Origin of the sequence: Stenotrophomonas terrae (assembly GCF_001431465.1) — a bacterium.
Taxonomy (GTDB): domain Bacteria; phylum Pseudomonadota; class Gammaproteobacteria; order Xanthomonadales; family Xanthomonadaceae; genus Stenotrophomonas; species Stenotrophomonas terrae.
On the sequence record NZ_LDJJ01000027.1, the window covers coordinates 57,672 to 102,963 of the forward strand.

At 64.2% G+C, this 45,292-nt stretch carries 46 protein-coding genes and 4 tRNA genes (1 of these 50 running past the window's edge); 17 read left to right on the forward strand and 33 right to left on the reverse strand.

Annotated elements, in window-relative coordinates; genetic code table 11:
* Positions 1-997, reverse strand: partial view of a polynucleotide adenylyltransferase PcnB gene (pcnB, locus tag ABB27_RS08315; RefSeq protein ID WP_057628239.1) — the 5' portion only. The gene continues 377 nt to the left of window position 1, outside the view; the window shows 997 of its 1,374 coding nt (coding positions 1-997); the start codon lies at positions 995-997; the stop codon falls past the left edge of the window.
* Positions 998-1,039: 42 nt separating this feature from the next.
* Here pcnB and ABB27_RS08320 point away from each other — a divergent pair.
* Positions 1,040-1,114: transfer RNA gene (locus ABB27_RS08320), tRNA-Glu, on the forward strand.
* A 182-nt stretch (positions 1,115-1,296) separates the two neighbouring features.
* A complete protein-coding gene (fdxA, locus tag ABB27_RS08325; protein WP_054656826.1) occupies positions 1,297-1,620 on the forward strand; it encodes a ferredoxin FdxA in 324 nt (107 codons plus the stop codon).
* An 88-nt stretch (positions 1,621-1,708) separates the two neighbouring features.
* Here fdxA and ABB27_RS08330 read toward each other — a convergent pair whose 3' ends face one another.
* Both ABB27_RS08330 and dapA read right to left on the reverse strand, forming a co-directional pair.
* Entirely contained in the window at positions 1,709-2,224 is a 516-nt protein-coding gene (locus tag ABB27_RS08330) for a hypothetical protein (protein ID WP_057628240.1), read from the reverse strand.
* A gap of 32 nt (positions 2,225-2,256) precedes the next feature.
* Positions 2,257-3,150, reverse strand: a complete 894-nt coding sequence (gene dapA / locus ABB27_RS08335; protein WP_057628241.1) for a 4-hydroxy-tetrahydrodipicolinate synthase — start codon at positions 3,148-3,150, stop codon at positions 2,257-2,259.
* A 160-nt stretch (positions 3,151-3,310) separates the two neighbouring features.
* Here dapA and ABB27_RS08340 point away from each other — a divergent pair, with 160 nt between their 5' ends.
* The 9 genes from ABB27_RS08340 (at position 3,311) to ABB27_RS08380 (ending at position 9,069) form a co-directional block, all read left to right on the forward strand.
* On the forward strand, positions 3,311-3,871 hold the full coding sequence (locus ABB27_RS08340; RefSeq protein WP_057628242.1) for a glycine cleavage system transcriptional repressor: 561 nt from the start codon (positions 3,311-3,313) through the stop codon (positions 3,869-3,871).
* A 78-nt stretch (positions 3,872-3,949) separates the two neighbouring features.
* Entirely contained in the window at positions 3,950-4,429 is a 480-nt protein-coding gene (locus tag ABB27_RS08345) for a peroxiredoxin (RefSeq protein WP_057628243.1), read from the forward strand.
* An 82-nt stretch (positions 4,430-4,511) separates the two neighbouring features.
* Positions 4,512-5,912, forward strand: a complete 1,401-nt coding sequence (locus ABB27_RS08350) for a PhoH family protein (RefSeq protein WP_057628244.1) — start codon at positions 4,512-4,514, stop codon at positions 5,910-5,912.
* Positions 5,913-5,917: 5 nt separating this feature from the next.
* On the forward strand, positions 5,918-6,409 hold the full coding sequence (locus ABB27_RS08355) for a hypothetical protein (protein WP_057628283.1): 492 nt from the start codon (positions 5,918-5,920) through the stop codon (positions 6,407-6,409).
* A gap of 12 nt (positions 6,410-6,421) precedes the next feature.
* The gene (locus ABB27_RS08360) at positions 6,422-7,093 is read left to right on the forward strand and encodes a YoaK family protein (RefSeq protein WP_057628245.1); all 672 of its coding nucleotides are present in this window, start codon (positions 6,422-6,424) and stop codon (positions 7,091-7,093) included.
* A gap of 34 nt (positions 7,094-7,127) precedes the next feature.
* Positions 7,128-7,937: a bifunctional hydroxymethylpyrimidine kinase/phosphomethylpyrimidine kinase gene (gene thiD / locus ABB27_RS08365; protein ID WP_057628246.1), complete on the forward strand. Its 810-nt coding sequence runs from the start codon at positions 7,128-7,130 to the stop codon at positions 7,935-7,937.
* Positions 7,934-8,797, forward strand: a complete 864-nt coding sequence (locus ABB27_RS08370; protein WP_057628247.1) for an alpha/beta hydrolase family protein — start codon at positions 7,934-7,936, stop codon at positions 8,795-8,797. Before thiD ends, ABB27_RS08370 begins: the two co-directional genes overlap by 4 nt.
* Positions 8,798-8,862: 65 nt before the next feature.
* A tRNA-Arg gene (locus tag ABB27_RS08375) sits at positions 8,863-8,939 on the forward strand.
* A 53-nt stretch (positions 8,940-8,992) separates the two neighbouring features.
* Positions 8,993-9,069 (forward strand) — tRNA-Arg (locus tag ABB27_RS08380).
* A gap of 980 nt (positions 9,070-10,049) precedes the next feature.
* Here the strand turns inward: ABB27_RS08380 and ABB27_RS08385 are convergent.
* The 15 genes from ABB27_RS08385 to rlmE all read right to left on the reverse strand — a co-directional run bounded on the left by ABB27_RS08385 (position 10,050) and on the right by rlmE (position 25,107).
* Positions 10,050-10,142: transfer RNA gene (locus ABB27_RS08385), tRNA-Ser, on the reverse strand.
* Positions 10,143-10,217: 75 nt separating this feature from the next.
* Positions 10,218-10,421 (reverse strand): carbon storage regulator CsrA, encoded by a 204-nt coding sequence (gene csrA, locus ABB27_RS08390; RefSeq protein WP_057628248.1) that lies wholly within the window; start codon positions 10,419-10,421, stop codon positions 10,218-10,220.
* 139 nt (positions 10,422-10,560) lie between these two features.
* Positions 10,561-13,212, reverse strand: a complete 2,652-nt coding sequence (gene alaS / locus ABB27_RS08395; RefSeq protein ID WP_057628249.1) for an alanine--tRNA ligase — start codon at positions 13,210-13,212, stop codon at positions 10,561-10,563.
* A 109-nt stretch (positions 13,213-13,321) separates the two neighbouring features.
* Positions 13,322-13,804: a recombination regulator RecX gene (gene recX / locus ABB27_RS08400; RefSeq protein WP_057628250.1), complete on the reverse strand. Its 483-nt coding sequence runs from the start codon at positions 13,802-13,804 to the stop codon at positions 13,322-13,324.
* A gap of 140 nt (positions 13,805-13,944) precedes the next feature.
* The gene (gene recA / locus ABB27_RS08405; protein ID WP_057628251.1) at positions 13,945-14,982 is read right to left on the reverse strand and encodes a recombinase RecA; all 1,038 of its coding nucleotides are present in this window, start codon (positions 14,980-14,982) and stop codon (positions 13,945-13,947) included.
* Positions 14,983-15,199: 217 nt separating this feature from the next.
* On the reverse strand, positions 15,200-15,847 hold the full coding sequence (gene lexA / locus ABB27_RS08410) for a transcriptional repressor LexA (RefSeq protein WP_057628252.1): 648 nt from the start codon (positions 15,845-15,847) through the stop codon (positions 15,200-15,202).
* 52 nt (positions 15,848-15,899) lie between these two features.
* Positions 15,900-17,579 (reverse strand): 2-polyprenylphenol 6-hydroxylase, encoded by a 1,680-nt coding sequence (ubiB, locus tag ABB27_RS08415; RefSeq protein WP_057628253.1) that lies wholly within the window; start codon positions 17,577-17,579, stop codon positions 15,900-15,902.
* A gap of 35 nt (positions 17,580-17,614) precedes the next feature.
* A complete protein-coding gene (locus tag ABB27_RS08420) occupies positions 17,615-18,109 on the reverse strand; it encodes a CinA family protein (protein ID WP_057628254.1) in 495 nt (164 codons plus the stop codon).
* Positions 18,110-18,509: 400 nt separating this feature from the next.
* Positions 18,510-19,820, reverse strand: a complete 1,311-nt coding sequence (hflX, locus tag ABB27_RS08425) for a ribosome rescue GTPase HflX (RefSeq protein ID WP_057628255.1) — start codon at positions 19,818-19,820, stop codon at positions 18,510-18,512.
* Between the two features lie 14 nt (positions 19,821-19,834).
* Positions 19,835-20,122, reverse strand: a complete 288-nt coding sequence (gene hfq, locus ABB27_RS08430) for an RNA chaperone Hfq (protein WP_057628256.1) — start codon at positions 20,120-20,122, stop codon at positions 19,835-19,837.
* Between the two features lie 92 nt (positions 20,123-20,214).
* Positions 20,215-21,168: a tRNA (adenosine(37)-N6)-dimethylallyltransferase MiaA gene (gene miaA / locus ABB27_RS08435; protein ID WP_057628257.1), complete on the reverse strand. Its 954-nt coding sequence runs from the start codon at positions 21,166-21,168 to the stop codon at positions 20,215-20,217.
* Positions 21,168-22,064, reverse strand: a complete 897-nt coding sequence (gene folP, locus ABB27_RS08440; RefSeq protein WP_057628258.1) for a dihydropteroate synthase — start codon at positions 22,062-22,064, stop codon at positions 21,168-21,170. Before folP ends, miaA begins: the two co-directional genes overlap by 1 nt.
* Positions 22,065-22,187: 123 nt before the next feature.
* Positions 22,188-22,376, reverse strand: a complete 189-nt coding sequence (locus ABB27_RS08445; protein WP_057628259.1) for a hypothetical protein — start codon at positions 22,374-22,376, stop codon at positions 22,188-22,190.
* Between the two features lie 114 nt (positions 22,377-22,490).
* Positions 22,491-24,416 (reverse strand): ATP-dependent zinc metalloprotease FtsH, encoded by a 1,926-nt coding sequence (gene ftsH, locus ABB27_RS08450; protein WP_057628260.1) that lies wholly within the window; start codon positions 24,414-24,416, stop codon positions 22,491-22,493.
* Between the two features lie 58 nt (positions 24,417-24,474).
* Positions 24,475-25,107 carry a 23S rRNA (uridine(2552)-2'-O)-methyltransferase RlmE gene (gene rlmE, locus ABB27_RS08455; RefSeq protein WP_057628261.1) on the reverse strand — a complete coding sequence of 211 codons (633 nt, stop codon included), beginning with the start codon at positions 25,105-25,107 and terminating at the stop codon, positions 24,475-24,477.
* 64 nt (positions 25,108-25,171) lie between these two features.
* On the opposite strand from rlmE, the gene yhbY reads away from it, so the two are divergent.
* A complete protein-coding gene (yhbY, locus tag ABB27_RS08460; RefSeq protein WP_057628262.1) occupies positions 25,172-25,477 on the forward strand; it encodes a ribosome assembly RNA-binding protein YhbY in 306 nt (101 codons plus the stop codon).
* Positions 25,478-25,493: 16 nt separating this feature from the next.
* The gene (locus ABB27_RS08465; protein WP_057628263.1) at positions 25,494-25,874 is read left to right on the forward strand and encodes an Mth938-like domain-containing protein; all 381 of its coding nucleotides are present in this window, start codon (positions 25,494-25,496) and stop codon (positions 25,872-25,874) included.
* Positions 25,875-26,321: 447 nt separating this feature from the next.
* Here the strand turns inward: ABB27_RS08465 and ABB27_RS08470 are convergent, their stop codons facing one another.
* Genes ABB27_RS08470 through surE form a run of 4 tightly spaced genes read right to left on the reverse strand, consistent with a single transcriptional unit; the run spans position 26,322 to position 29,178 of the window.
* Positions 26,322-27,095 (reverse strand): peptidoglycan DD-metalloendopeptidase family protein, encoded by a 774-nt coding sequence (locus ABB27_RS08470; RefSeq protein ID WP_057628264.1) that lies wholly within the window; start codon positions 27,093-27,095, stop codon positions 26,322-26,324.
* On the reverse strand, positions 27,092-27,706 hold the full coding sequence (locus tag ABB27_RS08475; RefSeq protein ID WP_057628265.1) for a YqaA family protein: 615 nt from the start codon (positions 27,704-27,706) through the stop codon (positions 27,092-27,094). The genes ABB27_RS08470 and ABB27_RS08475 overlap by 4 nt, the downstream gene beginning before the upstream one ends.
* Before the next feature lie 18 nt (positions 27,707-27,724).
* On the reverse strand, positions 27,725-28,402 hold the full coding sequence (locus tag ABB27_RS08480) for a protein-L-isoaspartate(D-aspartate) O-methyltransferase (protein ID WP_057628266.1): 678 nt from the start codon (positions 28,400-28,402) through the stop codon (positions 27,725-27,727).
* Positions 28,399-29,178 (reverse strand): 5'/3'-nucleotidase SurE, encoded by a 780-nt coding sequence (surE, locus tag ABB27_RS08485; protein ID WP_057628267.1) that lies wholly within the window; start codon positions 29,176-29,178, stop codon positions 28,399-28,401. Before surE ends, ABB27_RS08480 begins: the two co-directional genes overlap by 4 nt.
* 180 nt (positions 29,179-29,358) lie before the next feature.
* On the opposite strand from surE, the gene ABB27_RS08490 reads away from it, so the two are divergent.
* The gene (locus ABB27_RS08490; protein WP_057628268.1) at positions 29,359-29,898 is read left to right on the forward strand and encodes a Smr/MutS family protein; all 540 of its coding nucleotides are present in this window, start codon (positions 29,359-29,361) and stop codon (positions 29,896-29,898) included.
* A 332-nt stretch (positions 29,899-30,230) separates the two neighbouring features.
* On the opposite strand, the gene truD is transcribed toward ABB27_RS08490, so the two are convergent.
* The 7 genes from truD to ABB27_RS08525 all read right to left on the reverse strand — a co-directional run bounded on the left by truD (position 30,231) and on the right by ABB27_RS08525 (position 36,666).
* Entirely contained in the window at positions 30,231-31,322 is a 1,092-nt protein-coding gene (gene truD, locus ABB27_RS08495) for a tRNA pseudouridine(13) synthase TruD (RefSeq protein ID WP_057628269.1), read from the reverse strand.
* Entirely contained in the window at positions 31,319-31,819 is a 501-nt protein-coding gene (ispF, locus tag ABB27_RS20155) for a 2-C-methyl-D-erythritol 2,4-cyclodiphosphate synthase (protein ID WP_057628270.1), read from the reverse strand. Before ispF ends, truD begins: the two co-directional genes overlap by 4 nt.
* A 45-nt stretch (positions 31,820-31,864) precedes the next feature.
* Positions 31,865-32,563 (reverse strand): 2-C-methyl-D-erythritol 4-phosphate cytidylyltransferase, encoded by a 699-nt coding sequence (gene ispD, locus ABB27_RS20160; protein WP_057628271.1) that lies wholly within the window; start codon positions 32,561-32,563, stop codon positions 31,865-31,867.
* Complete coding sequence (gene ftsB, locus ABB27_RS08510) at positions 32,560-32,931, reverse strand: cell division protein FtsB (protein ID WP_057628272.1); 372 nt, start codon at positions 32,929-32,931, stop codon at positions 32,560-32,562. The genes ispD and ftsB overlap by 4 nt, the downstream gene beginning before the upstream one ends.
* Before the next feature lie 5 nt (positions 32,932-32,936).
* Entirely contained in the window at positions 32,937-34,229 is a 1,293-nt protein-coding gene (gene eno, locus ABB27_RS08515) for a phosphopyruvate hydratase (RefSeq protein WP_057628273.1), read from the reverse strand.
* Between the two features lie 390 nt (positions 34,230-34,619).
* On the reverse strand, positions 34,620-36,284 hold the full coding sequence (gene pyrG / locus ABB27_RS08520) for a CTP synthase (RefSeq protein ID WP_057628274.1): 1,665 nt from the start codon (positions 36,282-36,284) through the stop codon (positions 34,620-34,622).
* Between the two features lie 130 nt (positions 36,285-36,414).
* Positions 36,415-36,666, reverse strand: coding sequence for a hypothetical protein (locus ABB27_RS08525; protein ID WP_057628275.1), 252 nt, complete (start codon positions 36,664-36,666; stop codon positions 36,415-36,417).
* A 157-nt stretch (positions 36,667-36,823) separates the two neighbouring features.
* On the opposite strand from ABB27_RS08525, the gene parE reads away from it, so the two are divergent.
* Positions 36,824-38,713 carry a DNA topoisomerase IV subunit B gene (gene parE, locus ABB27_RS08530; RefSeq protein WP_057628276.1) on the forward strand — a complete coding sequence of 630 codons (1,890 nt, stop codon included), beginning with the start codon at positions 36,824-36,826 and terminating at the stop codon, positions 38,711-38,713.
* A gap of 250 nt (positions 38,714-38,963) precedes the next feature.
* On the opposite strand, the gene ABB27_RS08535 is transcribed toward parE, so the two are convergent.
* Entirely contained in the window at positions 38,964-40,085 is a 1,122-nt protein-coding gene (locus ABB27_RS08535; RefSeq protein ID WP_057628277.1) for an inorganic phosphate transporter, read from the reverse strand.
* Positions 40,086-40,097: 12 nt separating this feature from the next.
* The gene (locus ABB27_RS08540) at positions 40,098-40,724 is read right to left on the reverse strand and encodes a DUF47 domain-containing protein (protein ID WP_057628278.1); all 627 of its coding nucleotides are present in this window, start codon (positions 40,722-40,724) and stop codon (positions 40,098-40,100) included.
* Between the two features lie 276 nt (positions 40,725-41,000).
* Between ABB27_RS08540 and ABB27_RS08545 the strand changes: the two genes are divergently transcribed.
* On the forward strand, positions 41,001-42,344 hold the full coding sequence (locus ABB27_RS08545) for a hemolysin family protein (RefSeq protein ID WP_057628279.1): 1,344 nt from the start codon (positions 41,001-41,003) through the stop codon (positions 42,342-42,344).
* Positions 42,328-43,002 carry an exopolysaccharide biosynthesis protein gene (locus tag ABB27_RS08550; protein WP_057628280.1) on the forward strand — a complete coding sequence of 225 codons (675 nt, stop codon included), beginning with the start codon at positions 42,328-42,330 and terminating at the stop codon, positions 43,000-43,002. Before ABB27_RS08545 ends, ABB27_RS08550 begins: the two co-directional genes overlap by 17 nt.
* A gap of 285 nt (positions 43,003-43,287) precedes the next feature.
* Here the strand turns inward: ABB27_RS08550 and ABB27_RS08555 are convergent, their stop codons facing one another.
* Positions 43,288-44,283 (reverse strand): LLM class flavin-dependent oxidoreductase, encoded by a 996-nt coding sequence (locus tag ABB27_RS08555; protein ID WP_057628281.1) that lies wholly within the window; start codon positions 44,281-44,283, stop codon positions 43,288-43,290.
* Positions 44,284-44,396: 113 nt separating this feature from the next.
* Complete coding sequence (locus ABB27_RS08560; RefSeq protein WP_057628284.1) at positions 44,397-45,158, reverse strand: sulfurtransferase; 762 nt, start codon at positions 45,156-45,158, stop codon at positions 44,397-44,399.
* Positions 45,159-45,292 lie beyond the last annotated feature (134 nt).

Consider the following 45,292-nt stretch of genomic DNA (forward strand, 5'->3'; position numbering starts at 1 on the left):
CCGGCGCCAGGCCCTGCTTCTGCAGGCCGATCAGCGCACGGCAGAAGGCCGGCCACAACAGCAGCGCGAACAGGAAGGCCGGCGACACCGGCTCCTCGTTGGCGACACGCTCGTCGGTATTGCGCAGGCCATCGATCAGGATGCGGCGCAGCGCGCCGGTACGGTTGCTCTTCAGCGCCGCAGCGCTTTCCGGGAACAGCACCGCGAGCAGGCCATAGCGCTCCAGGCCTTCAAAGCTGGCCACGCCATGCCCGGACAGGAACAGCTTCAGCACTTCCTCGAACAGGCGGGCCGGCGCGGCCTCACTGAGCAGGTTGGCCAGGCGCGGGATCGGCTCGGCAGTGGCCGCCTCGATCTCGAAGTTCAGCTTGGCCGCCAGCCGCACCGCGCGCAGCATGCGCACCGGATCTTCGCGATAGCGCTGCTCCGGATCGCCGATCAGCTTCATCCGGCGGGCCATCACGTCTTCAAAGCCGCCGGTGTAGTCACGCACCGAGAAATCCTCGATCGCGTAATACAGTGCGTTGCAGGTGAAGTCGCGGCGGACCGCATCGTCTTCGATGCTGCCGTAGACATTGTCACGGACCAGCATGCCGTTCTCGACCTCGCGGTCGCCGCTGCCGTCATCGACATTGGCGCGGAACGTCGCTACCTCGATGATCTCGCGGCCGAACACCACATGCGCAAGGCGGAAGCGGCGGCCGATCAGGCGGCAATTGCGGAACAGCTGTTTGATCTGCTCCGGCGTTGCATCGGTGGCAACGTCGAAATCCTTGGGGCGTCCACCTACTAGAAGGTCGCGCACGGCGCCACCGACAAGATAGGCGCCGAAGCCGGATTCGCGCAGACGGTAGAGCACCCTGAGCGCATTGGGGCTGATGTCCCGGCGCGAGATGCTGTGCTGGTCGCGCGGAATCACGCGGACGGTGAACGGCGTTGTAACTATGGAATTGATGTTGGCGCTTCCAGTTGGGTTTACGGGATTGCCGAGCGGCAACCAGATGCATATACTAGCGCGCTCGCCAGACGCGAACAAAACGCTCCCTTCGTCTAGTGGTTAGGACGTGGCCCTCTCAAGGCTAAAACAGGGGTTCGAGTCCCCTAGGGAGCGCCAACTCCGTCTGCGATACCAAAAAGCCCCGCTCTGCGGGGTTTTTTGCTTTGTACACCCCGCCAGTGCCCCAGGCCCTGGCTCCGGTACCCCTCGCTGCGCCAGCAAGCCCGGCCAATGAGAATACCCACGCCCACCCCCTGCATCCTGATCTAGAATTGCGGGGATCAAAGCCGGACCCTGCCATGCCTTTTGTCGTTACCGAAAACTGCATCAAGTGCAAACACACCGATTGCGTCGAAGTCTGCCCCGTGGATTGCTTCCACGAAGGCCCCAACTTCCTTGTGATCGACCCTGACGAATGCATTGATTGCACCCTGTGCGAGCCCGAATGCCCGGTCAACGCCATCTTCCCCGAGGACGATGTGCCGGCCGGCCAGGAAGGCTTTGTCGCGCTCAATGCCGAGCTGGCCAAGGCCTGGCCGGTGCTGACCGTACGTAAAGACCCGCCGGCCGACGCCGCCGAGTGGGACGGCAAGCCAGACAAACTCAAGCTGCTGGAACGCTGAGCGTCGCCACCGCCAGCCGATGAAGCCAGCCAAATAAAAAGGGCGCCAGCTTACGCGGCGCCCTTTTTTCATCCCCAAACCGCAGGCATCAGCCGGCTAGCTTGGCCTTCAATGCCGCAATCAGCTTGGTTGCTGCCGCATCGGTGGCCGGCATGCCGCGCGGATCCACCGCCGACACATAGGCACCGGCATCAACGGCGACCACGCGCACCAGGAAGTTGCTGCCTTCGTAGGCTACATCATAGGAACCGAGCAGCTGCGCGCGGCTGGCGATGGTCACGCCTTCGACGCCGGCCAGTGCATCACCGACCTTGCCGAACACCTCGTCGCGACTGCCGCTGACGGTGAAGCCGCTCTGCGACGAGGCCACGGTGGCTGCAGAAGCAGCGGCCGCCTTGGCCGCCGAGGCCAGTGCCGGGATCGGCGCCGAGCCAGCGGTGCTGGGCAGGTTCAGATCCGGCGGCACTTCCAGCGGGCGCGCTTCCGGGGCCAGGGCGTAGTCGCCGCGGGCACCGCGCTTGAAGAAGCAGCCGGAAGTTGCAACGGCGGTGACAACGCCCAGCAGCACCAGCGAGAACACGCGAACGGTAGAGGTTTGACGCATGGGTGAATCTCCAGAGTTCAGAGGCCGCTGAATCAGCGGCTGGATAGTTCTTCCAACGCGTCCACGTCAGCGGCCAGATGATCGGCATGTGCGTGGTGCGGCGCAGAAAGCGGAAGCAGCGGCAAGCGCAGCCCATGACCGATACCAAGCCGCTGCAGCAGCGCCTTGACCGGAATGGGGTTGGACTCGACACCGCAAAAATCGTGGTACGGCTGCAGGCGGGCATCCCAGGCCTCGGCCGGCGCATGCTGACCGGCGCGGGCCAGGTCGCACATCGTCCGGTAAGCACCCGGCAGCACGTTGGAGCCTACCGAAATCAGGCCATCGGCGCCGGACAGCATGGAACGGGCGGCGGAGCCGTCGTCACCACTGAGAATGGTGAAGCTGCTGCTGCGCAGTTCCAGCAGGGCCTTCAGCCGGGTGGTATCGCCTACCGCCTCCTTGATGCCGACGATGTTCGGGTGCGTGGCCAGCGCGGCCACGGTCTCCGGCAGCAGGTCGCAGCCGGTGCGCCCGGGCACGTTGTACAGCACCACCGGCAAGCCGCCCTGCTCGGCCACCGCCAGGTAATGCTGGCGCAGGCCTTCCTGGGTGGGGCGCACATAAGGCGGGGTGACCACCAGCGCATGGGTGGCGCCATTGGCGGCCGCCCGTTTGGTCAGGGCGATGGTCCGGGCGGTGCCGGACAGGCCGGTACCGGCCAGCACCGGCACTTTGCCGGCAAATGCCGCCACCGCGCTGCGCAGCAGGCCGTCGTATTCATCGTCGGACAGGGTGGAGGCTTCGCCGGTGGAGCCAGCCACGACTACACCCTGGACGCCGCCCTTGAGCTGCTGGGCCAGCAGGCGCTGCCAGCCCTCAGGATCGAGTGCGCCGTCGGCCTTGAAAGGCGTCGCCAGCGCGGTGATGAGACCAGATATGGACAAAGGGTCAGTCGCTCTTCGTGGGGGTAAAGAAGCCCGCCGGTCGGCGGGTTCGTGACCGAAGGCATGTTACTTGCCGGTCGAAAGCACGGGCAAGTATGCTGGACACCAACGAACAGCCCTTCAACGGTGTTGTTCAGACTCTCTAGCTCCCGGAACCACCTTGACCGACACCACGCCGCGGCCGCTGCCGACCGAAAACCACCTCCTGATCAACGCCTATACGACGCATCCGGAGTCCCCTCTGCTGTCCGTCACCCGTCGAATCGCCGACAGCGGCTGCAACCTGGTCGATGCCCGCCTTGCCACCGTGGGCCGCGATGTCTCGGTCACCACCCTGGCCACCGGCTCCTGGGATGCAGTTGCCAAGCTCGAGGCCATGCTGACCCGGCTTGAGCGCGAGGAGAACCTGAAGCTGGTGTGGTACCGCACCGCCGCCAAGCAGGCCCAGTCCAATCTGCTGCCCTATATTGTCGAGGTCGTTGCCGCCGACAAGCCGGGCATCCTGTTCCAGCTGGCCGACTTCTTCGACCGCCAGGGCATCACCATCGAGAACCTGCAGAGCACGCGCTACCAGGCCATGCAGACCGGTGCGGAAATGTTCTCGGCGCAGATCACCATTGGCGTTCCCTCCAACATGCATATCGCCGCCCTGCGCGACGATTTCCTCGAATTCTGCGACCACCTCAACCTGGACGCGATCATGGACCCGATGAAGTTCTGATGTTTCGCGCGCCCATCACAGGCGCGCGGCGTTTCATGTAACTGCAATCGAACTACCCCAGGCTCCGGAAAGGATCTGATGAACATCGGCGATACCCTGGACCGAACCACCCTCGAGCTGCCGCTGGCCCTGTCCGGCGGCACCACCACAAGCCTCGGCGAACTCGCCGGCCAATGGCTGGTGTTGTACTTCTACCCGAAGGACAGCACCCCCGGCTGCACCACCGAAGGCCTGGACTTCAACGCCCTGCTGCCGAAGTTCAAGCGCGCCGGGGCACAGGTGTTCGGCATCTCCCGCGACTCGCTGAAGTCGCACGACAACTTCTGCGCCAAGCAGGGCTTCAAGTTCCCCTTGATCAGCGACACAGATGAAGCGCTATGCACCGCCTTCGACGTGATCAAGATGAAGAACATGTACGGCAAGCAGGTACGTGGCATCGAACGCAGCACCTTTTTGATCTCTCCTGACAGCAAGCTCGTGCAGGAATGGCGCAAGGTCAAAGTCGCCGGCCATGCCGATGCCGTGCTGGAAGCACTGAAGGCCGCTCAAACCAAGTGACCCATCTCCCGTTCCAACCCATGTCATCGCCCTGCCCTGCAGGTGCGATGGCGTGACCCTGTCCCGCCACCAGGAATCGACGATGACCCGAGGCAAGCGCATCTACGTACTGGATACCAACGTGCTGATGCACGATCCGACCGCGCTGTTCAAATTCGAGGAACATGATGTCTACCTGCCCATGCAGGTGATCGAGGAGCTGGACAACGGCAAGAAAGGCACCACCGAGGCGAGCCGCAACGCCCGCCAGGTGAGCCGCTTCCTCAATGAGCTGATCGAAACAGCCGGCATCGGCAGCGTGCAGAACGGCGTGCCGTTGGCACGGCCGAAGGGCCTGCAGCTGCGTGGCGCGCAGAGCGCCGGCAACCTGTATTTCCAGACCAGCCACTTCGAGGCCGGCAAGAGCTTTGGCAAGGTGATCCCGGACAACGCCATCCTCGGCGCGATCCTGGCATTGAAGGAACAGCACCCGGAAACCCCGGTGGTGTTCATCTCCAAGGACATCAACCTGCGGATCAAGGCCGCCATCGCCGGCATCGACTCCGAGGACTACGAGAACGACCGCGCGCTGGACGATTTCAGCCTGCTCTACACCGGCGCCACCGTGCTGCCGGAAGATTTCTGGAAGAAGCACAGCGAAGGCCTGCGCAGCTGGAGCGACAAGGGCCGCACCAGCTACGAGATCATGGCTGCCGACGACGAGGACTGGCATCCCAACCAGTACGCCTACCTGCACGGCGACGACGAAGTCGAACTGAAGGTCAGCAAGGTCGAGGGCGATGGCCGCGTCACCTTGTCGGTGGTCAATGACTTCCGCCACGGTTCGCATTCGGTCTGGGGCATCACCGCACGCAACCGCGAGCAGAACTTCGCGCTCAATGCGCTGATGGACCCGGAGATCGACTTCGTCACCCTGCTCGGCACCGCCGGCACCGGCAAGACGTTGCTGGCACTGGCCGCCGGCCTGGCCCAGACCATGGATACGCAGCGCTACCGCGAGATCATCATGACCCGCGCCACGGTCAGCGTCGGCGAGGACATCGGCTTCCTGCCCGGCACCGAGGAAGAAAAGATGACGCCGTGGATGGGCGCACTCACCGACAACCTGGAAGTGCTGACCCACAACCAGGATGGCGGCGCCTGGGGCCGTGCGGCCACCAATGATCTGCTGGCCAGCCGCATCAAGATCCGCTCGATGAACTTCATGCGCGGGCGCACCTTCCTGTCGCGCTATCTGATTCTGGACGAGGCGCAGAACCTCACCCCCAAGCAGATGAAGACCCTGATCACCCGCGCCGGCCCCGGCACCAAGATCGTCTGCCTGGGCAACGTCGAGCAGATCGACACGCCCTACCTCACTGAAACCACCTCCGGCCTCACCTATGCGGTGGACCGTTTCAAGAATTGGCCGCACAGTGCGCATATCACACTGCGTCGGGGCGAACGTTCGCGCCTGGCCGATTACGCTTCGGAGGTTCTGTGAAACAGCTGCATACCCTGTCCCTGTTGGCCGCAGCCACACTGGCCGTAGCCGCCTGCACGCCGTCGAACACGCGCCCTGGCAGCGTGCCGACGGCGGTAAAGACGGGACAGTCCTGGGTGGTCACCCGCCCCGTGGTCGCCGCGCAGGTGCTGGACACCTGCTCGCGCGACAGCCCCGCCAGACATGCCGGTGAAGTCACCGGCTATTGGGCGCCGAGCCGTGCCGACATCGATGCACTGGAAAGCCGTCTGGCGCAGCTGCAACCCGTTATTGCCGAGCCGGCCCAGTCCGGCCGGCAATACGTGGGCTTCGAATCCGCAGGCAAGCGGCTGATCTACATCAATGCCTTCACCCTGCCCGACCACAGCGAAATGGACCCGGGCCGCGAAGCGATCCGGGTCTGCGATGGCGGCGCGCAGTTCTGGGGCGCGGTGTATGACCCACAAGCCGGCACCTTCAGCAGCATCGAACGCAACGGCGCGAAGTCGTCGCCCTGACCGGGCGGCGCGATGAAAGTCCGCCTGCCCACCTGGGTCTGGATCGGTGCGATTGCGCTGTCCTGCGTGGCAGGCATGGTCAATGCGGTCGGTTTTCTGGGTTTTGAACACCAGGCCGTCAGCCATGTCACCGGCAGCACCAGCCAGCTCGGCATTGCCTTGGCACATGCGGACTGGCGCTCGGTCGGCCACCTCTGGGGACTGCTGATCGCCTTTGCGCTGGGCGCGATCCTTAGTGGACTGATCATCCAGGACAGCACCCTGCAGCTTGGCCGCCGCTACGGCGTGGCGCTGGCACTGGAATCGGCCTTGTTGTTGCTGGCCATCCCTTTGTTCAAGCAGCAGCAGGTCTGGGGCGCACTGGCCGCAGCAATGGCCTGTGGGCTGCAGAACGCACTGGCAACCACCTTCAGCGGCGCGGTCGTGCGCACCACCCACCTGAGCGGCATGTTCACCGATCTTGGCATCGGCCTGGGTCATCTGCTGCGCGGCCTGCCGGTGCCGATGCACCGGCTGACCCTGAGCGGCCTGATCATCAGCGGCTTCCTGGCCGGCGGGGTACTCGGCGCATGGCTGTTTGCGCGCTGGCAGTACGACGCCCTGCTGGTGCCAGCAGTGCTGACCGGATTGAGCGGCCTGGGCTATGTGCTGTACCGGCAATGGGCCATGCGCCGGCAGGCATGAAGCAGGCCATTGGCAAACACTGCACAATCGCTGCATGAGCCCCTCCACCCCCGTTTCCGCCCTGACCATTGCCGGCTCCGATTCCGGCGGCGGCGCAGGCATTCAAGCCGATCTCAAAGCCTTTGCCGCGCATCGCGTGCATGGCCTGTCTGCAATCACCGCACTCACCGCACAGCACACCCGCGGCGTCACCGCCGTGCATGTGCCGCCGCTGGAGTTCCTGCGCGCGCAGATCGATGCCTGCTTCGATGACTTTGATATCCACGCCGTCAAACTCGGCATGCTGGCCAATGCCGAGGTGATCCACCTGGTCGCCGACGCATTGGAACAACGGCGCCCGCCGCAGATCGTGATCGACCCGGTGATGGTCGCCACCAGCGGCGCCAAGCTGCTCGAAGACAGCGCCCTGCGCGCGATGCGCGAGCGGCTGCTGCCGCTGGCCACCCTGCTGACCCCGAATACGCCGGAAGCCGAACTGCTGCTCGGGCGCAGCATCAACAACGCCGACGACGCTGAAGATGCCGCCGCCGCCCTGCTCGACATGGGTGCCGGCGCGGTCCTGCTCAAAGGCGGCCATCTACTGGAAGGCAGCCGGGTCATCGACCGCTACTTCGATGGCGTCAGCCGCGAGGAATTCAGCCATGTGCGGCTACCGGTAGATGCGCACGGTACTGGCTGCACCCTGGCTTCAGCCATCGCCGCGCAGCTGTGCTGCGGGCTGTCGCTGGCCAACGCCTGCGAAGCGGCGATCGACTATGTCGCCCGCGGCCTGCAGGGCGGCTACCACCCGGGCCGCAGCGAGGTCATGGTGCTGGATCATTTCGGCGCTGCGCGCCCGGCATGAGCCTCGAAACCGGGACCACCTCACAGGCAAGCGCGCTGCGCGTCAGCAGCGCCGATGGCCACAGCTTCGAGCTATTGGCCTACCTCCCCGCGAAACCGCGCGCCTGCCTGCTATGGCTGCCGGCATTGGGCGTAGCGGCCCGCCACTACCAGGCCTTCGCCCAAGCCCTGGCAGAACGCGGCATTGCCGTATTCCTGCACGAATGGCGCGGCAACGGCAGCAGCAGCCTGCGCCCTGACCGCAACCACGACTGGGGCTACAAGGAACTGCTGCAGCTCGACCTGCCTGCAGCCGAAGCCGCCGTGCACAACACCCTGCCCGCGCTCCCGTTCCGGCTGGGCGGCCACAGCCTCGGCGGCCAGCTCAGCTGTTGTTATGCAGGCCTGCGTGACGCCGAGCTGGACGCACTATGGCTGGTTGCCAGCGGCACGCCATGGTGGCGAAGCTTCCCGCCGCCGCGCGGTTGGTTGCTGCCCCTGGCGTATCGCTTCCTACCCTGGCTGGCACAACGTAATGGCACCCTGCCCGGACGCCGCGTCGGCTTCGGCGGAACCGAAGCACGCGGACTGATACGCGATTGGGCGCGCGTCGGTCTGAGCAATCACTACGCTGCGCACAATCTGCCCATCGATCTGGAAGCCGGCATGCGCCGCATCAGCGCACCGACGCGCGCAGTGGTGATGGATCGCGATTGGCTGGCGCCGGTCAGTTCCATGCAACAACTGCTGGCAAAGCTCCCCGCCTCTGCGCGCAGCCTGAAACTGCTGTCATCGGCCGAACTGGGCGTGGTTGCCGACCACTTTCATTGGATGAAATCGCCACAGAACGTGGTCTACGCACTGATTCATCCCGAAGATTAAGAAATTTTCACAAAAGCGTTGACGCAAACGGCTCATATCCGCATAATCTCGCTCCTGGCAACGACGCGCTCGTAGCTCAGTTGGATAGAGTACCTGGCTACGAACCAGGTGGTCGGGAGTTCGAATCTCTCCGAGCGCACCATGTCAGAACGCAGATACAATCTGCACCGCTTCAAACTACAACAGCAATGTTGAGCGCTCGTAGCTCAGTTGGATAGAGTACCTGGCTACGAACCAGGTGGTCGGGAGTTCGAATCTCTCCGAGCGCACCAATACCAAAAACAGCAGGCATTGCCTGCTGTTTTTTTATGTGCGTTTTGCGGATGGATAATCACACCGGACAAAACAGCGCCTGACGCGAGCACCAGAGCCCCGCAATAACCAGCATCCAATGTAGTGCCGAGCCATGCTCGGCAGAAGCCTTCGCAGCAATGCATCAGGGCACCACGATCACGCAAAGCTGACACCGCACTGGAGCCACCCGCACGCCACCTGAGCACCTACGAGCTTCGCGGCTTACGCCGCTCCCACAGAAGCACGCAGACACCTCAGCACAGCACGCAGCCCTGTAATGCCGAGCCATGCTCGGCAGAGGCCTTCGCAGCAATGCACCAAGGCACCACGATCCCGCGAAGCTGACCGCACTGGAGCCACCCGCACGCCACCTGAGCACCTACGAGCTTCGCGGCTTACGCCGCTCCTACAGAAGCACGCAGACACCTCAGCGCAGCACGCAGCCCTGTAGTGCCGAGCCATGCTCGGCAGAGGCCTTACAAGCGACGCCGCAACGCGCGGCCGGTCAGCAGCACCCCGAACGCGCCCAGCCCAGCAGAGAGCCACATAAGCCGCGACAGCGGTGCAATTGAGCTCACCAAGGCCCCGCAATCTGATCGCCCGCGAGCTTCGCGGCTTACGCCGCTCCCACAGAAGCACGCAGGCACCCCAGCACAGCACGCCGCCCTGTAGTGCCGAGCCATGCTCGGCAGAGGCCTTACAAGCGTCGCCACAGCGCCTCGCCACTCACTGCGACACCCAGACAACACCGATCCCGCAGAGAGCCGCATATGCCGCGACACTGGCGCTATTGAATTCAAGACCCAGCAATCTGATCGTCCGTGAGCTTCGCGGCTGACGCCACTCCTACAAAAGCGCGTGGCGCACCAGCACGTCGAAACAGAAACTCATCACCACCAGGCGCAGCGACAAAATCAACAGACACAAAAAAGCCCCTTGAAAGGGGCTTTTTTGAAACTGGCGGAGTGAGAGGGATTCGAACCCTCGATAGAGCTTTTAACCCTATACTCCCTTAGCAGGGGAGCCCCTTCAGCCACTCGGGCATCACTCCGTTTCTTTTGCCCCGCCACGTGTATTCCGAAGCGGGGCGCGAAGAATAACGTTAAACGAGGTGAAAGGTAAACCCTTATTCGGAAGTTTCTTCACTTCCGGGGGTCGCGGGCTCATCGCCACGCTGGATACGCTGGAAAATCTCCTCACGGTGCACCGCCACATCCTTCGGAGCGGTGATACCGATACGTACCTGGTTGCCCTTGACGCCGAGCACGGTCACGCTGACCGAGTCGCCGATCATCAAGGTTTCGCCTACACGGCGAGTCAGGATCAACATTTTGCAAATCTCCATGGAACCGGCAGGGTTTCCCGCCGGCATTGGCGCGCTTCTAGCTATGCGCCCCACGACAAAGGGAAAAGACTCCCAATGTTAACGTCAGGGCGCAAACACCTACAAGGTACTTGGCTTGTCACATTCAGGCCAGATGTGGCTTGACCCATCCCAGGACGCCCTCAAGGGCCGCCACCAGCGTGGGACCGTCCTCACCGCCACCCTGGGCCATGTCCGGACGACCACCGCCCTTGCCGCCGATCTGGGCCGCCACGTGCGCCAACAGCTCGCCCGCCTTGACCTTGCCCAGCGCAGCGCCACTGACGCCGGCAACCAGCGCTGCCTTGCCGTCCTGCACGCCCGCCAGCACGATGATGGCGTCACCCAGCTGCTGCTTCAGGCGATCCATGGCATCGCGCAGCGCCTTGGCATCAAAGCCTTCCAGACGCACGGCCAGCACCTTCACCCCGGCCACGTCCACCGCCGAGCCGCCCAGATCAGCGGTAGCGCCGGAGGCGACCTTGGCCTTGAGGGCCTCCAGCTCGCGCTCCAGCTTCTTCTGCCGCTCGGCCAGCTGACGGATCTTGTCGACCACATCACCGGCGCTGCCGCCAAGCAGCTGCGCTGCCTCATGCAGACGCGCTTCCTCGTCGGCGACGTAATCCAGCGCGCCCTGCCCGGTCACCGCCTCGATACGACGCACGCCCGAGGACACACCGCCCTCGGAGGTGATCTTGAACAGGCCGATGTCACCGGTGCGCGACACGTGGGTGCCACCGCACAGCTCGGTGGAGTACTCGCCCATCTTCAGCACGCGTACGTTTTCACCGTACTTCTCGCCAAACAGCGCCATGGCACCGAAGTCCAGCGCTTCCTGCATGCCCATGTTGTGCACTTCGGCGGCGTTGTTGGCGCGCACCTGCTCATTGACCTTGCGCTCGATGAGCGCCAGTTCTTCGGCACTGATCGGCTGGAAGTGCGAGAAATCGAAGCGCAGGCGATCCGGCGCCACCAGCGAGCCCTTCTGCTGCACGTGCGTGCCCAGCACTTCGCGCAGGGCGGCATGCAACAGATGGGTAGCCGAGTGATTGAGGATGGTGGCGCCACGGCGCGATGCATCCACCGCACCGGCCAGCACGTCACCGATTTTCAACGCGCCCTGCTCCAGCTTGCCGACATGGCCGTGGAACTGGCCGGCGAACTTCTGCGTGTCGCTGACCGCCACCTTCACACCGGCAGCCGAGAGCACGCCGGTATCACCCACCTGGCCACCGGACTCGGCATAGAACGGGGTCTGCGCGGTGAACACGATGACCTCGTCGCCAGCCTGCACGGCATCCACCGGGCGGCCATCCTTGATCAGCGCGACGACTTTCAGGCCATCGGCCTGCAGCGCGTCGTAGCCCAGGAACACTGTCGGCGACAGCGTAGCGACCAGTTCGGCCGGCAAAGTGACACCACCACCGAACTTGCCGGCGGCACGCGCGGTTTCGCGCTGGTGTTCCATCGAGGCATCAAAGCCGGCCATGTCCACCGTCATGCCGCGCTCGCGGGCGATATCGGCGGTCAGGTCGACCGGGAAGCCGTAGGTGTCGTACAGACGGAAAGCGTCCACGCCGGGAATGACACCATCGCTGACCTTGGCAGCGACGTCGTCGAAGATCTTCATGCCCGAATCCAAGGTTTCAGCGAAACGCTCTTCTTCGGCCAGCAAGGCGCGCACCACCGTGTCGGCCTGCGCCGGCAGTTCCGGATAGGCCTCGCCCATCTGCTCGATCAGGGTCGGCACCAGCTTGCTGAAGAACGGCTGGCGCACGCCCAGCATCCAGCCATGGCGCAGGGCGCGGCGGATGATGCGGCGCAGGACATAGCCGCGGCCTTCATTGGACGGCAGCACGCCGTCGACGATCAGGAACGAACAGGCGCGGATGTGATCGGCGATCACGCGCAGCGACTTGTTTTCCAGGTCAGCCATGCCGGTCAGCTCGGAAACCTTGCGGATCAACGCCTGGAACAGGTCGATCTCGTAGTTGGTGTGCACGTGCTGCAGGATCGCGGCCAGGCGCTCCAGGCCCATGCCGGTATCCACGCATGGCGCCGGCAGTGGCTGCAGCGAGCCATCGGGCTGACGGTCGAACTGCATGAACACCAGGTTCCAGATCTCGATGAAGCGGTCACCGTCTTCATCCGGCGAGCCCGGCGGGCCACCGGCGATGTGATCGCCATGGTCGAAGAAGATCTCGGTGCAGGGGCCGCAGGGACCGGTATCGGCCATCTGCCAGAAGTTGTCCGATGCGAACGGCGCACCCTTGTTGTCGCCGATGCGCACGATGCGGTCTTCCGGGATGCCGACCATATCGCGCCACAGCGCATAGGCCTCGTCATCGGTCTGGTAGACGGTGACCAGCAGGCGCTCGGCCGGCAGCTTCCAGACCTGGGTCAGCAGCTCCCAGGCCCAGGCAATGGCGTCCTTCTTGAAGTAATCACCGAAAGACCAGTTACCCAGCATTTCGAAGAAGGTGTGGTGGCGGGCGGTATAGCCGACCTGGTCCAGGTCGTTGTGCTTGCCACCGGCGCGCAGGCAGCGCTGGACGTCGGCAGCGCGCACGTAGCTGCGCTTTTCCGCGCCCAGGAACACGTCCTTGAACTGGACCATGCCCGAGTTGGTGAACAGCAGGGTCGGGTCATTGCCCGGCACCAGTGGTGCCGACGGCACGATGGTGTGGCCTTTGCCCTTGAAGAATTCGAGGAAATCAGCGCGGATCTGGGAGGTAGTAAATTTGGCAGGTGTATTCATGGGGACTGGCGATAAGCTGGCAAACGGGTCCCAGCAGCCTGTGCAGGCGCGGGAATTCGGGACAACCGAAACCCTGAAAGGGTATCAGGCCCAGCCCGCCCAGTCCTCATCAGTCCTCTGGATCGTAACGGCTGGCCTGGCGGATACAGTTGCCGTCAAATCCACGCCGGGCCAATAGATCCGCGGCTTTGCGCCGCTGCGCCAGATCTTCCGGGCCGCTGGCGCCAAAACGGCGGCACACCAGCTCACGCGCGTTTTCAGTCCAATCGCCTTCAAACGAAGCCATGGCAGCCTCGATCTGCTCGCTGTCCAGCCCATGGGTGCCCAGCTCCGCGCGGATATGCAGCGGCCCATAGCCACTGCCGGCGCGGTTGCGCACCACGGATTGGGCAAAACGCGCGTCGTCCTGCCAGCCCTCTTCGGCCAAGCGCGCGACCGCCGCATCGACCGCGTCGGGATCGACACCTCGCGATTTCAACTTGCGCCCAAGCTCCTTGCGCGAATGCTCGCGCCTGACCAGCAGCCCCAAAGCGCGCTGCAACGGCGTCTGCTGACGGCCACGCTTGGTTTTGCCCGCAGGCTGGTCATCCATCTCTGTCATAGCACCTACTACTACGCCCAATCCCGGCAACGCCCAACTCCGCCCCATCCCTGGAGCGGAGCCTTCATGGACAAAATGCCGCAGGAGCGGGCGACGTCACTGACGATGCGCCACCCGCTCCCGCGGGAAAATCACTCCTCGCCGTCCTCAGCGTCGCCTTCTTCGCGCGCCGCTTCGGTGGGCTGGAACTTCTCGCGGAGCTCGGCTTCCAGGCGGACTGCAACCTGCGGGTTGTCGCGCAGGTAACCACGGGCGTTGTCCTTGCCCTGGCCGATGCGCTCTTCGCCGTAGCTGTACCAGGCGCCGGCCTTCTCCACCAGCTTGGCTTCCACGCCCATGTCGATCAGCTCGCCCTCGCGGGAAATGCCTTCGCCGTAGAGGATTTCGGTGATGACCTGCTTGAACGGCGGCGCCAGCTTGTTCTTGACCACCTTGATCTTGGTCTGGTTGCCGATGATCTCGTCACCCTTCTTGATCGCACCGATACGGCGGATGTCCAGGCGCACCGAGGCATAGAACTTCAATGCGTTGCCGCCGGTGGTCACTTCCGGGCTCTGGCCCGGCATCATCACACCGATCTTCATGCGCAGCTGGTTGATGAAGATGACCAGCGTATTGGAGCGCTTGATGTTGCCGGTCAGCTTGCGCAGCGCCTGGCTCATCAGACGTGCCTGCAGGCCCGGCAGCTGGTCGCCCATTTCGCCTTCGATTTCCGCACGCGGGGTCAGCGCGGCGACCGAGTCGACCACCACGATGTCGACCGAGCCGGAACGCACCAGCATGTCGGCGATTTCCAGGGCCTGCTCACCAGTGTCGGGCTGCGACAGCAGCAGGTCGTCGACGTTGACGCCCAGCTTGGCGGCGTAGATCGGATCCAGCGCGTGCTCGGCGTCGATGAAGGCCGCGGTGCCGCCCAGCTTCTGGCATTCGGCAATCGCCTGCAGCGTCAGGGTGGTCTTGCCCGAGGATTCCGGGCCGTAGATTTCAACTACGCGGCCCTTCGGCAGGCCACCAATGCCCAGTGCGATATCCAGCATCAACGAGCCCGTTGGGATGATCTCGACGGGTTCGACAACACGGTCGCCCATACGCATCACCGAGCCTTTGCCGAACTGCTTTTCGATCTGACTCAGTGCGGCGGTAAGCGCGCGCTTCTTGTTCTCGTCCATCGTGTTCGTCCTCGGGGTTGATTTCGTTGATTTCGTCATGGGGTCCACTGTAGGGGAGTCGTATCGCATAGGCTGAGACTGCAGCCGAGACGACAAAATTATGGGGCCGACAAGGATACCGACAGCAGCCCAAACACCCGCCCTACGTAAGAGAAACAGTCAGTTACGGCTGCGGAATGCGCGGTTTTCAAATCCGCGGGCTTCAAATCAGCGCGTTTCAGCGGTTGGGCCGCAGCAGGCCGCAGTACAGCCCCTCGATGGAGAAATCCTGGTCGGGCAGGACTTCGATCGGTGCGTAGTCGGGATTGCGCGGCAATAGACGGATACGGTCCTTGGCGATCTTCAGCAACTTGACGGTGATTTCGTCATCGATACGCGCCACCACGATCTGCCCGGAGAGCGCGTCACGGGTGCGGTGCACGCCGATCAGGTCGCCGTTGAAAATGCCCTCGTCAATCATCGAATCACCCTGCACCTTGAGCAGGTAATCCGGCGCGGGCGAGAAAAACACCTTGTCCAGCACCACGTAGTCGTCCGAACCGATGTCCGCGCCGATCGGCAGGCCGGCGGCGACCCGGCCGAGAATGGGCAGGCGCAGCACATCGTCGTTGGCAGCCAGTGCAGGCGCCTGCGCTTCCGCTGCGCCCTCGCTTTCCTGGCGCAGCAGGCGGATGCCGCGAGCGCGTCCTGGGACACGTTCGATGGCGCCTGCCGCTTCCAAGGCATCCAGGTGGTATTGGGCCGAACGTACGCCCTTGAAACCAAAGGCGCGGGCGATTTCGGTCTGCGATGGCGGCATGCCCTCGGCCTCGATGCGCTCGGCGATCAAGTCAAGGATGGCCTGCTGGGTGTCGGTCAGGTTCATGGTTAGTAGTATTACTACTAACAAAAAGAACTGCAAGCCCCTTCGCTGCGAATCAGGAATGCCGTCCGCTGCGCCAGATCGAGAACAGGATCCACACCCCGCAGATGCCGGCGCCGACAAAGCCCAGCAGCCCCAGGGCCAGGAACCAGCGGCTGGAGAGCCCGCCCACGCTGTGCATCACGATCGACGAGCCGATGATCAGCGCCGCGGTGATCACCCCCACCACCAGGCGGTTGGCGGCGCGGTTGACCTGGTCGCCAAAGCCCTGCAAGGCGGTGGTTTCCACCTTCAGCTTGAGCTGTCCACGGCGTGCGGCCTGCACCAGCCGGCGCAGGTCGCGCGGTAGTTCGCCGGCGAAATCCAGCATCCCCAGCAGACTGCGGCGGCCACGCTTGAGCAGCGCCTTGGGCGCGTAGCGCTGCATCACCACCCGCTCCAGGAACGGACGCGCGGCACTGGCCATGTCGAAATCCGGATCCAGCTGCCGGCCCATGCCTTCCAGGGTAAGGAAGGCCTTGATCATCAACGCCAGGTCGGCCGGCAAGGTCAGGCTGTAACTGCGCAGCAGCTGGGTGATATCGCCCAGCATCAGGCCGATGCGCAGATCCTTCAGTGGCACGCCACGGTACTGGTCGACGAACTGGCTGATGTCCTGCTGCAGCCGGGCCTCGTCAACCTCCACGCCACCGGCCCAGTCCAGCAGCACGTCGGCCACCGCCTGCGGTTCCTGCTCGACCAGCCCGTGCAACAGCTGTGCAACCTGGAAGCGGCGCGCTTCGGACAGTGCGCCGACCATGCCGAAGTCGATCACGCCGATACGCCCGTCGCGCATGTAGAAAATATTGCCCGGATGCGGATCAGCGTGGAAATAGCCGTCTTCAAGCACCATCTTCAACACGATGTCGGCACCGCGGCGGGCCAAGGCAGCGCGGTCCAGACCTGCGTCATCCACGGCATCCAGCTTGCGGCCCGGAATGCCATCGACGAAGTCCTGCACGTTGAGGCTTTCGCAGGTCCACTGCCAGTGCACGCTGGGAATCAGGATGTCGTCGCGGCCCTCGAAGTTGCGCGCAATGCGTTCGGCGTTGCGGCATTCAGCAGCGAAATCCATTTCGCTGCGCAGCGATACGGTGAACTGCTGCACCACTTCGGCCGGGCGATAGCGGCGCAAGTCGGGCAAGCGCGCCTCAACGATTTCCGACAGCCGCGCCAGCAGGCGCAGATCGGCCTCGACCACATCGCGGATGCCGGGCCGGCGGATTTTCAGCACGACTTCGCGGCCATCGTGGAGGCGCGCGCGATGCGCCTGCGCCAACGACGCGGCGGCCATCGGTGTCTCATCAAGAAAGGCGAATACCTGCGCGGGCGGCGCACCGAGATCGGCCTGCAACTGCTCACGGATGGCCGCATACGGCAGCGCCGGCACTGCGTTCTGCAGTTCGGACAACTCGGCGATCCATTCCGGTGGCAGCAGATCCACGCGGGTGGCCAGCACCTGGCCAAGCTTGACGAAGGTCGGCCCCAGCTCCTGCATCGCGCTGCGTACACGTACCGGCGCAGTCATCCGCAGCATTTGCTGGCTGTCGTTCCAACGCACCAGACGACCGGCGCGTTCGAGCACCGAGGCGAGCCCGATGCGGCGCACCACGTCGCCAAAACCATAACGGATCAGGACGCCGGCAATTTCCTGCAGCCGGCCCAGATCGCGGACGGTGCCCAGTGTTTCCCACATCGATGTGTACCCCGCTTGGTAGCAGGGCCAGCATGTCACAGTTGCTCGGCAATGCCCCGCAATGCAGCACCCACGGTTTGCCTGCGTACGGCATCGCGGTCGCCGTCGAACTGGAACAACTGTGCGCGGGCGTACCCGCCGCGCCGCTTCCAGCCTATCCAGACGCTGCCCACCGGTTTGTCCGGGCTGCCGCCGCCGGGGCCGGCAATGCCGGTGACCGCCACCGCGATGCCGGCACCGGAATTGATCAAGGCGCCAGCCACCATTTCCAGCACGGTTTCGCGGCTCACCGCGCCGTACTGCTCCAGGGTCTGCGCACGCACACCGAGCAGGCGCTGCTTGGCCTCGTAGCTGTAGACCACCATGCCGCAATCGAAGAATGCCGAGGAGCCGGCTATGTCGGTCATGCTCTTGGCGATCCAGCCGCCACTGCAGCTTTCCGCGGTCACCAGTTGCAACGAGGCTTGCTGCAGGCGCTCGCCAAGCGCGGCGGCCTGGGCGTTGAGATCGGCATCGGTTGGATTGGACATCGCGATAGCAGGGTTTTGTGGGGAACCCTGACGTTTTACCGCAGATCAGGCCTGTATGTCAGGGCACAGCCGGTGGCCGGTCCAATGTGTGAGCCGGCATTGCGCGCGGGATTCGCTGTGTAGCCGATGTAGTTGGGCCATGCGCCCTTTTGCGGTCTGGCAGTGTGGCGGCTTCGCGGCTTACGCCGCTCCTACAAAAAACAGCTGCGGCTGCTGTGGGAGCGGCGTAAACCGCGAAGCTGATATTGCTTGAGGCCACTGGCAGTTGTGCCATCTGACACGATGCCAGCTTCGCGGCTTATGCCGCTCCCACAAACAAGCGGCTCATGCGGCAGCACTCTCTGTGAGTACTGCCAGGGCTGTCGTTCCCCTTATCAGCTCAATCGGCAAGCCGCCGATCTCACCACTCAGGCAGCTTTTCCGGCAACAACGGCTTGATCACCGCGCCGTCTTCGCTGGCGGCCAGCTTCTCGGCCTCGGCGATGGGAATATCCACCTCGACCAGCCAGCCGTCTTCGTCCGCCTGCTCGCTGCGGATGACTTCCAGCTGGTGCAGGCGCGCGCGCAGGCGGCCGGCACTGGGCGGCAGACGCACGCTGCCGGTGACGTGCTGCAGGCCCAGGCGCTTGCCCAGCACCGACTGCAGCAGTTCCAGCCCACGGCCGTCGCGTGCGGAAACCCACACCCGCTCGCGCCGTGAGTCGTCCGGTACGCCGTCCTGTGCATCGTGGCGCACTTCGGCACCTTCGATACGATCGATCTTGTTGAACACCAGCAGCTGCGGCAAGTCGCCCGCACCTACCGCTTCCAGTACCTCATCGACCTGGGCGATGCGCTCTTCACGCAGCGGATCGGCGGCATCGACCAGATGCAGCAGGAAATCCGCTTCGCGCGCTTCGGACAGCGTTGAGCGGAATGCCGCCACCAGATCATGCGGCAGGTTGCGCACGAAGCCGACGGTATCGGCCAGCATCGCATTGCCGCCCGGCAGATTGATCCGCCGCACGGTCGGGTCCAGGGTGGCAAACAACTGGTCGGCAGCGTAAGCCTCGGCACCGGTCAACGCATTGAACAGCGTGGACTTGCCTGCATTGGTATAGCCGACCAGGGCGATACGCGGCATTTCGCTGCGGACCCGCGCACGGCGCATCTGGGTGCGCTGCACCTCGACCTTCTCCAGCCGCTTCTGCAACTGCTCGACCCGCTTCTGCAGCAGGCGGCGGTCGGTTTCCAGCTGGGTTTCACCCGGGCCACGCAAACCGATGGAACCACCGCGCTGACGCTCAAGGTGGGTCCAGCCGCGCACCAGCCGGGTCGACATATGCCGCAACTGGGCCAGCTCGACCTGCAGCTTGCCCTCGTGGCTGTGTGCCCGCTGGGCGAAGATATCCAGGATCAGGCCGGTGCGATCGATCACGCGACGCTCCAGGTAGCGCTCAAGGTTGCGCTCCTGCACCGGGCTGAGTTGATGATTGACCAGCACCAGATCGGCACCGGTGGCGTCGGCCGCAGCCTTCACCTCTTCCAGCTTGCCACTGCCGATCAGGGTGGAAGGATTGGGCCGATCCATGCGTGCGCTGATGGTCGCGGCAATGCTTGCCCCGGCCGAACGTGCGAGGTCGGTGAATTCTTCCAGCACATCTTCTTCCAGCCGGCCAACATGCGGCTGGATCAACAGCGCATGTTCGCCCTTTTTCGAGCGGTCAAACATGCGCCGCCACCTGCTTATTCGTTGTCGTTGTCAATTTCGTCATCAGCTGCCTGGCTTCCATCACCCGATTGCACGTAACCACCACCCGGCCCCACGCGCACATTGCGCGCCGGCACCACCGTGGAAATAGCGTGCTTGTAGACCATCTGGCTGACGGTATTACGCAGCAGCACCACAAACTGATCGAACGACTCGATCGTGCCCTGCAATTTGATGCCATTTACCAGGTAGACCGAAACCGGCACGCGCTCACGGCGCAACGCATTCAGAAACGGATCCTGCAAAGACTGCCCCTTGGACATCGTCTACTCCTCGTTATTGTTTTTATGAACCGGACTGATGGCGGCGTCCCCTGCCCGCCCGGAACCCTGATGGTACACCGCCGCGCGCTTGCTCAGCCTTGCAGAAAGCGGGAAACCGCGTTCCGCACACCAGACATGTCCCGAACTGGATCAAACCAGCGCGCATCCAGCTCGCCGCGCAGCCAGGTGATCTGCCGTTTGGCCAGCTGACGGGTGGCAAACACGCCCTTGTCGCGGAATTCAGCGGCAGTGCCCTGGCCGTCCAGGAACTGCCAGGCCTGCCGGTAGCCCACCGCGCGTACCGCCGGCAGGTCCAGTGGCGCGGCGACCGTCGCCATCTGCGGCAGTGCCCGCAAGGCCCGCACTTCGTCCAGGAAGCCGCGCTCCAGCATCAGGTCGAAGCGGCGCTCGATACGCTGATGCAGCACCGCGCGCTCGGCCGGGGCCAGCACCAGTTTCAGCACCCGCACCGGCAGCCGCGCGATGCCCGGCAATGCCTGCCAATAGCTGATCGGCTTGCCGGTCAGACGATAAACCTCCAACGCCCGCTGGATGCGCTGCGGATCGGTGGCATGAATGCGCGCGGCGGCCACCGGGTCCAGTTGCGCCAGCTGGGCATGCAGGGCCGGCCAGCCGCAGGCCTCTGCCTCGGCGGCAATCGCCGCACGCGTGGCAGGGTCCGCCTCCGGCATCGGTGACAACCCCTGCAGCAGGGCACGGAAATACAGGCCGGTACCGCCGGCCAGTATCGGCAATTTGCCGCGCGCGACGATGTCACGCACCGCCGCCGTTGCATCTGCCGAAAACTCGGCAGCCGAATAGGTCTGCCAGGGGTCCCGCAGGTCCAGCAGATGGTGGGGAATACCGTCCTGTTCGGCGGCGTCCGGCTTGGCTGCGCCAATCTCCAGGCCACGGTAGACCAGTGCCGAATCGACGCTGACGATCTCACCGTCATAGGCCTTGGCCAAGGCAATCGCCGCTGCGGTCTTGCCCGAGGCGGTAGGCCCCATCAGGGCGATGGCCAATGGCCGTTGATCGGCGCCCATCAATCCTCATCCGGCCAGCGCGGCATGGCAGGCTTGTCGGCGCGCGGCGCAGGTACTGCAGCCACCGCTGCGAGCACCTTGAGCGCATCCACGGTTGCAGCCACATCATGCACACGCACCATCATCGCGCCGTTCTGCACCGCCAGCAGATGTGCAGCCAGCGAGCCAGCCACGCGTTCGGCAGCCAGCGCGCGGCCGGTGACATCGCCGATGCAACGCTTGCGCGAAAAGCCCGCCAGCAGCGGCGCGCCCAGGCTGTTCAACCGCGCCTGCGCCGCCAGCAAGGCGAAATTCTGCGCGGTGTCCTTGTTGAAGCCATAGCCAGGGTCGAGCAGCAGCCGCTTGCGCCCGATGCCTGCCATTTCGGCGGCAAAGATGCGTTCGGCAAGGAAACGCTGCACATCCCCGGCGATATCGACATAGCTGTGCGCAATGCCGGCGTCGTAGGGCCCGCCAACCGCGTGCATCAACACCACCGCCGCCTTGGAGTCGGCAACCGCCTCGAGTGCACCGGGCTGCTGCAGGGCCTGCACGTCGTTGATCATGTGCGCACCGGCGGCAAGCGCGGCGCGCATCACCTCCGGCTTGAAGGTGTCCACGCTCAACGGCACCGACACCCGCGCGGCCAGGGCTTCGATCACCGGCACAACCCGATCGATCTCTTCCTGTACCGACACCGGGCTTGCGCCCGGACGGGTGGATTCGCCGCCGATGTCGAGCAGGTCGGCCCCTTGCTCCACCAGCGCCAATGCATGCGCAACCGCAGCCGCGGTATCGGCATGCTGGCCGCCATCGGAGAACGAATCCGGGGTGACATTGACGATGCCCATTACCAGCGGCCGGTCCAGCCGCAGCGTCAGGCCGCCGCATTCCAGGGTGGGGACAACATCAAACATGGGCGCTCCTGCGGACGGCAACCAGACCTAGTCTAAGCCGCCGCAAGCGGGGCTCAAACGCTGTCGTATCAGTGTTTAGGGACCACCTGCCAAGCAGCGGCAAGGCACGTGACCGGGATCGCTTCACGGCTTTTTGCGAGCGCGGATGCGGCTGCCGATCAGGCTCAGGATCACCCCCAACACTACGCCGATGAAGATGCCGGCCAGGAAATTATTGGTCTTCACCCCGAAGCCGACGCCGGCGACGGTGGCGATGATCATTTCCGGCACATTGGCCGAGGGCGCCTTGGGCGGCGGCGGGGAAGCATTCATGGGACTGGACCTGGAAAAACCAATATGCCGCTATTCTCGCCCAGCACGCTGGCTGGCGCATAAAAAAACGGGCCGGAAAACCGGCCCGTTCTTCATTGACACAAGACGACTGCCTCAGTGCTGGCCGGCAGGGTCGGTGATCGGCGTCACCGGCTGCTGCGCGTCGCCACCCTTGCCGTCGTCGGTACGGTCATTGTTGCCACCCTTGTCCACCCAACCGGCCGGCGGCGAAGGCTTGCGGCCTTCCATGATCGCCTTGACCTGCTCGGCATCGATGGTTTCCCAGTCCAGCAGCGCGGCGGTCATCGCTTCGACGATCTCGCGCTTCTCTTCCAGAATCTTGTAGGCAACCTGGTACTGCTCGTCGAGGATGCGACGGATTTCCGCGTCCACCTTCTGCTGGGTGGCCTCGGAAATGGTCTTGCTGTGCATGCCATAGCCGGCTTCTTCGTCGGCGTAGACCATGGTGCCCATCACATCGGACATGCCGTACTTGGTGACCATGCCACGCGCCAGCTTGGTGGCGCGCTCGAAGTCGTTGGAGGCGCCGGTCGACATCTCACCGACGAAGATCTCCTCGGCGATACGGCCACCAAACAGGATCGCCAGCTCTTCCAGCATGCGATCGCGGTACTTGCTGATGTGGTCGTGCTCGGGCAACTGCCAGGTCACGCCCAATGCCCAGCCGCGCGGCATGATGGTGACCTTGTGCACCGGGTCGGCCTTGGGCAACGACATGGCGACAACGGCGTGGCCGGACTCGTGGTAAGCGGTGTTGCGACGCTCATCCTCGCGCATGACCATGCTGCGGCGCTCAGGACCCATGTAGATCTTGTCCTTGGCGTCCTCGAAGTCCTTCATGTCGACTTCCTGCTTGTTGCGACGAGCCGCAAACAGGGCGCCTTCATTGATCAGGTTGGCCAGATCGGCACCGGAAAAACCCGGAGTACCGCGTGCCAGCACTTCCGGACGCACGTCATCGGCGGCCGGCACCTTGCGCAGGTGCACGCGCAGGATCTGCTCGCGGCCCTTGATGTCTGGCAGGCCGACCATCACCTGGCGGTCGAAACGGCCCGGACGCAGCAGCGCCTTGTCCAGCACGTCGGGTCGGTTGGTGGCGGCGATCACGATCACGCCTTCACCGCCCTCGAAGCCGTCCATCTCGACCAGCATCTGGTTCAGGGTCTGCTCGCGCTCGTCATGGCCACCGCCCATGCCCGAGCCGCGGTGACGGCCGACGGCATCGATTTCGTCGATGAAGATGATGCACGGCGCGTGCTTCTTGGCCTGCTCGAACATGTCGCGCACGCGGCTGGCACCGACGCCGACGAACATCTCGACGAAGTCCGAACCGGAGATGGCGAAGAACGGCACCTTGGCCTCGCCGGCAATGGCGCGGGCCAACAGCGTCTTGCCGGTACCCGGCGGGCCCACCATCAACACGCCGCGCGGAATCTTGCCGCCCAGCTTGGTGAACTTGGAGGGGTCACGCAGGAACTCGACCAGCTCGCCGACTTCTTCCTTGGCCTCGTCACAACCGGCGACGTCGGCAAAGGTGACCTTGATCTGGTCTTCGCCCTGCAGCTTGGCGCGGGATTTACCGAAGGACATCGCGCCCTTGGCCCCACCGCCACCGCCCTGCATCTGCCGCATCATGAAGATCCAGAAACCGATCAACAGCAGTATCGGCAGGAACTGCAGCACGATGCCCCAGAAACTCGGGCCAGCCGGCTCCTGACGGGCAACTTCAACATTCTTCGAATACAGCTGATCCAGCAGCTTGGGGTCGGCCGGCGCGTACAGTGCACCGTCAGAGCCGTCAGCACGCTTGAAGCGCAGGTGGTTGGTGGTCAGCGTGGTCTTGTCGGTGTACTCGACCGACTTGATCCGGCCCGCGTCCACTTCCTGCAGGAACTGCGTGTAATTACGGGCATCGCCAGCAGCTGCTGCGCCGCTACGCGGGGCAAAGCTCTGGAACACCACCATCAGCACGACGGCGACAACCACCCATAACAGGAGGTTCTTGGTCAGGTCGTTCATCCTCATCGGCTCCGGTGTCCCTCTAGATACTAATTTCTGATAAGTCGTACGGTTGAGCTTACTTTATCTGGGTGCGCTTGCCCTGCCCCAAGGCATAAACCTCGGATGAACGCTTGCGTGAAGCGTCCGGCTTGCGAATGGCCACTTTGTCATAACGACGGCGCATTTCGCGCACGTAGTCGTCAAAGCCGACGCCCTGGAACAACTTGATCAGGAACGCCCCACCCGGCTTGAGATGGTTGTCGGCAAAATCCAACGCCAACTCCGCCAGGTGCATCATCCGCGGTTGGTCAACCGCATCCATACCACTCTTATTGGGGGCCATATCCGACAGCACAAGGTCCACCGGCTGATTCCCGAGCATGGCTTCAAATGCCGATAGGACGTCTTGTTCCCTGAAGTCTCCGTGAAGGAACTCCACGCCAGCCAGCGGCGGCATTTCCAGGATATCCAGTGCCAGTACCCGGCCGGTATCGCCCATCTGCCTGCGCACCTGCTGCGACCAGCCACCCGGGGCGGCGCCCAGATCGACCACCACCATATGCGGCTTGAGCAAGCGGTCACGCTCCAGCAGCTCCTCCAGCTTGTAGGCCGCGCGCGAGCGCATGCCCTCCTTCTGGGCCTTTTTTACAAAAGGATCGGAGAAGTGTTCTTTCAGCCAGCGCTGGCTACTTTTGCTACGGGAAGGCATTGGCAATGGGGCTCACAGGGGTGGTCATGATACCCTGAACCCCCTTGATTACCTGTAGTCCTGTATGTCTATCGTCCTGACCTCGGCCCAGAACCGATTCCTGCGCGGCATCGCGCATGACCTGAAAGCACTGCTGCAAATCGGTGGCAAAGGGGTCACCCCGGCCTTTTTGGCCGAGCTGGACGAGGTGCTGGAGCGCCACGAGCTGGTCAAGGTCAAAGTGGCTGCAGAAGACCGCGAAGCGCGCGACGCGCTGATCGATGAAATGGTCCAGGCCAGCGCTTCGGCACTGGTGCAGCGCATCGGCCACGTCGCCGTGCTCTACCGCCCGGCCAAGGAAAAGCGCCAGATCGTTCTGCCGCGCGGCTGATCGCCGAGGAAGCAAGATGCAGCTCAGTCGCGAACTACCCGATTACATCTATTCCCTGCGCCAGGCCGATGGCCACCAGGCGAAGGTGAACGACCGCGTGCTGGGCCGCAGCTTCATCCTGTCGCCGAACACCCTGATTGAAGACTGGCCGGTGACCTCGGTCGCCGAGCTGAGCGCCGAGCATCTGGCACCGGCCCTGGAACAGAATCCGGCCCTGGTCATCCTCGGCACGGGTGAAAGGCAGATCTTCCCGCCTGCGGCAGTGATGGCCGCCTGCCTGACCCGCGGCATCGGCATCGAGGTGATGAACAATGCCTCCGCCGCGCGCACCTTCAACGTGCTGGCCGGCGAGAACCGCCGCGTGGTGATGGCCATCATTCTGGAAAGCGCCTCGTAAAGCGGCAGCAGTACCGGCAACAGGTTCTGTAGGAGCGGCGTAAGCCGCGAAACACCTGAGCAACCAGGCGGCAGACATGTAGGTAATCCAGCGATACCAGCTTCGCGGCTTACGCCGCTCCTACAAGCCGTTTCCTGCGGATGCTGATGTGTCGCGGGCTTTGCCCTTGCCGAGCATGGCTCGGCACTACCCAGCCGCAGGCTGCCGGCTTTACCCCGGCAGCGCATGCTTAACTGCAACACATTCTGTAGGAGCGGCGTAAGCCGCGAAGCACCTGAGCAAGCAGGCGGCAGACACATGGCAATCCAGCGATGCCGGCTTCGCGGCTTACGCCGCTCCTACAAGCCGTTTCCTGCAGGTGCTGGCATATCGCTGGCCCCGCCCTTGCCGAGCATGGCTCGGCACTACACAGCTGCGGGCTGCCGGGTTTGCCCCGGCAGCGCCTGCTTACCTGTTCGGCAGGTAGATCAACGGATCAACCGGCTTGCCGTTGTAGCGGATCTCGAAATGCAGCATGTCGCGCGAGGTGCCGGTGCGGCCCATCTCGGCGATCTGGTCGCCGGCCTTCACGCTCTGGCCTTCGTTGACCAGCCGCTTGCGGTTATGCCCGTAGGCCGACAGCCATTGGTCGTTGTGCTTGATGATGATCAGCTCGCCGTAGCCGACCAGGCCGGCGCCGGAATACACCACCACACCCGGACCGGCGGCACGCACGGCCTGGCCGCTGCTGCCGGCGATATCCACGCCCTGCTTGGTGGCCTCACCGGCCACGAAACGGCCCACCAACGCGCCCTCGGCCGGCCAACGCCAGGCGATACCGCTGTTGACCGGGGTAGCCGTCGCTGCCGGCGGCGTTGCCGGGCGGGTCGTGGTCGTCGTTGAACCACCTGTCGCCGGCCGACTGGCCGTGGCGCCGCCCGGATACAGCCGCAGCGCCTGCCCCGGATAGATCGTGTAGGGCTCGGACAGGCCATTCCACGCGGCAAGGTCACGCGGGGTGATGTTATTGATCCGGGCGATACCGAACAGCGTATCGCCGCGACGGACAACCGCGGTCTGGCCAGGCTTGGCCACCGAGGTCCGCGGCGTGGTCGAGGTGGACGAGCCGGAGCCGCCGCCCGAGGGTTTGACTACCGTGGCGGTGCCGCAGGCGGCCAACGAGACCACCGCCAGCACGGCCAGTGCCCTGCCCAATCCCTTGCCCAACATCAATGCATTCATGCGAATTTAGCCCTCCAGACCAACCACGCCACCAGGCCCACCACCAATGCGGTGGCGATCCAGCCCAACGGCTCAATCCAGCGTCGTAACCGCTCGGCCGCCTTTGCGCCGCCGAAGCGGATCACCGCCGCCAACAAATAAACCCGCTTGCCACGCCCCACCAGCATGCTCAGCACATATTGCGGGAGCGGCACGCCGACGATACCCGAGGCCCATGTGAAGACCTTCATCGGAATGGGCATGAAGCCGCCCAGCACCAGGAAGGTAAACACCGCCCACGGCGACTCCACCATCTTCGCCTGCAGGGTGGCGATGCCGCCTTCAATAGCCGGCAACATGCCCAGCGCCTCGAATACCGGCTTCAAGGCCTCGAAGGCGTAATGGCCCAGCGCATAGCCCACCATCGCGCCGGCCATCGAACCAGCCAGGCTCAGCGTTGCAAAACGCCAGCCCTTGCGCGGCTGCGCCACGCACATCGGCATCAACATCACTTCGGGCATCACCGGGAAGATGATGGCCTCGATGAAACTGAGCACGGTCAAATAGGTTGGCGCGCGCTCGTTGGCGGCCCAGACCATGGCACGGTCGTATAACGGCCCAAAAATCTTCATTCAGTGAGTAGTCCTGTCTCAGTCCAGCATGCCGGGCAACAGTGGCACGAAACTCACCGGTGCCAGCTCTTCCTGGGCAATGGTGCCATCGGCGAGCCGGGTCAGTTGCAACAGCACCTGTCCGCCGGGCCCACCGACCGGCGCAACCAGCCGGCCGCCCACGGCCAACTGGTCGATCAAGGCATCAACCAGCGCTGGCGCCGCGGCAGTCACCACGATGGCGTCATAGGGGCCATGCTCGGCCCAGCCAACACGGCCATCGTCATGCTTGGTGCGGATATTCATGCCCAGGTGGCGGAAGCGCTTGCGCGCCTGCCGCAGCAGGTCGCCGATGCGCTCGACGGTGAACACTTCCAGCCCCAGCGCACCGAGGATGGCCGCCTGGTAACCCGAGCCGGTGCCCACTTCCAGTACTTTCTTCGGCGCAACCGCGAGCACCACTTCCGTCATCCGCGCCACAACCCAGGGCTGGGAGATGGTCTGGCCATGGCCAATTGGCAATGCGGTGTCTTCATAGGCACGCGACGCCAGCGCCTCGTCGATGAACAGATGACGCGGCACCACACGCACGGCATTGAGCGTGGCCTCGTCGGCGATGCCTACTTCGCGCAGGCGGTCCACCAGGCGGTCACGGACCCGTTGCGAGGTCATGCCGATGCCCACGGCCTCCGGCTGCAGGCGCATTCGCGCCGTCATTCCGGCTTCCCCAGCGTGTCGGTCAGCCCGCCTACCCAGCTGGCGACCTTTTCCAAGGCCGAGTAGCGGGTAAGGTCCACCTGGATCGGGGTGATCGAGATATGACCGGTACGCACAGCATGGAAATCGGTGCCGGGGCCGGCGTCCTGCTCACTGCCGGCCGGGCCGATCCAGTACACGGTATTGCCGCGCGGATCGGTTGCCGGGATGCAGGCTTCGGCGCGGTGCCGGTTGCCCAGCCGGGTAACCTCGAAACCGCGGATTTCTTCCCACGGCAGGTCAGGCACATTGACGTTGAGAATGGTGTCGGCCGGCAGCGGATCGGCGATCAGCCGCGACACGATCTCCACCGCGGCGCGGGCAGCGGTGCGGAAATTCCTTGCTTCGTGCTTGTGCGTGACCAGCGACACTGCCACTGATGGCAGGCCGAGGAAGCGCCCTTCCATCGCTGCCGACACCGTGCCCGAATAGATCACATCGTCGCCCAGGTTGGCGGCGTTGTTGATCCCGGATACCACGATATCGGGCTCGTATTCGAGCATGCCGGTCAGCGCCAGATGCACGCAGTCGGTGGGTGTACCCGCAACCGAACAGGTGTAGTGGTCAATGCGGCGCAGACGCACCGGCTGATCCAGCGTGAGTGAGTTGGAGGCACCAGAACGGTCACGGTCCGGCGCCACCACGGTGACTTCATGTCCGGCGTTGCGAAGCTCCTCGGCCAACATCTTGATGCCCGGGGCGTCCACACCATCGTCATTTGATACAAGTACGCGCATTAAAGGCCTGGGTTACTGGATCAACACGCGGCGCTCCCACTCAGCGCCGCAATCGCCGGAACCCCCGGTTAGTACATCACCGGGACGGACCGACCTGAGCGGCCATGATACCGGAATGCACCCTGGCACTTTCCACCCCGCAGGGCTTGCCTGCGATCGCGCGCACGTTACGCTGTGCAAATGTCGTACCCAGATGATGAAGATGACGCCGCATTGTTCCGCTCGGCCATCGGCGAAGTGACGCCGATGCGCCCGGTGGAGCCCCCGCCTGTGGGCAAACCCAAGCCCAAGCCGCGCGCGCGCATGAAAGAATTGGATGAATCCGAGGCCCTGGGCGAATTTGCCCGCCTGCTGCGCTCCAGTACGCCGCTGGAGGCGGGTGACAACGCGAGCTATCGACGCGACAACCTGCCGCCGCGCATGTTCCAGCGGCTCAAGCGCGGCCAGTATTCAGTGCAGGACGAACTGGACCTGCACGGCGCCAGTGCCGCCCAGGCCGAGAACCTGCTGCGCCAGTTCCTGCTCGAAGCCCGCGCGCATGAACATGGCTGCGTGCGCATCATCCACGGCAAGGGCCTGCAGTCAGATGGCGGTGCGCCGGTGCTGAAGAATCTGGTCGACCGCATGCTGCGCCAACGCAATGATGTGCTGGCCTTCCATTCGGCGCCGCCCACCCAGGGCGGCACCGGTGCGGTACTGGTACTGCTGGCCAACCGCTGAGTTGCGCGCGTGTGCTGCCACCTGGCCAGCCCACCCATCACCGTAGCCCGGGTAAGCGCAGCGCACCCGGGGCTGTCCGCGCGACGTGTTAAAGCGACACTGGCTGCCAGCTTCCCGGGTGCGCTTGCGCTCACCCGGGCTACGGTTTGGTCAGGCGTCTATTCGGAGGCGTCTTCTGCGCTGGGCACTTCGGCTTGAGCTGACGGAGCGGTCTCTGTAGCCCGGGTAAGCGCAGCGCACCCGGGGCTGTCCGCGCGACGTGTTGAAGTGACACTGGCTGCCAGCTTCCCGGGTGCGCTTGCGCTTACCCGGGCTACGGCTTGGTCAAGCGCTTATTCGGCGGCGTCTTCTGCGCTGGGCGCTTCGGTTTCAGCCCGCGCAACGCCCGCAATTTCATTGCGGCTTGCGTCGGTCACTTCGCCCAGTTCATGCAGCACCGCGGTGGCATAGCAGCCCGGCGGCAAGGCGAAGGACACTTCCAGCACGTCGTCCGCCAGCCACTGGTGCTGCATCAGCGACGGCTTCAGCCGCAGCGAGCGCCGCTCCTGCTTCAGTCCAGCCTGCTCCAACCCGGCGCGCAAGGCCATGGCCTGTTCGTCGGCCAGCGCCTGATCTTCGAGTGCGCGGGCAGCGCCGGTCGCGCGCAGTTCACCAACACCCCACAACGGCGCACTGGGATGAATATCAAAGCGCCCCAGCCGCTCAGCCAACACCTCGCTCATCGGTTCCGGGCCGAACACCGAACGACTGCCGTCCAGCATCCAGATCTCGCCGTCCAAGGCCGTGTCCCAGTTGCCCTGCTCCACGCGCGCGGCCAGCACGCGGTTGAACAAGGCCGATCGGGCAGCAGACAGCAGCATCGAGCGCTGATCCTTGCGCACCCGGCGGCCGGCAAACATCTGCAGCGCAGCCGGCACATTGCCGCCGTCGCGACCAAAGCGCTGCTCGCCGAACCAGTTCGGCAGGCCGCGTGCTGCAACAATCTGCAGCCGCTCTTCGATCGCCGCCTTGTCACCCTGCACGCCGCGCAGCACCAACTTGAAGCGGTTGCCCGCCAATGCGCCGCGCTGCAATTTGCGGTTGTGCCAGGTTGACGCCAGCACATGCAGTTCGTCCGATTCCAGCAGGGCCAGATCCGGCGCGACGCGCTTGGGCAGGTGCACACTGAAGCGCTGCGTGGTCACGGCATGGCGATCTTTCTGGCCGGCATAGCTGACGCCCATTTCCGGCACACCGGCCCATTGCGCCAACTGCTTGGCGATGGCCACGGTATTGGCATTGCGCTTGCGGATATCCAGCAGCAGGTGTTCACCCTCGCCGGTCGCTTCGAAAGCCGGAATTTCATCCACCTGGAAATCTTCCGGCACGCTGCGGATCGCCGCGGTCAGCAGCGGCTCGCCAAAGGCCAACGGCAGCGCGTTCATGCGGCTACCAACAAGGCCACAGCCTGCGCGGCTATGCCTTCTTCGCGGCCGGTGAAGCCCAGTTTTTCGCTGGTGGTGGCCTTGATGCTGACCCGGTCCAGGTCGATTTCCAGCAGCTGCGCCACCTTCTGACGCATCGCCAGCGCGTGCGGGCCCACCTTGGGCCGCTCGCAGATCACGGTGATATCGACATTGCCAACCTGCCAGCCGCGTTCGCGCAGCATTTCATTGCAGTGGCTGACAAAGCGGCTGCTGTCCGCGCCCTTCCAACGCGCATCGGACGGCGGGAAATGCACGCCAATATCACCCAGCGCCAGCGCGCCGAGCATGGCATCGCACAGCGCGTGCAAGGCCACATCGCCATCGCTATGGGCGAGCACGCCACGGCTGTGCGGCACGCGCACGCCGGCCAGCATAATGTGGTCGCCCTCACCGAAGGCATGCACGTCATAGCCCTGGCCAATACGGATGGGAGGGAAGGAAACAGAAGAGTTCATGGCAATACTTCTTGGCAGAGCCGACGCCAACGCGCCGGCAAGGGATCAGCTGCCGCGCCGCGACAGCTCGAATTCGAAACGGGCCAGATCGGCCGGTGTGGTGACTTTGAAATTGCTTTCGGCGCCTTCGACCAGCAGCGGGCGCACGCCCTGGCGCTCCATTGCCATCGCCTCGTCGGTGACATCAACACCGGCTGCAGCGGCCTCCTGCAAGGCGCGGGTCAGCTGATGGCGGCGGAACAACTGCGGGGTCAATGCGCGCCACAGCCGTTCACGCGGCTCGGTGCGGTCAATGCCACCGTCATCGCCTGCGCGCTTGAGCGTATCGCGTACCGGCGCGGCAAGAATGCCGCCGACCGGATCGGCACGCCCCACTTCCAGCAGGCGGCTCAAGTCAGCCGCGGCCAGATTCGGCCGCGCCGCATCATGGACCAGCACGAAATCATCGGCACGCACGCTGTCCGGCAGAGCCTGCAAGCCGGCCAATACCGACGCTGCGCGGGTCTCTCCTCCCACGCAGGTCAGCACCGGCTTGTCGGCAAACGAGGTCCAGCCCGGCCAATCGGCATCATTGTCAGCAATGGCCACCATCACCCCGGCAACGCCGGGATGGGCAAGCAGGCATTGCAGGGCATGTGCCAGCAGCGGCTCGCCGTCGGCCAACAGGTATTGCTTGGGCACCGGGCCGCCGAAACGCGCACCGCGCCCGGCCGCGGGGACCACCGCCCAGGTCTGTACGATCACGGCACATTCTCCGGCGGCGACTGCTGGTCGCCCTGCCCGGCCGGCGTGTTCGCGGCGGGCACAGGCACCACAGGGGCGGCTACCGGAGCATTCTCGACCACCCGGTAGAACTTTTCACCCGGCTTGATCATGCCCAGTTCGCTGCGCGCACGCTCTTCGATGGCTGCCTCGCCATCCTTGAGATCCTGGACTTCAGCGGCCAGGGAATCATTGCGCTGCTGCAGACCGTCGTTGTCACGCTTCTGGTTGGCCACCTGCGCCTCGAGCATCATCACTTCGCCCGAGTTGCCCTGGCCAAACCAGAAGCGGTACTGCAGCAACGCCAGCAGTACCGCCAGCACCAGCAGCAGCCAGCGCCAATTACGCATGACGATCAGCGCTTGAGCGAGACAAACGCATCACGGCCGGCATAGCGTGCACCGCTGCCGAGGGCTTCCTCGATGCGCAGCAGCTGGTTGTACTTGGCCACGCGATCGCTGCGGCACAGCGAGCCGGTCTTGATCTGGGTGGCAGTGGTGGCCACGGCGATGTCGGCGATGGTGGTGTCTTCGGTTTCGCCCGAACGGTGCGAGACCACGGCCGCGTAACCGGCCTTGTCGGCCATGGCAATGGCTTCCAGAGTCTCGGTCAGGGTGCCGATCTGGTTGACCTTGATCAGGATGGCGTTGGCGGTGCCCGACTCGATGCCTTCGGCGAAGATCTTCGGGTTGGTGACGAACAGATCGTCGCCGACCAGCTGCACCTTGTTGCCGATGCGCTGGGTGAGCAGCTTCCAACCGGCCCAGTCATTTTCGGCCAGGCCGTCCTCGATGCTGATGATCGGGTACTGCGCGGCCCAGTCGGCCAGGAAGTCGACGAACTGGTCGGAGGTCAGGCGCTTGTTTTCGCCGACCAGGTTGTACTTGCCGTTCTCGTAGAACTCGCTTGAAGCCACATCCAGACCCAGCAGGACATCTTCACCGGCGTTGTAACCGGCCTTGCCGATGGCTTCCAGAATGGTGTCCAGTGCCTCGACGTTACTGCGGAAGTCCGGTGCGAAGCCGCCTTCGTCGCCCACCGCCGTGCTCAGGCCGTGGCTCTTCAACACCGACTTGAGGGCGTGGAAGATTTCGGTGCCCGCGCGCAGCGACTCGCTGAACGAGCTGAAGCCGACCGGCAGGACCATGAATTCCTGGAAATCGACGTTGTTGTCGGCATGCGCGCCGCCGTTGATGATGTTCATCATCGGCACCGGCAGCGACGGCGCAGCGCCGGTCTTGGCGGCCAGGTACTGCCACAGCGCCTGCTTCTTCGAAGCGGCGACCGCGTGGGCAGCAGCCATCGAGACCCCGAGCAGCGCATTGGCACCCAGGCGGCCCTTGTTCTCGGTACCGTCCAGATCGATCAGGCGACGGTCCAGGCCCTCCTGGTCTTCGGCATTGAAGCCGGCCAGCGCGGTGGCGATGGCGCCGTTGACGTTGTTCACGGCGTTGCGCACGCCCTTGCCCATGTAACGGGTCTTGTCACCATCGCGCAGCTCCACAGCCTCCTTGGTACCGGTCGAAGCACCGGACGGCACGGCGGCACGGCCGAACGAGCCGTCGGTCAGGGTGACTTCGGCTTCCAGCGTGGGGTTGCCACGGCTGTCGAGGATTTCACGGGCGTGGATCTTGGCGATGTTGGTCATGTCTGGGGGCTAGGCTCGTTTGGGTGAGTCTGTTATCGACGGGAAACGCAAAATACCGGCGGGCAGTTTAAACGAAGCGCAGCCCGGCGCGGCCGTTGCTTTCGCTTGAAAGCGGCCCGGAGCGCCGAAACGCACAAGGCCCGCACGGAGCGGGCCTTGTTTGAGGTGGACGCCTTGCCCTTCTCCCTGCGGGAGAAGGTGCCCGAAGGGCGGATGAGGGTAAGGAGAGCGAAGCTCGCCTCAATTCACACGCTACGGGTAACGCCTGCCGAGCATGGCTCGGCACTACAGTGCCATTTTCCCCGGTAGAGCCTCTGCCGAGCATGGCTCGGCACTACATGACCATTTCTGCTGGGAAAGCCCCTGCCGAGCATGGCTCGGCACTACCTATTACGCGCGGGCTTCCTGCAGCAGCTTGCCGCCGGCCTTCTTCTCGCGTGCGGCGCGGATGAAGCCGATGAACAGCGGGTGGCCGCCACGCGGGGTGGACAGGAACTCCGGGTGCGCCTGGCAGGCCAGGAACCAGGGGTGCTGGTCACGCGGCAGTTCAACCACTTCCACCAGGGTGTCGTCCATCGACTTGCCGGCGATGACCAACCCGGCGTCTTCCAGCTGGGTGCGGTAGCGGTTGTTGAACTCGTAGCGATGACGGTGACGCTCGGCCACCACGTCCTTGCCGTACAGCTCGCGCGCCAGGGTGCCCGGCTTCAGGCGCTGCTCCTGCAGGCCCAGGCGCATGGTGCCGCCCAGGTCGGACTTCTCGTCACGCTTCTCGACCTCACCGGTGGCGGTACGCCATTCAGTGATCAGGCCGATCACCGGGTTCGGCGACTGGCGGTCGTTCTCGGTGCTGTTGGCGCCTTCCAGCCCGGCCACATGGCGGGCGAAATCGACCACCGCCGCCTGCATGCCGTAGCAGATGCCGAAGTACGGCACCTTCTGCTCGCGGGCGTACTGCGAGGTCAGCACCTTGCCTTCGAAACCACGGTCACCGAAGCCGCCCGGCACCAGGATGCCGTCCACGCCGTCCAGCGCAGCCAGGCCGGATTCCTCCAGCTCCTGCGCTTCCAGCCACTTCAGGTTGACCTTGGTGCGCTGGCGCAGACCGCCGTGCTTGAGCGCCTCGCCCACCGACTTGTAGGCGTCCTGATGGTCGACGTACTTGCCGACCACAGCGATGGTCACTTCGTCCAGCGGGTGCAGCGCTGCATCCAGCACGGCTTCCCATTCGGACAGATCGGCCGGACCGGCCTTGTCGCCCAGCTTGAGCTGGTTGACCACGATCTCGTCCAGGCCCTGCTCATGCAGGCCCATCGGCACGCGGTACAGCACCTCAACGTCCGGCACGCTGATCACGGCGCGCTCGGAAACATTGGTGAACAGCGAAATCTTGCGGCGCTCCGAATCCGGAATGGCCTGCTCGGAACGGCATAGCAGCACGTCCGGCTGGATGCCGATCGAGCGCAGTTCCTTGACCGAGTGCTGGGTCGGCTTGGTCTTCAGCTCACCGGCGGCGGCGATGTACGGCACCAGGGTGAGGTGCATGAACAGCGCCTTCTCCGGGCCACGCTCGGTGCGCACCTGGCGGATCGCCTCCAGGAACGGCAGCGACTCGATATCGCCGACGGTGCCGCCGATTTCCACCAGCGCCACGTCGAAACCTTCGGTGGCCTCGTCGATGCAGCGGCGGATTTCGTCGGTGATATGCGGGATGACCTGCACGGTGGCGCCCAGGTAATCACCACGGCGCTCCTTGCGGATCACGTTTTCGTAGATACGCCCGGTGGTCACCGAATTCTTGCGGCTCAGACGGTTATGAATGAAACGCTCGTAATGGCCCAGGTCCAGATCGGTCTCGGCACCGTCGTCGGTGACATAGACCTCGCCATGCTGGAAGGGGCTCATCGTGCCTGGATCGACGTTGATGTACGGATCCAGCTTCATCATGGTGACCTTCAGGCCACGCGCCTCGAGAATCGAGGCCAGGGACGCGGCTGCAATGCCCTTGCCTAGCGAGGACACCACACCACCGGTAACAAAAATAAGGGGGGTCACGGCTCACTGCCTCCCGGAAAGCCCTAGTTTAAAGGTTGCCGCCAAAACACCCAAGCACTGGATGCGGCGGAATCAAAAAAAAGACGCCCCGACCTGCGCCGGGGCGTCCTTGAAACTTGAAGAAAGCGCGTCAGCGACGGCGACGGGCTTCCTCTTCCTCTTCTTCACGCGGCGCCGGCTGGTCAGCCTTGGCCTTGTCCTCGGCAGCCGCCGCCGCACGGCGCTTGGCCTTCTGCTCGGCCTCGCTCTGCGCCTTGTCGACCGGTGCGGCCTGCGCCGTCTCGGCCGCCTTGCCCTTGTCAGCGCTCTGCGCCATCACGAAGGGGATGGCAGCCACCGCTGCAACAGCAACACCCAAAGCCAGCAATTTTGTCGTTTTCATCCAAAATCTCCTTGCTTGCCCCGCCAGGAATAGCGGGCCTGTTTAGGATCCAAGCATAGGATACCGCGCCGCAGCTGCCCCTGCCCTGAATGCCCCGCGTGCAAAAATCGCCGCCAGACCGCAAACTCGCACGTCGATTTGCGCCCTACCGAGATCCATGAACGCCCGTTACAACGCCGCTGACATCGAAGTCCTCTCCGGCCTGGACCCGGTCAAACGCCGTCCTGGCATGTACACCGACACTGCCCGCCCGAACCATCTGGCGCAGGAAGTGATCGACAACTCGGTCGATGAGGCCCTGGCCGGCCACGCCAAAACCGTGGAGGTCACCCTGTTCAAGGATGGCAGCTGCGAGGTCAGCGATGACGGCCGCGGCATGCCGGTGGACATCCACCCGGAAGAAAAGATCCCGGGCGTCGAACTGATCCTGACCCGGCTGCACGCCGGCGGCAAGTTCAACAACCGCAACTACACCTTCTCCGGCGGCCTGCACGGCGTTGGCGTGTCGGTGGTCAACGCCCTGTCCACGCTGGTGGAGATCCATATCCGTCGCGACGGCAGCGAGCACCGCATCACCTTCCGCGATGGCGACCGCGCCACCCCGCTGGAAGTGGTCGGCAGCGTCGGCAAGAAGAACACCGGCACCCGCCTGCGTTTCTGGGCCGACCCCAAGTACTTCGATACGCCCAAGTTCAATGTGCGTGCGCTGCGCCACCTGCTGCGCGCCAAGGCCGTGCTGTGCCCCGGGCTGACCGTCAAGCTGACCGACGAAGCCACCGGTGAAGTCGATACCTGGTATTACGAAGACGGCCTGCGCGACTACCTGAAGGCCGAGCTGGGCGAGCGCGAAATGCTGCCCGCCGACCTGTTCTACGGTTCGCTGAAGAAGGAAACCGAGATCGTCGACTGGGCCGTGGCCTGGCTGCCGGAAGGCGAGCTGGTGCAGGAAAGCTACGTCAACCTGATCCCAACCGCCCAGCACGGCACCCACGCCAATGGCCTGCGTACCGGCCTGACCGAGGCGCTGCGCGAGTTCTGCGACTTCCGCAACCTGCTGCCGCGCGGCGTCAAGCTGGCCCCGGAAGATGTCTGGGACCGGGTTTCGTTCGTGCTGTCGCTGAAGATGACCGACCCGCAGTTCAGCGGCCAGACCAAGGAACGCCTGTCATCGCGCCAGGCCGCCGGTTTTGTCGAGGGCGCCGCCCACGACGCCTTCAGCCTGCTGCTGAACCAGAACGTGGAGCTGGGCGAGAAGATCGCGCAGATCGCCATCGAACGCGCCAGCGCGCGCCTGAAGACCGAAAAGCTGGTCACCCGCAAGAAGGTCACCCAGGGCCCGGCCCTGCCCGGCAAGCTGGCCGACTGCATCAGCCAGGACCTGTCGCGCACCGAGCTGTTCCTAGTCGAGGGTGACTCGGCAGGCGGCAGCGCCAAGCAGGCCCGCGACAAGGATTTCCAGGCCATCCTGCCGCTGCGCGGCAAGATCCTGAACACCTGGGAAGTCGCCTCCGGCAGCGTGCTGGCCTCCGAAGAAGTACACAACCTGGCCATCGCGATCGGCTGCGACCCGGGCAAGGACGATCTGTCCGGCCTGCGTTACGGCAAGGTGGTGATCCTGGCCGACGCCGACTCCGACGGCCTGCACATCGCCACCTTGCTGACCGCCCTGTTCCTGCGCCACTTCCCGTCGCTGGTGGATGCCGGCCACGTGTTCGTGGCAATGCCGCCGCTGTTCCGCGTCGATGTGGGCAAGCAGGTGTTCTATGCGTTGGACGAGGAAGAAAAGCGATCGATGCTGGACAAGATCGAGCGCGAAAAGATCCGTGGCCAGGTCAGCGTTACCCGCTTCAAGGGCCTGGGCGAGATGAACCCCTCGCAGCTGCGCGAATCCACCATCCACCCGGATACCCGCCGCTTGGTGCAGCTGACCGTGGACGACAGCGAGCAGACCTCGGCGCTGATGGACATGCTGCTGGCCAAGAAGCGTGCCCCGGACCGCAAGGGCTGGCTGGAAAGCAAGGGCGACCTGGCCTCGCTGGAAGCCTGATCGCAGGCATTGCCTTGCAGCGAAAGCCCGCCCTGACCGGCGGGCTTTTTGTTGCCGGCGCCCCGGCATTGCCTTTGTGGGAGCGGCGTAAGCCGCGAAGCTCGCACACCATCAGGTGGAAGCTGCCTGTTTGCCAGCACTGTCAGCTTCGCGGCTTACGCCGCTCCCACAAACAACAGCACGCCCCAACCAACAAAAAAACCCGCCATTTCTGGCGGGTTTTCCGTTTACAGGATGCGAACCGGATGACTCAGTTCCAACCGGCCATTTCGAACAGACGCAGGATCAGGTAAGCACAACCACCTGCCGCCGGGATCGTCAGGATCCAGGCCCACAGGATGCGCTCGATCACGCCCAGACGCAGCGACTTCGGGTTCTTGGCGAAGCCAACGCCCATGATCGCGGTCGAGATGCTGTGGGTGGTCGAGACCGGCATGCCGAAGTGCGCAGCCAGGGTCAGGATGGTGGCCGAGCTGGTTTCCGCGGCAAAGCCGTGGATCGGGTGCAGCTTGACCATCTTGTGACCCAGGGTCTTGATGATCTTCCAGCCGCCGGAGGCGGTGCCGGCGGCCATCACCACCGCACAGGTCAGCACGATCCACATGGCAATGCCGCCGCCGGTGTTGGCATCGGGATGCATGAAGGCCAGCCAGGACGGCAGGTCGTTCAATGCACCGGATGCCTCGGCGCCGATCAAGGTCATGGCGATGATGCCCATGGTCTTCTGCGCATCGTTATGACCATGGGCAAAACCCATGTACGCCGCCGACACGATCTGCGCCTTGCCGAAGAAGGCATTGACCCAACGCGGGCGGGCCAGACGACCCAATACGCCGCCGACACGCGACATGCCGGCAATGATCGCCCACAACAGGCACATCACCACGATACCGAGCAAGAAGCCGGCGATCGGCGAGGTGATCATCGGCACGAACACCTTCCACAACAGGCCCTTGTTCTGCGCCCAGTTGCCGACGTTCTGCGACCAGATCAGCGCATCCCAGTTGTTGTGCGCGGCGGCCAGGCCGGCACCGCACAGGCCACCGATCAGGGCGTGCGAGGACGAGGACGGCAGCCCCTTCCACCAGGTGATCAGGTTCCAGACGATCCCGCCCAGCAGCGCGCACAGAATCACCTGCGGGGTCACGGCGACCACGTCGGTGTTGAGCAGGCCATTGGCGATGGTCAGCGCGACGGCGGTGCCGGTCAGCGCGCCGATCAGGTTCATGCCCGCAGCGAGCATCACTGCCCAGCCAGGTGACAGAACCTTGGTTGCCACTACCGTGGCGATTGAGTTGGCGGTGTCGTGAAAGCCGTTGATGAACTCGAAGACGAGCGCGGCGAAAATCACCACCAGGACGAGGGTGAGCATTGAGCGTCCCCGTCAGCTGTTCTTGAGCACGATCTGGTAGGCCACCACACCGGCTTCGCGGCAACGGTCGATGGCCTTTTCCAGGATCTCGAAGAATTCCTTGAGCAGGAACATCTGCAGATTGTCCAAGCGACCGGAGTAGATGTCGCGGTACAGCTCCAACATCAGACGGTCAGCCTCGTTTTCCAGCGAACGCAGCTTTTCGTTGAGCGCGGTCATCCGATCCAGGTTCATGTGGCGCAGGTCGTTGACCATTTCCACCACCACGCCGGCAGCCTGCTCCAGCATCGCTGCGCGCGGGGCGAAGTCGATCTGGTCCAGATGCTGCACGGCCAGCGAATAACGGTCGGCAAACTTCTCGATCTGCTTGGGAATCTTGTACAGCGCCGAACCCAGCGCTTCGATGTCCTCGCGCTCGATCGGGGTCATGAAACTGTCAACCAGGGCCTGGCTGATCTTGTCCGAGGCGGCGCGCTCGCGCAGACGAGCGAGCTTGAACGCATCCAGCGCCGGCTGACGATCTGCCTCGCGCATCATGCTGTGCAGTGCCTTGGCACCGTCATAGGCGGCCTGCGCGGCCTCGTCGAGGTAGGTATAAAACTGCTTGCCGGAGCCAAAGATGGTCTGCAACGAAAACATGGGGAGCCTATTCGCCGTCGCGGGAGGGACGGCACCAGGGGCGAATTATGACGGCTAGATGGCATTCAGGGTATTCCCGGCGTCTTTTTTAAGCCTGAAATGTGAACAGCCGGCCGTACCCGTGGCCCGGTGGTTTGCTAATATCACCCAGCGCCCTCGCGGCGCACCCTATGGACGACGACCCTTATCCCCCGCCAAAGCGCCGGATCCCGCCTCTGAGCGGCCGCCGCCACCGCAAACGCCCGCCCTCCCTGTCACCAACCCGGGGAGAGACCCGTGTTTGAATTTTTCATCGTACTGGCCTTGATTCTGCTCAACGGCTTCTTTGCCATGTCCGAGATGTCGGTCATGACTTCCCGCAAGAGCCGCCTGAAACAGCTGGCCGGCTCGAGCAAGCGCGCCGCGCGCGCCCTGGCCCTGTCCGAGAAGCCCGAGAACTTCCTGTCCACGGTGCAGATCGGCATCACCCTGATCGGCATCCTGACCGGTGTCTACGGTGGTGACGCCATCGGTGGCGCCATCGCCCAGCAGCTGCAGGCCCTGTTCCCAGCCCTGTCCGCCAACTTCTCTTTGTTTGGCGCGGTGCAGCCCTGGTCGGACTTCCTCGGCAAGACCCTGGCCGTGGCCCTGATCACCTACCTGACGCTGATCTTCGGCGAACTGGTACCCAAGCGCGTCGCCCTGACCCGCTCGGAAGACATTGCCGGCATCGTCGCCGTGCCGATGAGCTGGCTTGCCCGTATTGCCGCCCCCGGCGTCTGGTTGCTGTCGCACTCCACCCGCCTGGTGCTGCGCCTGCTCGGCCTGGGCAAGACCGAATCGGCCTCGGTCAGTGAAGAAGAAATCCGCATGCTGGTGGCCGAAAGCCACGAGCAGGGCGTGATCGACAGCCACGAGCGCGACATGATGAACCGCGTCATGCGCCTGGGCGACCGCACCGCCGACAGCCTGATGACCCCGCGCAACCGCATCGCCTGGCTGGACACCAATGCCGACCCGGAAAAGAACCTGCAGGCAATGCGCGACCACGCCTTCTCGCGCTACCCGGTTTACCGCGGCAACGACCAGGACATCGCCGGCATTCTTGAGGTCAAGAGCCTGGTCACCCGCATCAGCGGCGGCAGCCACAACCTGTTCGAGAACCTGCGCGAGACCCTGTACGTCTCCGAATCCACCCATGCGATGAAGCTGCTGGAAATCTTCCGCGAGGAGCACCAGTCGATGGCGCTGGTGGTGGACGAATACGGCGAAATCCAGGGCCTGGTGACGATTTCCGACCTGATGGGCGCCGTCGTCGGCCGCCTGCAGGCCACCGAAAACACCGACGATGACGCCCTGGTCGTCACCCGCGAAGACGGCTCGTTGCTGGTTGACGGCTCGCTGCCGGTGGATGACCTGCAGGAGCTGATGAACGGCGCGGAATTGCCCGATGCCGAAGAAGGCGATTACTACACGCTGGCCGGCATGTGCATGCACTATTTCGGCCGCATTCCGCACGCCGGCGAATATTTCGACTGGGCCGGCTGGCGCATCGAGATCGTCGACCTGGACGGTGCCCGCATCGACAAACTGCTGCTGCGCAGGCTGCCGGAAGAAGACGCCGATGACATCACCGGTTGAGCCGGAAGGCGCCGCACCTGACGGCGCCACCACAGCGGCCGGCGGTTACCGCAACGAGGGCATCCGCACCCTGCTGGCGATGTTTGAGCGCGGCGACCCGGACGAACACCTGCCTCTGGGCAAGGTCCTGCAGGGACTGGAACAAAGCGCTTTCGGCGTCTTCCTGTTCATTGCCATCCTCCCCGCCTTCATCCCGATCCCGGGCATAGGCGGGGCGGTCAGCAGCCCACTGGTATTCCTGATCGGCATCCAGTTGCTGTTCGGCATGTCACGGCCCTGGCTGCCGGGCTTCATCGCCCGCCGCGGCCCCAAACGCAGCACCGTGCACCGGTTTCTCGGCAAGATCAGCCGCCCCCTGCAGCGGCTGGACCGCATGCTCAAGCCCCGCCTGCAGGCGCTGATCGTGCCGCTGCCGGCGCGCATGCTCACTGGCGTATTGCTATTGCTGGTCGGGCTGCTGCTGTCGCTACCGATTCCGTTCACCAACTATCTTTTCGGCTTCCAGCTGCTGTTGTTCGCGCTGGCACTGCTCGAACGCGATGGCGCGCTGATGCTGTTCAACTGGATAGCGGCAATCGCCGCCGGGCTGTTCTTCGGCTTCGGCTCCGGCCAGCTGATCAGCGAGAGCGTCGCCCTGTTCGAGCGCTGGATGAACTGACCGTAGTGCCGAGCCATGCTCGGCAAGGGGCCTTACCAGCAACACCCAATCCTCAAAATGCAGCGTAGTGCCGAGCCATGCTCGGCAGGGGCTTTACCGGCGACACATGAACACTGTGGGAGCAGCGTCAGCCGCGAAGCAGATGGTCGATCAGATTGCATCGCCACGGGTGATTTCAATGCCATCGGCTTCGCGGCTCACGCCGCTCCTACAAGGGGCTTTCCCGCGAAAAATCCCCCTCCCCAACCCTCCCCTTTGCCATGCGAAAGGGAGGGAGCAAAAGGCTTACGCCGCTCCGACGCGCTGCCAGGCCTGCATCGCCAGATCGAACGAACGCAAGCGCGCGGCGGGATCATGGATATTGGCGGCCAGCATCATTTCGTCCGGGCGATGCCGCTCGGCGAATGCCACCAATCCCTCGGCCACCTGTTCGACGTCACCGACGATGCTGCAGGCCAGCGCCCGCTCGACGCCCGCCTTCTCGTGCGGCGCCCAGAACGCCTCGATGTCATCCACCGGCGCCGGGATACGCCCCGGCGTGCCACGCCGCAGATTGACGAAGGCTTGCTGCTGGCTGGTGAACAAGCGCTTGGATTCAGCCTCCGAATCACTGGCCACCACGTTCAAGGCAAGAATCGCGTACGGCTGTTGCAGGCGCTCGGAAGGACGGAAATCGCGGCGATACAAGGCCAGCGCTTCATCCATCGCATCCGGGGCGAAGTGCGAGGCGAACGCAAACGGCAGCCCCATCTGCGCGGCCAGACGCGCACTGAACAGGCTTGAGCCCAACAGCCATACCGGCACCGGAATGCCGCCGCCGGGCACGGCCTGTACCGTCTGCCCCGGCTGCACGGGCGCGAAGTAATGCAGCAGCTCGGCAACATCCTGTGGGAACTGGTCGGCGCTGTCGAAGTAACGGCGCAATGCCCGCGCCGTCGGCTGGTCGGTACCTGGCGCACGGCCCAAGCCCAGATCGATGCGGTCCGGATAGAGCGAGGCCAGCGTGCCGAACTGCTCGGCCACCTGCAGCGGCGAATGATTGGGCAGCATCACCCCGCCCGAACCCACGCGGATGCGCGAGGTGCCCCCAGCCACATGCCCGATCAGCACCGACGTGGCGGCGCTGGCAATGCCAGGCATGTTGTGGTGCTCTGCCAGCCAATAACGGTGATAGCCCCAGCGGTCGGCATGCTGGGCCAGTTCCAGCATGTTGACGAAAGCCTGCTGCGGCGTGGAGCCCTCGCAGACCGGAGCCAGGTCAAGGATGGAAAGTGGGATCATTCTGCGGTCTCCATGGACGATGCAAAGGACATGGGGTTTGTCCTCGCATTCTCCATCCTGTCAGCGCGGTTTCCGCCGGGACACTGTTTTCCAGCGTCTGTTGCCGCCCCGGATCAGGCCTGGGCCTGGGCCTCGTCCTGGCGGTCCACCAGCGGCTGCAGCTGTGCGTCCAGCGCCACCCGCTCATCGAATACGAAGCAGCGGCCGTCATAGCCCTCGCCGCCTACTTCCTCGAAATAGCCCAGGATGCCGCCTTCCAGCTGCAGCACATTGTGCATGCCGTCGTTCTGCATCCACAGCGCGGCCTTTTCACAACGGATGCCGCCGGTACAGAAACTGACCACGGTCGCATCGGCCAGCGCCTCGCGGTGCGGCTCCAGCGCGGCCGGCAGGTCGGTGAACTTGGCAATCGGCAGGGTCAATGCGCCGGTGAAGGTACCGTGGGCAAATTCCTGCCAGTTGCGGGTGTCCAGCATCACCACGCGCTTGCCATCGTCATCGTGGCCCTGCCGCAACCAGCGCTGCACGGTGGCCGGGGCCACGCTGGGCGCGCGCGGGTAATCCAGCGGCTGGCCGTCGTCGCGGCGGAAACTGATGATCTCGGACTTGAACTTGGCCTTGAGCCGCGCAAACGGCTGCATCTGGCTGTGGCTGTACTTGATGCGCATGTCGGCGAAACGCGCGTCGGCCTTGAGCTGGCGGTAGAAATCCTCGATACCACCCTCGCTACCGGCCAGGAACAGATTGATACCTTCCTCGGCAATCAGGATGGTGCCACGCAGCTCCAGCGCCTTGGCGCGTTCATGCAGGGTGGCGGTCAACGCTTCGGCATCGGCGAGCGGAACGAAAAGATAGGCAGCGGTATTGACGATCATGGGCATAGTTTAAACGACGGCCCGCGCAGCGTTGTGCTGCAAAGGGACTAGCAACTGTAGGAGCTGTGGGAGCGGCGTAAGCCGCGAAGCTGGTAGCGCGTGAAAGGCCACAAAAGCTTACCCCTCCCCAGCCC

Bases quoted from the DNA above. Each gene is read 5' to 3' on its own strand.
- alaS (WP_057628249.1), bottom strand. From the start codon at position 13,212: ATGAATACACCTGCCAAATTTACTACCTCCCAGATCCGCGCTGATTTC.
- ABB27_RS08540 (WP_057628278.1), bottom strand. From the start codon at position 40,724: ATGTTTTCGTTGCAGACCATCTTTGGCTCCGGCAAGCAGTTTTATACC.
- surE (WP_057628267.1), bottom strand. From the start codon at position 29,178: ATGCGCGTACTTGTATCAAATGACGATGGTGTGGACGCCCCGGGCATC.
- ABB27_RS08480 (WP_057628266.1), bottom strand. From the start codon at position 28,402: ATGACGGCGCGAATGCGCCTGCAGCCGGAGGCCGTGGGCATCGGCATG.
- ABB27_RS08550 (WP_057628280.1), top strand. From the start codon at position 42,328: ATGACATCACCGGTTGAGCCGGAAGGCGCCGCACCTGACGGCGCCACC.
- hfq (WP_057628256.1), bottom strand. From the start codon at position 20,122: ATGTCCAAGGGGCAGTCTTTGCAGGATCCGTTTCTGAATGCGTTGCGC.
- ABB27_RS08555 (WP_057628281.1), bottom strand. From the start codon at position 44,283: ATGATCCCACTTTCCATCCTTGACCTGGCTCCGGTCTGCGAGGGCTCC.
- csrA (WP_057628248.1), bottom strand. From the start codon at position 10,421: ATGTTGATCCTGACTCGCCGTGTAGGCGAAACCTTGATGATCGGCGAC.
- ABB27_RS08445 (WP_057628259.1), bottom strand. From the start codon at position 22,376: ATGAATGCTTCCCCGCCGCCGCCCAAGGCGCCCTCGGCCAATGTGCCG.
- hflX (WP_057628255.1), bottom strand. From the start codon at position 19,820: ATGTTTGACCGCTCGAAAAAGGGCGAACATGCGCTGTTGATCCAGCCG.
- parE (WP_057628276.1), top strand. From the start codon at position 36,824: ATGAACGCCCGTTACAACGCCGCTGACATCGAAGTCCTCTCCGGCCTG.
- ABB27_RS08370 (WP_057628247.1), top strand. From the start codon at position 7,934: ATGAGCCTCGAAACCGGGACCACCTCACAGGCAAGCGCGCTGCGCGTC.
- thiD (WP_057628246.1), top strand. From the start codon at position 7,128: ATGAGCCCCTCCACCCCCGTTTCCGCCCTGACCATTGCCGGCTCCGAT.
- ABB27_RS08350 (WP_057628244.1), top strand. From the start codon at position 4,512: ATGACCCGAGGCAAGCGCATCTACGTACTGGATACCAACGTGCTGATG.
- recA (WP_057628251.1), bottom strand. From the start codon at position 14,982: ATGGACGAGAACAAGAAGCGCGCGCTTACCGCCGCACTGAGTCAGATC.
- recX (WP_057628250.1), bottom strand. From the start codon at position 13,804: ATGGATGACCAGCCTGCGGGCAAAACCAAGCGTGGCCGTCAGCAGACG.
- ispF (WP_057628270.1), bottom strand. From the start codon at position 31,819: ATGAACTCTTCTGTTTCCTTCCCTCCCATCCGTATTGGCCAGGGCTAT.
- ABB27_RS08470 (WP_057628264.1), bottom strand. From the start codon at position 27,095: ATGAATGCATTGATGTTGGGCAAGGGATTGGGCAGGGCACTGGCCGTG.
- ABB27_RS08345 (WP_057628243.1), top strand. From the start codon at position 3,950: ATGAACATCGGCGATACCCTGGACCGAACCACCCTCGAGCTGCCGCTG.
- lexA (WP_057628252.1), bottom strand. From the start codon at position 15,847: ATGAACCTGACCGACACCCAGCAGGCCATCCTTGACTTGATCGCCGAG.
- ABB27_RS08465 (WP_057628263.1), top strand. From the start codon at position 25,494: ATGCAGCTCAGTCGCGAACTACCCGATTACATCTATTCCCTGCGCCAG.
- fdxA (WP_054656826.1), top strand. From the start codon at position 1,297: ATGCCTTTTGTCGTTACCGAAAACTGCATCAAGTGCAAACACACCGAT.
- ABB27_RS08535 (WP_057628277.1), bottom strand. From the start codon at position 40,085: ATGCTCACCCTCGTCCTGGTGGTGATTTTCGCCGCGCTCGTCTTCGAG.
- ftsB (WP_057628272.1), bottom strand. From the start codon at position 32,931: ATGCGTAATTGGCGCTGGCTGCTGCTGGTGCTGGCGGTACTGCTGGCG.
- truD (WP_057628269.1), bottom strand. From the start codon at position 31,322: ATGAACGCGCTGCCGTTGGCCTTTGGCGAGCCGCTGCTGACCGCGGCG.
- eno (WP_057628273.1), bottom strand. From the start codon at position 34,229: ATGACCAACATCGCCAAGATCCACGCCCGTGAAATCCTCGACAGCCGT.
- yhbY (WP_057628262.1), top strand. From the start codon at position 25,172: ATGTCTATCGTCCTGACCTCGGCCCAGAACCGATTCCTGCGCGGCATC.
- ABB27_RS08360 (WP_057628245.1), top strand. From the start codon at position 6,422: ATGAAAGTCCGCCTGCCCACCTGGGTCTGGATCGGTGCGATTGCGCTG.
- ABB27_RS08525 (WP_057628275.1), bottom strand. From the start codon at position 36,666: ATGAAAACGACAAAATTGCTGGCTTTGGGTGTTGCTGTTGCAGCGGTG.
- ABB27_RS08330 (WP_057628240.1), bottom strand. From the start codon at position 2,224: ATGCGTCAAACCTCTACCGTTCGCGTGTTCTCGCTGGTGCTGCTGGGC.
- ubiB (WP_057628253.1), bottom strand. From the start codon at position 17,579: ATGTGGGAAACACTGGGCACCGTCCGCGATCTGGGCCGGCTGCAGGAA.
- ABB27_RS08420 (WP_057628254.1), bottom strand. From the start codon at position 18,109: ATGTCCAATCCAACCGATGCCGATCTCAACGCCCAGGCCGCCGCGCTT.
- ftsH (WP_057628260.1), bottom strand. From the start codon at position 24,416: ATGAACGACCTGACCAAGAACCTCCTGTTATGGGTGGTTGTCGCCGTC.
- miaA (WP_057628257.1), bottom strand. From the start codon at position 21,168: ATGGGCGCCGATCAACGGCCATTGGCCATCGCCCTGATGGGGCCTACC.
- rlmE (WP_057628261.1), bottom strand. From the start codon at position 25,107: ATGCCTTCCCGTAGCAAAAGTAGCCAGCGCTGGCTGAAAGAACACTTC.
- folP (WP_057628258.1), bottom strand. From the start codon at position 22,064: ATGTTTGATGTTGTCCCCACCCTGGAATGCGGCGGCCTGACGCTGCGG.
- ABB27_RS08560 (WP_057628284.1), bottom strand. From the start codon at position 45,158: ATGATCGTCAATACCGCTGCCTATCTTTTCGTTCCGCTCGCCGATGCC.
- ABB27_RS08490 (WP_057628268.1), top strand. From the start codon at position 29,359: ATGTCGTACCCAGATGATGAAGATGACGCCGCATTGTTCCGCTCGGCC.
- ABB27_RS08475 (WP_057628265.1), bottom strand. From the start codon at position 27,706: ATGAAGATTTTTGGGCCGTTATACGACCGTGCCATGGTCTGGGCCGCC.